Genomic DNA, 42,839 nt, shown 5'->3' with positions numbered 1-42,839 from the left:
CCACACCGCGTCTTCCTCCCCGCCGTGCATCCCTGACGGATTGCGGGCCGGCATATAGACATTCAACTGGTAGTAACGCTGATCGTCGTAAAACTCCACCACATCAATTTTCAGCCGGTCGTCCGCCGTCAGTTTGTACCAGATACCCACTTCCGCCAGCAGACGTTGCACAAAGCGCAGGTCATCTTCGTCGTATTGCATCACCTGATCCCGCTTCGGGCAGGGGTACGCCAGGGTGAATAAGAAATCCTGACCACGAAAACCGTGACGTTCACGCAGGATTTTTTCCACAATTTCCGGTACCGACATCTTTTGATAAATCGCGAATTGGTGGCTTCGTGACAACAGGGCCAGTCGCGGCTCCAGGGTCACTTCGTAATGGCTTTCATCCCGCGAGGTGGACAACAGTTTAAATCCACTGATCACGCCGTAGATTGTGCGCAACGGTGCCGGCGGTATCACCGGCATGCCTCGCATTCCCGGATTAATCGCGGCCGATGTCAGGGTAAACGCGGCGTCCCGCATCAGCATCTGCGCCGGTTTGATATCCTTCACCAAGCTGGTGAATTCAATGGTGTAACGAAAAGGCCGGCTTAAGAATTCCTGCCCGCTAAACGCCACCACATCTAGTGGCGCGGTATTTTTCCACACTTTCAGTTTGTAGCGGCTGTGATCAAAGATGATCGCCGGGGTTGTGTTGTTCATCATTTTCTCCTAGTCACTTCGTGCACACAGGTACCGGTCAGTTTGCTGGTAACAGAGTCAATAAAGAGCCCGGCACCCTTTGCGGTCGCTGGCAGGCGACGATATTCAGGGCCGAACAGAACTAAAACCGAATAAGAATTCAGGCGTCAGTCAGAATAAATCAGGAAAACGACAAATCTGGTCAGGTATTTTCCGACCAGAGGTTAACCAGGATATAAACAATTAATCGGGCTATTCCCGTTCCATCAATGAGTCGATTCATTAATAGGATGGACTGTTACTGAATAATTAGATTCTCCTAATGAGTGCATATTAAAATCAAGTCTTTTTTGATCAAATAGCACAATGTGTTAAATGCCAAATAAATATAAAAGCTGATACAAGAAGATAAATTACATAACATTTAAATAAAACATAAAAAATGACATTTATTTACATAAAATGAAAAAGCTCACTTATTTTTATATAATTAAGGATCATCAATTCTCAATCAAAGTGTTACATACATGTTGTTATTAAGTTAATTATATTGTATCCATCACAGCTAAGGTCATTTTCAAGTCCGCAATCAAATATATAAAACAATAGTAAGAAAGAATGATTCTCATTCATAATATGCAAATGAGAATATATTCAGTGCCCCTGGGGAATGCCACCACTACAGAGATCTATGAACGAATAAATCCCGGTTATTTATTCTATGCTTAATAGTCAAGATAGTTCATTCGGTGAAAACTGAATAAGGAAAAATTTTATTAGTTGGTGTGGTTATTTATCTTTTAAAACAAAACTAATATGTGGTCATCAACCTTAGATAGATTCCAGAAACAGCAAACCTCATTAACGAATATGAAATAACAAAACTCTCTATAAACCCAAGAAACTTCAAGATGCAGTTTTTAGCACCTGAAAATGGTCGTTAATTCTAGACGTCAGCGAGCCTGCTATATCAGGTAGCGTTGTGGTGAAAAATTTGAATACTTTGTCTCGAAATTCATGTTTATCAGCAAAATAACGGTTATTCCGAACATGTTCATTCATGACCTTCCATAATCGCTCTATCGGATTTAAATTTGGGCTGTATGGAGGAAGGTAATTCAATATTGCTAACATAAGCCCCATCCACAATAAGATGAATTTTTTGATGGTAGTTAGGATAAGACCTTCAACCGAGTTTAGTGCTTTGAGTCGGGTGAGCAGCGTCAACGGTGGTCTGATGGAGTCGCAATGCCTGGGCTATCATCACAGAACGCCAACCTTCAGAAGCAAGAAGGATGGCTTTTATTCTATCCCGGACTTTCCCATCACGAGGGATGTCATGAAGACGTTCAAGTTTGATTTTTTGTTCTGATGTAATAAATATTTTCATGGTGAGAATAATGATCTACTGCCCTATTCATTCAAACCTGTGTCGTAATGACGCCATTTTCTATTTACTGATCAGAAAATGGCTTACCCCTACGTTTCCCAGCATTACGTCATTTGCGGAAAGCCCACTTTACATATTTATCGGCATCGCTGTCTTAATCATGGCTCATCGAAAGCTTTACCTACTTCGTTTAAGTTCTGGAATTCACTTGTTGCTCCAGCTGCTTTTGTTTGAATCGAGCACAAGATATCCTGCCGGCTAAAAATCGAAGCTTGCAACAGTGCTGTTTGTTGCAATGATTCGTAAACACCATGATCACGACTGTAAAGCATGGCCCGTTTAACCCCGTTAATAGCAACTGGAGGCCGATCAGCTATACGTCGGGCAGTCGCTAAAGCCCCCTCGATCAATGCCTCCGTAGAAGGGAAGATCTTTACCACAAGTCCTAAATCATGAGCCTGAGCGGCATGTAACGTATCCCCTGTGAGTGCAAGATAGCGTGCCACACCGCCAGGGATCAGATGTTGCAGACGTTGAAGAATACCTAAGTCTGCCATCATACCGATATTGGTTTCCTCTATACGAAACTTCGCATTTTCAGAAGCAAAACAAAAATCACATGCAGCAATTAAGTCAAATCCTGCACCGAGACATACTCCTTGTACTGCGGCAATGATCGGGAAGCGGGCACGTTCCAATACACTTATCGCCTCCTGCATTTGTAATAAGCTAAATTGCATAGCTTCCCGTTCATTAGGATCCGTCGTATGGGTTTCTTTGCTGGAGGCGAAGATTTGCAAGTCAAGCCCACCACAGAATGCGCTACCTTGCGCAGAGATCACCATTGCCCGCACCTCTCCTGAACGACTGAGTTGCTCTATTGCCTCTGGAAATAATTTCCAGAACGTCAGTGCCAAGCTGTTTGCCTTTTCCGGGCGACTGAGCTGCAAATGAGCGACCCCGTTGTCAACGGTGATGTTAAAATACTCGTTGGATTGATCAATTAGCATAGAAGACTCCTCTTACCAGTTTGAATTTGAGCCTAGAATTCAACCTGAGTATTGTCAAGATGCTTATCTACAATAAGATTCAGTTAACAAATTTGTTTTAAGCGAAACCCTAGATTTATGTATGCGGAATGTTTCCATGTAAGACACGTCCCTATGATTCAATAGACTCAAGATGGCTTCGATATGGTGTTTTTTATTTATAAGAATTTTTAACTAAAATTATTTCGGAGAATATCATCCCCTTATGGAATAGGATTTCTTTGATTAAAATGTTACTCAATGGTTTTGTTTTTTTACATTCCGATGAAAATTACCACCTACTAAAGAGAAAATTTGAAATAATTGGTTTTCATGATAAAAATTTATTCTCTTTCTAAAAAACTTTGTGTAATACTTATATGGCTACTTGGAGATTAACTTAAATCTAGAGGGTATTATAATGAATCGTACTAAAATTGTACTGGGTGCAGTAGTTCTGGCTTCTACTCTGTTGGCTGGTTGTTCAAGCACTGCTAAGGTTGACCAACTGTCTTCTGATGTTCAGACTCTGAATTCAAAAGTTGATCAACTGAGCAACGACGTGAACGCAGTACGTACTGACATTCAAGCCGCTAAAGACGATGCAGCTCGTGCAAATCAGCGTCTGGATAACCAAGTTCGTTCCTACAAAAAATAATTTTTTGTAATAAAGTACAAAAATGGCGCACAATCTATCTGTGCGCCGTTTTTTATCATGAAGTTCTGTCAGAAAAATATCCGCTAACTTCCCTGTCTGCAATAAAATATTAATTTTCCCGATAGATTGGCCCTGGCTGATATAATGGCGGTAATTTAAACGATTCAGATACATCTTTATTGACTTCTTGTTCTGTATCTTTAACGTCGTCTTCCATCAGCGCTCTATTTTCTTCTCGCAGATCCTGTTGTGTTTCAGGCTGTGTATTTTCACTTACCAGCACCGGTATACCAGAACGGCGCACAATAGCTTGTTCAACAATATTTTTATCTGTCTTGCTATCATCAATGAACTTGTTCAAACCGGCTGATCGTACAATCTGTAATGTTTGTGGATCATCTCCCTCTTTTTTAGACAACGGCTGATGGACTTCAATATAACGTTTACCCTCTGGCTCGACAGAATACTTGACGGCTTCATTAATAATCTGAACTCTGGTTCCACGGGAAACCATGTTAAACACAGCTTCAATATCATCAGGACGCAGACGGATACAACCCGAACTCACCCGCATACCAATGCCAAAATCAGCATTAGTGCCATGAATCAAGTATTCTCCGCGCCCAGCGGCTAAACGCAGTGCAAATGCCCCCATTGGATTTTCCGGGCCAGCAGGAACAACCGCAGGTAAGATAATCCCCTGTTCAGCATAATGCTTACGGATATTCTTAGTCGGCGTCCAGGTTGGATCTTTAATTAGCTGGCTTACCGATGTTGTCATCACTGGTGTGTTACGACCAAGCTGTCCAATACCAATTGGGTAAACGATGACTTTGTTTTTTCCTTTAGGGAAATAGTAAAGTCTTAGTTCCGCAAGGTTAATCACAATCCCCTGCCTTGGTGTATCAGGCAACAACATTTGGGATGGAATAATCAGTTCAGAACCCGGAGCCGGCAAATAAGGATCGGTACCGGGGTTAGCCTCCAGCATTGCCAGTAATCCAATTTGATATTCGGCAGCAATGGCCTCCAGAGAACGTCCGTCATCTGGTACAACAAATGTCGTATTTTCGCCAATTAAACGACTATTGGCAGGTGGCAAGGTATATTCTGTCGCGCTGACGGTATTCGTCAGCGCACTTAACAATAACATGCCGATAAACGTTAAAACTCGTTTCATGCTTGCTTCCTGGAATGACTTCTGAATGTTATCGGATAAATTAAGCGCAAAAGGTTGAAGCCTCATTCACCTGTCGCGGCCGTGTATATTATCAGCCGCGAAAGAAACACGTAAGACTGCGATTTAAACCATTTTACTTGCCGTATTGCGAATGGCATATATCATCGCATGCAGCCCCTGTGTCCGTGATGGTGTTAAATGTTGCTCCAGAGAAAGTTTTGCAAAATATTCAGTCACATCCAAATCCAGGATCTCCTGCGGCGTCTTATCCTGAAAAAGAATAAAAACCATTGCAACCAGCCCTTTCACGATAGCGGCATCACTGTCTCCAACAAATTCCACTTTGCTTTGGTCATTCTTCCTCAGCAAAATCCACACCTGACTCTGACAACCGGCGATTAAATGCTCAGGTTGACGTTGTTCGTCAGTCAGTAGGGACAATCTCGCCCCCAGTTCAATCATATAGAGATATTTTTCTTCCCAATTTTGGCAGCGGGAAAAATTACGTAACAATCTATTTTGGTCGGGCAAACTTGCCATGACTTTTTCCTTTATCACTCTTTCGATTTATCACCGTCTCAACCAAGCAGTTTTTCTATCCGCTGCAATGCAGCAACAAGCGTATCAATATCTTCTCGCGTAGTATAAATCGCCAGTGACGCCCTGCACATGCTGGGAACGTGATAATGCTCCATCAGAGGCAGTGCACAATGATGCCCGGTACGAATCGCAATACCATATTGATCAAGGAAACTTCCCACATCATAAGCATGATGGTGTCCAAGGTTGAAAGCGATAACCCCCTGACGTTGTTTCGGGCCATACAATTTCAGTGACCTGACCTCTTTCAGCCGGGTCATTGCATAATCCATCAGCGCTTGTTCATGTCGCTGAATTTCATCCAGCCCCAGTGAAGTGACATAATCAACTGCGGCGCCAAGCCCAATAATTCCCGCGATATTCGGCGTCCCCGCTTCAAACCGCCATGGTGGTTCCACATAAGTTATCCCTTTTTGCAAGCTGACGTGTTTGATCATTGCTCCGCCACCTTCCCAAGGTGGCATAGCGTCCAGAAGGGATTTACGCCCATAAAGCACGCCAATTCCGGTTGGTCCGTATAATTTATGGCTGGAAAAAACATAGAAATCGCACCCCAGATCCTGCACATCAACTTTCTTGTGCATAATGGCCTGAGCACCATCAACCAGAATATGTAACTGACCACCCTGCTCATCAGCCACTCTTCTTGCCTGTTGTATAATTTCACGTACCGGGTTCACTGTGCCGAGCACATTAGACAGGTGAGTAAAAGAAAGTAATTTAGTACGTGAATCAATCAAGGATGCTAAAACCGATTGATCCAACTCACCGTTTTCATTCAGGGACCATACTCTGATTTCAAACCCAATTTGTTCCGCCAGCATATACCACGGAACAATATTGGCGTGATGTTCCATTTCAGTAATCACAATATTATCGCCACTATTGATAAATTTGCGGCCATAACTGTTAGCGACCAGATTAATCCCTTCCGTTGTACCTTTGACGAAAACAATCTCTTCATCACTTTGAGCATGAATGAATTGCGCCATCTGATGGCGCACATTTTCAACCATACGGGTAGCCGCAGAACTGAGAGTATGAATTCCCCGGTGAACCGCCGCGTACTGGTGTAAACAGAATTCACTTTCCCGTTCTATAACCGAAACCGGCTTCTGAGCACTGGCGGCACTATCAAGATAAACCAGTGGATGCCCATTAACTTGCTGTGTAAGTACCGGGAAATCCTCCCGCACCTTTTTTACAGAAAAAGTCATTTTGCCACTCCCGCTAAACGCCGTTTAATGTGTTTCATGACAACGGTTTTCAGGGCTTCGTCTTCAATACATTCAGTAAGTTCAGCAGCAAAAGCAAATATAATCATATGTTGAGCATCACACCGGCTGATACCACGTGATTGCAGATAGAACAGTTGTTCTTCATCTATCCGACCAACGGTCGCACCATGACTGCATTTCACATCATCCGCGTAAATTTCCAGTTGTGGTTTGGTATCCACTTCTGCCCGTTTACCTAATAACAAGTTGTTATTGGTCATTTTCCCATCGGTTTTCAGTGCATGAGGTGCCACTTTAATCATGCCGTTAAATACCGCTTTACTCTGATCCATCACAATTGTTTTATGTAACTGGCGGCTTTCACAATTGCCCTTATTATGTTCCAGATAAGTACGAGTATCAGCGACCTCTTTTCCTTGTGGCAACAACAAGCTGTTCAACGACAGATTCGCCCCTTCGCCATTAAGCTGAACGCTGGTATTGTGTCGACCAAGCCCGGCACCCAACAGAAAACTGGTGCTCTTCACCCGGGCATCACGACCAACCACAATGTCGTTATGTGCAAAGTGGTAGCTTTCACTATTCTCAACACCCAGTTTTATATGGGTTAAGCTGGCGTTATCCCCCACTTCTGCGGTCAACCGGCTTCCTGTCATATGAGGTTGCTGCTCATCAATACTGACGAAATGTTCAATCACTCTGGCACAGGCATTCGCTTCCACAGCAATGTGATAGCGGTAATGGCTGGTATTCAATGCTTCACCACGATAACCACTGGTTATATTCAGCAGATAAAGGGGGTTTTCCGCAACTTGCCCAACTTTTAATGTTATGACCAAAGGCTGTTTAGCAAGGCTTTCTGTCAAATGCAGAAAAATCTCGCTCTCGATCGGTGCCGGAAGCCCACTTTTGTTATCCAGTAAACTCAACTGATACGGCCCAAATTCACCGGAACTCAGCAAAGGAGAAAAACAACCATCCACCATAACGATACGCCAGCAATCCATCGGAATCGCTAGTTGTTCGCATTTCTCTAATGTTAATTCACAGATTTTTTCGCTGTATTGCTGACTTAACAGTTGTTCCAGCGGAGTATAGCGCCAATCTTCATGTCTGAATTGAGGAAACCGGGTTTCAGTCACTTTCTGCCAATGCAGACTGGCATGAGATGAATCACCACCATGGCGGCAATGATACAAATCAGCGAAACGCGCTAAGGCTTGCTGATTACGCTCCGCAATCTGACGCGTCTTTTCAGCTTTTTCACTGTTGGTCAATAAGCCAGCCATAGCCTTGCTCCTCCAGCTTTTTCGCCAGACTAAAATCACCGGATTTAATAATCCGCCCCTGATAAAGCACATGGACGAAATCAGGTTTCACGTAATCTAAGATACGTTGGTAGTGGGTTACAATAATGAATGATCGGTTTGGATCACGCAGGGAATTCACACCATTAGCCACAATTTTCAGGGCGTCAATATCCAACCCTGAATCTGTTTCATCCAAAATACAGAGTGTCGGCTCCAGCGCGGCCATTTGCAGAATATCGTTACGTTTTTTCTCACCACCGGAAAAACCAACGTTGACTGAACGTGTCAGCAAGTCTTGTGGCATATTCAGCAGTGCTATTTTTTCTTCGATAAAATCGGCAAAATCAAAACGATCCAACGGCTCTTGATGGCGATATTCACGGACAGCGTTCACTGCCGTTTGCAGGAAGAATTGATTACTGACACCCGGAATTTCCACCGGATATTGAAAAGCCAGGAAAATCCCCTCACCAGCCCGCTCTTCCGGCTCAAATTCAAATAAATCTTTTCCTTTAAAGATGACTTCACCATCATCAATTTCATACTCTTCACGGCCAGCTAACGTTGCCGATAATGTGCTTTTACCTGAGCCATTCGGTCCCATGATGGCATGAACTTCACCCGGCTTAACTTCAAGATTTAATCCTGTCAGGATTTCATTACCTTCAACACTGACTCGTAAATTTTTAACACTTAACATATTACATGCCTTCGAACGACTTAACATTCTGTATAAAAAAGGGAAACAGGGAGAACTCACCCAACACTGTGTTCAAGGCTAATTGCCAGCAATTTCTGCGCTTCAACAGCAAACTCAAGGGGAAGTTCAGAGAACACATCCTTACAGAAGCCATTAACAATCATTGAAATCGCATTATCTTCACTGATGCCGCGTTGCAGGCAATAGAACAATTGATCTTCACCAATGCGGGAAGTTGTCGCCTCATGCTCCAGTTGCGCAGTGTTGTTCTGTACTTCTACATAGGGAAATGTATGCGCGCCACACTCAGTACCAATCAGCATGGAATCACATTGGGTATAATTACGGGCGTTTTCCGCTCCCGGCAGTATTTTTACCAACCCACGATAAATGTTCTGGCTACAGCCGGCAGAAATGCCTTTTGAGATGATAGTCGATTTGGTGTTACGACCAATATGGATCATCTTGGTGCCGGTATCTGCCTGTTGAGTGCCATTAGTTAGGGCAACAGAGAAGAATTCACCAATCGAGTTATCCCCTTTCAGGATCACACTCGGATATTTCCAAGTAATTGCTGAACCCGTTTCTGATTGTGTCCAGGACATTTTGGCATTTTCGCCTTCACACAATGCTCTTTTAGTCACAAAGTTAAGGATCCCCCCCTCACTGTCACCGCCTGAAAACCAGTTCTGTACCGTGGAGTATTTTACCTCAGCATCTTTATGGATAATCACTTCCACAACAGCGGCGTGCAGTTGATAGCTATCACGTACAGGGGCAGAGCATCCCTCTATGTAGCTGACATAACTGCCCTCATCAGCAATCAAAATGGTGCGCTCAAATTGACCGGTTTTCGCTGCGTTGATACGAAAATAGGTGGAGAGTTCCATCGGGCACCGAACCCCTTTTGGCACATAAACAAAAGTACCATCAGAAGCGACGGCGGCATTCAACGCGGCAAAGAAGTTATCGTAACTTGCAACCACACTGCCGAGATATTGACGGACTAACTCAGGGTATTCCTGTATTGCCTCGCTGAATGAGCAAAAAATAATGCCTTCTTTCGCTAATTTATCCCGATAGGTTGTTGAAACAGAAACTGAATCAAAAATAGCATCTACCGCGACAGCTTCACCTTCCCGCACAGGAACACCCAACTTATCAAATGCTTCTTCAATCTCTGCCGTCAAATAATTATTCGTTTGCTCTGTACCCGTTGCCTGCATAGCACCGGATTGCGAGTTGCAACTATCATCACAGGCTCCGCATGAAGGTGCTGAATAATAGCTATAGTTCTGGTAATCAAGATGAGGATAATTCGCCTTCAACCAGTGCGGCTCTTCCATTCCCAACCAATGGCGATAAGCCTCCAGCCGAAACGCCAGCATCCATTCAGGTTCATTACGTTTTGCGGAAATTGCCCGCACAACATCTTCACTCAACCCCTTAGCCAACTCATCAGTCGCTACCTGAGTGAAAAAACCCTCTTTATAACGATGATCGCTGAGCCAAGTCTGCACATCATCGCTGATTTCTACATTGCTCTGAGACATATATTGGTACGCTTATATACCAAAGCTTTCACCACACCCGCAGGCATGTTGAGCTTTTGGATTATTGAATTTAAATATCTGATTTAAACCTTCACGAACAAAATCAACTTCAGTTCCATCGATAAATGGCATGGCTTTCAGGGGAACATACAGACATGCCCCTTCATTTTCATACAATAAATCATCAGGCGCAGGATCGTTAACCATTTCAAACACGTAGCCAAAGCCGGCACATCCTGACTGCTTAACCCCCAGATATAACCCTTTACTTTGTGGGTTCTGCTGCATCAATTTCAAGATCTGTGCTGCGGCTCTCCCTGTGATGGTGATCCCTTGCCAGGCGGTTTCATTCAGAGAGAAGGTTTCAACACTATTTGTCATAGTTGACCTCATATTTTTCTTTAGCAATTTTTTGCCGCTGTTATAGGAGTATTCTCCTTACCGTATAATGGTAATGATAACCCTTATCACTTCAACCATTTGTTTTAAGAGGATATACCTTAAATAGATTAAATTTCACCCAAACACAACGACTTATGTTCATCACGTATGAAAATATATTTTTAATTCTTTGTTTTATATATACATTATTAGTTTGATTAATTGTGCTGCTTTGTACTTTTTGATACAAAATAAAAGCACAAAAGGTTCATCATAAATACTATTGATGTGAGCTTTCAGATATACCGGAGATGCAGTATAGACGTTGCCATTATGATTGTAATATATACAAATAGAGTTCCCATTTAATCAATTCAATTAATTATAAAAAGCAAGGGGAAAAGGTTATGAAGCCGCAAAAAATCGTAATATTGAGTTTGATCGTTATTTGTGTGACGTTACTCTTATTCACATGGATAACAAGGGCCCACTTGGCTCTCAGACACCCTTTATATTTAAGTGTAATTAAATACACATTAAAACCACTGGAGTTTTAGCATTAATTGATATATGCCGGTGTTTATAGTTTTGAATAAAAGGAAGCTTTTATCTATTCCTATATTAATCCCTTTAATATAATTCACCATATCCATTCTATTCAACATTTAAATTCATCAGGTATATAAACAAATCACATCACAATGATATTATAAAAATATGAATCAAATGACGGGATAGCCATTAATAGTTGGTGATCGGGCGCTTGAGAGCCATGTTCAACAACAAGCGATGGCGGGGATTGCTCCCCGCCGTTGCTCTTACCTGGGTTCGTAATCCATGAAAACAGCAACCTCCGTTTGGCCGCTTCGGATGCGAACCTCACAGAGATCCTTCCTCGTGACCAGCACAGCCGCTAAAGCGGCAATACAGATAACGATAATAGCGATAAATATCGCTTTTTGCTGTTTCATGGTTAGCGTCTCCTTGCCTTTCGGCGTGTAAGAGGCTAATCTTATGTTGTCTAGCATAAGGATAGGCCTCAAATTGATTGAAAGATCATTTGGGGCTTTCTTCTATCTGCTCCGGCGCGCCAGAGACAGATAGTCTCAAGCGCCCGCCCAGAATATACCAAAGCAAAATACATATATCTATATATTACATTATATTTCTGAGTGTATTTACCGTAAGCCATTCCTGGCTTGTGATTTACGGCTGAAATTAATATACACCGGATTTTATAGATTTGAATAAAAGGAAGTTTTTATTTATTTAGATATTAATTCCTTTGATATAACTCGACATTTAAATTCATCAGATATATAAACAGATCACATAAGCAATGATATTATAAAAATATGAATAAAATGACGGGATAGCCATTAATAGTTGGTGATCGGGCGCTTGAGAGCCATGTTCAACAACAAGCGATGGCGGGGATTGCTCCCCGCCGTTGCTCTTACTTGGGTTCGTAATCCATGAAAACAGCAACCTCCGTTTGGCCGCTTCGGATGCGAACCTCACAGAGATCCTTCCTCGTGACCAGCACAGCCGCTAAAGCGGCAATACAAATAACGATGGCGATAAATATCGCTTTTTGCTGTTTCATGGTTAGCGTCTCCTTGCCTTTCGGCGTGTAAGAGGCTAATCTTATGTTGTGAAGCATAAAGAATAGGCCTCAAATTGATTGAAAGATCATTTGGGGTTTTCTTCTATCTGCTCCGGCGCGCCAGAGACAGATAGTCTCAAGCGCCCGCCCAGAATATACCAAAGCAAAATACATATATCTATATATTACATTATATTTCTGAGTTTATTTACCGTAAGCCATTCCTGGCTTGTGATTTACGGCTGAAATTAATATACACCGGATTTTATAGATTTGAATAAAAGGAAGTTTTTATTTATTTAGATATTAATTCCTTTGATATAACTCGACATTTAAATTCATCAGATATATAAACAGATCACATAAGCAATGATATTATAAAAATATGAATAAAATGACGGGATAGCCATTAATAGTTGGTGATCGGGCGCTTGAGAGCCATGTTCAACAACAAGCGATGGCGGGGATTGCTCCCCGCCGTTGCTCTTACTTGGGTTCGTAATCCATGAAAACAGCAACCTCCGTTTGGCCGCTTCGGATGCGAACCTCGCAGAGATCTTTCCTCGTGACCAGCACAGCCGCTAAAGCGGCAATACAGATTACGATAATAGCGATAAGTACCGCTTTTTGCTGTTTCATAGTTAGCGTCTCCTTGCCTTTCGGCGTGTAAGAGGCTAATCTTATGTTGTTGAGCATAAGGATAGGCCTCGGGTTGATTGAAAGATCACTCGGGGCTTTCTTCTATCTGCTCCAGCGCGCCAGAGACAGATAGTCTCAAGCGCCCGCCCAGAATATACCAAAGCAAAATACATATATCTATATATTACATTATATTTCTGAGTGTATTTACCGTAAGCCATTCCTGGCTTGTGACTTACTGCTGATCTTCGGTATAAGTCCCAGCGGAAATGATACAAATTAAAACCGCTGAAATTTTAGTATTAATTAATATATACCGGCGTTTATAGATTTGAATAAAAGGAAGTTTTTATTTAGATATTAATCCCTTTAATATAATTCACTATACCCATTCTATTCGACATTTAAACTCATCAGATATATAAGCAGATCACATAAAAATGATATTATAAAAATATCGATAAAATCTATAATCAGGAAGACTATCGCAACTAAATTTAATACATAAAAAAATAACTTTTTCACTTAATGAGTAGGTTATTTTCCATAAAATAACCTACTTTTATTTTATCCAGGCAAAATTGACGTAGTTAACCGTGAGGTGCAACACAAGTGTTGACGTTCATCAAAAATATCGATTCGCCATACTTGGTGATTGCGGCCAATATGCAGGGGCTTACACACCCCTTTAACTTCACCACTGCGAACAGACCGGATATGGTTGGCATTGATTTCCAGCCCAACAACTTTTTTCTCACCTTCGGAACAGAGATACCCAGCCAAAGAACCGAGTGATTCTGCCAGTACAACAGATGCCCCACCATGTAATAAACCAAACGGCTGACGGGTACGATGATCAACCGGCATTGTGCCTTCAATAAAATCATCACCGATATGCGTGATTTTTATGCCCAGATGGCCCATCATACACTGGCTATTTACTTGATTCAGGCTATCCAGTCCAATATCACGTTTCCAAATCATGGGATTATCTCCAATAAAGCTTGCAACGGATGCTTAAGTACTTGCCCTTCTACCCGCTTAACCTGACTGCGGCAGGAATAACCAGAACTCAGGCAACGCTCCAGAGGTAATTTCTGCAAGGCAGGTTGCCAGGATAATTGATAGATACCAATAGAGTGTTTTATGTTTTTGTTTTCATGACCATATGTTCCAGCCATTCCACAGCAGCCTACACTGATATTATCTAGCTTACTACCCACCCGCTGGAAAATTTTTTCCCACTGTTGACTACTGCCTGGTAGCATAGTCACTTCCGTACAATGTCCGAATAGATACCATTTGTCACCGGACACGACCTGATTATCCTTTTTCTCCGGCAAGATGTTGATCAGCCATTCATGAACAAGCTGAACCTCAAACTTACCGCGCTGCTCACCGAGAATTTCTTTATATTCATCTCGATAGCACAATACCAATGCAGGATCGACACCGACCATAGGAATGCCCAGCTCAAATACCCGGCTGAGAAAATCTGACGTTTTTTGGGCCGTTTTAGCAAAGCGAGATAAGAATCCTTTGATATGTTGGGCCTTACCGTTAGGGGAAAATGGAAGCAATACCGGCTTATATCCCACTTTTTCCACCAGACAGGCAAAATCAACCACCACTTTCGCATCGTAATAACTGGTGAACGGATCCTGAACAATCAACACATATCCGTTACGATGAGCCTGATCCATTTTTTCAAGCTGTTCCAGTGTAGTAGAAAGCGCGTAATGACCAGCAAGCTGTTGGTGCAGTGTCGGGCTGGATAACAAGGGCAGATCCACCATCCCGATAGTTCGGCGGCTCAATTCCTGTACCCACGACTGTTTCAGGAAAAAATTAAATGCCCGCGGCGCTTTAGCCATTAATGGCGTACTACTTTCTGCACCTGCCACAATATAATCACGCAAGGGACGGAGATAACGGCCGTGATATAACTCAAGAAAACGGGCACGGAATGACGGCACATCAATTTTGATCGGACACTGGGTTGAACAAGCTTTACATGCCAGACAACCCGACATTGCCTCTTTTACTTCATGGGAGAAGTCATACTCTCCACGCCATGCTTGCCAACTATTACGCGTCTTTTCAATCAAACCACGCAAGCTTGGCCGTTTTTGTTCCAATCCCTGCTTCAACAGTTGCGGATCCACACCCTGTTCGGTCAAAAGCCGAAGCCATTCACGCACTAATGTTGCCCTGCCTTTCGGTGAATGGATACGCTGCCGGCTAATTTTCATTGACGGGCACATCGGGCTTTTCACATCGAAATTAAAACACAACCCATTACCATTACATTCCATCGCACCACGGAATGTATTTCTTACATTGACCGGAATTGTCCGGTCATAAGTCCCCCGCTTGACGGCATCAACTTTCATCATTGGCGCATCAACACCAATCGGTGGGCAGATTTTACCCGGATTCAAGCGGTTATCCGGGTCAAAGGCCGCCTTAATCCGGCGCAGCTCTTCATACAAGATGCTACCGAAAAATTCCGGACTATATTCAGCACGAAAACCTTTACCATGTTCTCCCCACAACAAACCGCCATAACGGGCGGTGAGACTGACAATTTCATCAGAAATTTGTTTCATCAGTATCTCTTGCTGCGGATCGCACATATCCAGTGCTGGCCGAACGTGCAACACGCCGGCATCGACATGACCAAACATACCATAATTCAGCTGATGGCTATCCAGTAGCAGGCGGAATTCCACAATATAATCAGCAAGATGCTGTGGAGGCACACACGTATCTTCCACAAATGGGATCGGTTTCGCCACACCTTTACTGTTACCCAGTAATCCAACCGATTTCTTGCGCATTGCATAAATACGCTCAATATCAGCCAGCTCGCGGCAAATCTGGTAGCCAATAACGCCCTGATGGCCTTCGATCAGTTCATCAAGGCGCTGACAAAGCATGTCTACCTGCTGGTCTATCAATTGTTGATCATCACCACTGAATTCAACAATATTCAACCCCTGCATATCCTTGCCAGGAATATCGGTGATCAATTCTTTCACTGAATGCCAGACAATATCCTCACGCGCTAAATTCAGAACTTTTGAATCCACGGTTTCAACAGATAGAGCTTTTGCATTCACCATAAAAGGCGCGTTACGCAGTGCCGAATCAAATGAATCATATTTTACGTTCACCAACCGCCTGACTTTCGGCAATGGTGTAATATTCAGAACCGCTTCGGTAATAAAAGCCAGCGTTCCTTCTGAACCAGTCAATATACGACCCAAGTCAAACTTCTGCATATCGTCACTGAAAACATGACGCAAATCATAACCTGTCAGAAAGCGATTGAGTTTGGGGAATTTTTCAACGATAAGTTCACGCCGCTCACGGCAGCGATTAAGTACCGTATTATAGATACGGCCTGTTGCAGAATCTTCCTGAGCAATTGATTCCGCCTGTGCTATGTCCATTGAGCGGGTATCAAGTAATTCGCCACCTAATAAGACTGCCCGTAAACCAAGAACATGATCGGATGTTTTACCATAGACCAGTGAACCCTGACCGGAAGCATCGGTATTAATCATTCCGCCCAATGTTGCACGATTACTGGTTGAAAGCTCAGGTGAAAAGAAATAACCATATGGGCGCAAATATTGGTTCAGTTGATCTTTAATTACGCCCGCTTCAACTCTGACCCATCCCTGCTCCGGATTAATCTCAAGGATACGATTCATATAGCGGGACATATCCACCACGATACCCTCATTAAGGGCCTGGCCGTTTGTGCCAGTACCGCCTCCGCGCGGGGTGAATGTCAAATTCTGATATTTTTTTTCGCCGGCGACACGGGCCAGTAAAACCACATCTGCGCCGGATCGAGGGAAAACGACAGCCTGCGGTAAGAGTTGATAGATACTGTTATCTGTCGCCATCGTCAGGCGATCGGCATAGCTGCTTGCGGTATCTCCGGTAAATCCTTGTTCCTTGAGTGTATCCAAAAATTCCTGTGCCACCTCACTCACGTGAGGTGCTTGTAATATGCGTGGGATCATTATCGTTTTGACCCTTTTAAAATGAGTGTCCACATTGCTTCATTTATACTATCTTTGAATTGATGCCCGAGTCAGCCGTAATCATTAACCACCGTTAACTGACTTGTCTGAGAAGGCAAGCGGTTACCTTATCATAATATTCACCTATTTTGAGTAACCTGTAGATAACATCCTATTTATTCATTATCTTTAGCGCCACTAAATTCCTTAGAGAAATTAACTCATGGACAAATCTCAACCGTATTATGATCTACCAAAGCTATTGTTTACTTTAATTTTTCTTTCACTCTTAATTGTTACCAGTTTCTGGGTGATGAAACCGTTTATCCTTGGTTTTGTCTGGGCAGGAATGGTGGTTATCGCCACCTGGCCTTTACTGGAAAAAATACAAAACAGTTTATGGGGTAAACGGTGGATTGCAGTTTCCATCATGACGTTATTATTAATTCTGTTGTTTGTGATCCCCATCGCATTACTGGTTAGTAGCTTATTGGAAAACAGCGGGCCATTAATCGAGTGGGCTAAATCCCCGGCTAATTTTCAAATGCCGGCAATGACTTGGCTGGACAGCATTCCGCTGGTTGGCGATAAACTTTACAGCGGCTGGAACTCATTGATTACTGATGGTGGAAATGTGCTGATTGCTAAAGTCCAGCCCTATGTCGGAGAGGCGGCAACCTGGTTCTTTACTCAGGCGGCCAATGCCGGACGCTTCGTTTTCCATCTTGGCTTGATGGTGCTATTTAGCGTGCTCCTATATCTGAAAGGCGAACAGGTGACGATGAGTATTCGCCATTTTGCCGTTCGCCTGGCAGATAAACGCGGAGATGCCGCCATCCTGCTGGCAGCACAATCCATCCGCGCTGTCGCACTCGGCGTCGTCGTTACTGCGCTGGTTCAAGCCATTATCGGGGGTCTTGGCCTGGCTGTTTCAGGGATCCCTTATGCTACGTTACTGACAGTACTTATGTTTGTCTGTTGCGTTGCCCAGCTTGGTCCATTGTTGATTTTAGTGCCTGCTGTCACCTGGCTTTACTGGACAGGTGATACAACCTGGGGCACCGTGCTATTGGTCTGGAGCTGTATAGTAACAACAATGGATGGATTTCTTCGTCCATTTTTAATCCGTTTAGGCGCTGATTTACCGATGGCTCTGATATTAACCGGCGTTATTGGCGGAATACTCTCATTTGGCATGATTGGCTTATTTATCGGGCCGGTTGTATTAGCCGTTGCTTATCGTTTATTAATTGCCTGGATGAACGAAGTCCCAGCACCTGAAAATGATTTAGCCGAAACTGAAAAATATCTGGAAAAAGAATTTTCAGAATAATTTGTATGATAATTAATTCTGTCTCACATAGCGAAAGAGGATTAACTCTTTCGCTAAGCCATAATTTTAAAAACTAATCATTCATTTGAAATACTCATTTGTTTTTATTTGCTAGATATAATTATTGTGATCATAATGTTAAAAAATGGTTAAATTTGGTTTTTTATAGCCATAAATAATTCGTAAATTAGGACAATTCTTAATGAATAAACTATTTAACTAAATTAATATAAGCGGGCTGTAAACGAGACGTTTATTTCTCCTTTTGATGGTTCTATTTATTAGAAACGCGTATATTGCTGTGTGTAGTCCTTGCCTATCACGCCCATGGTAGGCTTTTTTTTCACTATTTTTATCCTTATTCTGTGGCATTGTCATCAGTTACTTTATCCATTAAAAAACCCGCCATTTATTCTGACGGGCCTTTAGTTTCAATTGCGGATTATTCTCAGTTAACTCTCTTTCGCTAATCCCAGCCAAGTTTTCACCACGGTATCTGGGTTCAATGACAAACTATCAATTCCCTCTTCCATCAACCAATGAGCGAAATCCTGATGGTCTGAAGGCCCCTGCCCGCAAATTCCCACATATTTGTTTTGACGCTTGGCCGCCTGGATAGCTAATGAGAGCATCGCTTTGACCGCATCATTGCGTTCATCAAATAACTCAGACACCACGCCGGAATCCCGGTCCAAACCAAGAGTAAGTTGAGTCATATCATTAGAACCAATAGAAAAGCCATCAAAGTATTCAAGGAACTGTTCCGCCAGAATTGCGTTGGACGGAATCTCACACATCATAATGACTTTCAACCCGTTCTCACCACGCTTCAACCCTTGTGACGCCAATTCAGCAATAACTGCCTCAGCCTGAGCGACAGTACGCACGAACGGGATCATAATTTCAACGTTGGTCAGCCCCATATCATTACGTACACGCTTAACCGCTTCACACTCCAATGCAAAACAACTGCGGAAACTGTCAGAGATATAACGCCCCGCACCACGGAAACCCAACATCGGGTTCTCTTCATCAGGTTCGTAAATGTCACCACCAACCAGATTGGCATACTCATTAGATTTAAAGTCAGACAGGCGAACAATAACCCGCTTCGGCCAGAACGCAGCCGCCAGCGTTGCGATCCCTTCTGTCAGGCGTCCAACATAGAACTCAACCGGATTATCATAACCCAACATCAGAGATTTTATCTCTTGCTGCAATTCCGGCGTTTGCTGATCAAATTCCAGCAATGCGCGAGGATGAACGCCAATCATTCGGTTAATAATAAATTCCAAACGGGCAAGACCAACACCTTCATTTGGTAAGCAGGCAAAATCAAATGCGCGGTCAGGATTACCCACATTCAGCATAATTTTCACATCAAGCTCTGGTAATTGATCGACCTGAGAACTTTGTACAACGAAATCCAGCTGATTTTGATAAACAAAACCTGTATCGCCTTCCGCACAAGAAACCGTCACTGGTTGATTTTCTTGCAAACGTTCCGTTGCATCACCACATCCAACAACTGCGGGAATGCCCAATTCACGGGCAATAATCGCGGCGTGACAAGTCCGTCCGCCACGATTAGTGACGATCGCAGCCGCCTTTTTCATAATCGGCTCCCAATCCGGATCGGTCATATCAGTGACCAGCACATCACCCGGCTGGATACGATCCATTTCATTTAAGTTATGAATAACTTTTACTACACCCGCACCAATACGATGACCTATGGCGCGCCCTTCCACCAATACCTGACCTTGTTCATTCAGTTGATAGCGTTCCATAACCTGTTGGTTTGAGCGGACAGTCTCAGGACGCGCCTGAACAATATATAACTTGCCATTATGACCATCTTTGGCCCATTCAATATCCATCGGCCGGCCATAATGTTTTTCAATCAACAACGCCTGACGAGCTAACTCTTCAACTTCTTCATCAACTAAAGAGAAACGATTGCGTTGTGCTTCTGGCACATCTTCGATGCGTACCTGCTTACCATGCTCTTTATTATCAGCGTAGATCATATGCAGTTTTTTAGAGCCCAGATTGCGGCGAACAATGGCGGGCTTCCCCCTATTCAGCGTTGGCTTATGAACATAGAATTCATCCGGGTTCACAGCCCCCTGAACAACCATTTCACCCAATCCGTAAGCAGAAGTAATAAAGACAACCTGATCAAATCCTGATTCAGTATCAATAGTGAACATCACACCGGAAGAGGCGAGATCAGAACGCACCATACGCTGTACACCGGCTGATAACGCAACCCCCCGATGGTCATATCCCTGATGGACACGATAAGAAATAGCCCGGTCATTAAACAGTGAAGCAAACACATGCTTAATGGCAATCATCACCGCATCAATGCCTTGTACATTCAGAAAAGTTTCCTGCTGCCCGGCAAAAGAAGCATCCGGCATATCTTCAGCCGTTGCCGAAGAACGTACGGCAAAAGAGGCTTCCGGCTCCCCTTCAGACAACTGGTGATAAGCGACCTGAATATCTTTTTCCAATTGCGGCGTCCATGGTGTATCAATCACCCATTGACGAATTTGTGCACCCGCTTTAGCCAGTTGGTTCACATCATCAACATCAGTTTCATCCAGCAAGCGATAAATACGCTGATTGACACCACTTTGCTCCAGGAAATCATTAAATGCCTGTGCGGTGGTCGCGAAACCATTCGGGACAGCAACCCCCAATTCTGACAGGTTAGTGATCATTTCTCCCAGGGAGGCGTTTTTACCACCAACCCGGTCAACATCATGCATACCTAATTGGTTATACCAAAGCACATTACACGGGGGGAGGTTATTGTTAGGCATTAAAACAATCCTTTTAACATTCGTGAGGTACAAGTCGGAAAATTGGCACTGCATTTTCAGCAGTCATAAACAGACTAACACAATGTTTTGACACACATAGAAAGGTGAATCGATCAACCCAACACATTATTTTTTTCTCAGGTATACTTTGCAGAAAATTGATGCCCGGTCTCATTTAACTAAACGACTGGAAAGATAGAAGACCACTATAAATATCATGACAAAATCCAGATTAGACATATCAGCAGAAAGTAATAGTGTTGAGAATAGTGTTGAACGCACCGTTTTCTTTATTTCTGATGGAACAGCAATTACCGCAGAAGTATTGGGCCATGCTGTATTATCACAATTCCCCATCAAAGTAACCTCATATACCCTGCCTTTTGTTGCCAGTGAAACCCGTGCAAAAGAAATAAAGCAACAAATAAATCAAATATATCAAGATACGAGTATAAGACCTTTGGTTTTCTATTCCATTATCTCTTCTGGGGTGAAAAATATTATCACCAGCAGTGAAGGTTTCTGTCAGGACATTGTCCAAACACTGGTAGCGCCATTACAAAAAGAGACCGGACTGGAACCCAAACCTGAGCTTAACCGTACTCACGGTCTGACCGCAAAGAATCTCAGTCAGTATGATGCGCGCATAGCAGCGATTGACTATGCCCTAGCACACGATGATGGTATCTCTTTACGTAATCTTGACCAGGCGCAGGTTATTCTACTGGGTGTGTCTCGCTGCGGAAAGACGCCTACCAGTCTCTATTTAGCCATGCAATTTGGTATTCAGGCTGCAAATTATCCTTTTACCGCAGATGATATGGATAATTTACAATTACCTGCAACATTAAAACAATTTCAGCATAAGTTATTCGGTTTAACTATAAGCCCTGACCGGCTGGCCGCTATTAGGGAAGAACGCCGAGAAAATAGCCGTTATGCATCATTGAGGCAATGCAGAATAGAAATTTCCGAAGTTGAAGCTTTATTCCGTAAGAATAAGATTAATTATCTTAATACCACCAATTATTCTGTTGAAGAAATCTCGACCAAAATAATCGATACGATGAAGATGAACCGCCGTATGTTTTAGAAATATATCAATATAAATAATTGAAAAAAATTTATGATGTAGCTAACTATATTGTTTGTTTAATTTAGTCATTTTCGTTTATTGTAATTTCAATTACCCACAGGTATATCCGCTAGTGTAAAACGAACTTTGAGAAAATATATGTACAAAACAGATGGTTTAAGGACTCACCGCGTCGATAGTTTGGTAACACCTCAGGCTCTGGCAATTCAATATCCTGTATCTGAAAAAATCGCCAACAATGTGACAACGTCACGAAAACGTATTGCAGATATTCTATCCGGGAATGACCAACGACTTATGGTTATCGTTGGTCCTTGCTCTATTCATGATATTGATGCTGCTTTAGATTATGCTCAACGACTGAACACATTACGTGAAAAATACCAGCACAGGCTGGAAATTGTTATGCGTACCTACTTTGAAAAACCGCGCACAGTCGTGGGCTGGAAAGGTTTAATTTCAGATCCGGATCTTGACGGCTCTTGCCAGGTTAATCGTGGTATTACTTTAGCGCGTAAGTTACTGATTGATGTCAATGAGTTGGGTTTACCTACAGCAACCGAGTTTCTGGATATGGTGACCGGCCAGTATATTGCTGATCTCATTAGTTGGGGAGCTATCGGAGCCAGAACAACAGAAAGTCAGATTCACCGGGAAATGGCATCAGCCCTCTCCTGCCCGATTGGCTTTAAAAACGGCACTGATGGCAATATCCGTATCGCTATAGACGCTATCCGCGCATCCAGTGTCTGTCACACATTTCTATCGCCGGATAATCATGGTCAAATGACCATCTATCAAACCGAAGGCAACCCATACGGCCACATTATTATGCGTGGGGGCAAACAACCTAATTACAGTGCCAGAGATATTGCCGCAGCTTGTGATCAACTACGTGAATTTGATTTACCAGAGCACTTAGTTATCGATTTCAGTCACGCTAATTGTCAGAAAATACATAAACGCCAACTGGACATCGCGAAAGAGGTAGGCCAACAGATTAAAGATGGTTCTGCGGCGATTGTCGGTGTAATGGCTGAAAGTTTTCTACTTGAAGGTGCCCAAACAATCATTCAGGGGCAACCACTGAATTACGGTCAATCTATTACCGATCCTTGTCTGAACTGGCAAGATACAGAGCGACTTCTAGAAACTCTTGCCGAAGCAGTCAATTATCGCTTCTGAACCCGCTTCTGAGTTAGCCTTTTATTCACAAAAGGCTAACTTACAGCAGATTAATAAACCATGCTAATATATTGGTTCTGAACAGCAAAAATATTGCTTGAAGTCATCTCTCCATATAACGATAATGATTCTCACTATGATAATAGTTAGTATTCGCTAAGTGGATTTATGACTAAAGTATGTCACCAACATTCCTGCATTGCACTTGAAGAACGGTGCAACACTTATCCTGATGAAATCATGCAAATTGGTTACATTGACAGTAAACAATTGTTAGGTGAGTTAGGAATTACCCGAATTCGCCACCAAGGGGAACTCTACCAATTACGCCAAACTAAAGCCGGAAAGCTGATACTAACTAAATAAAAAATAACTCAGCCAGCCACCCAGATCGCGTATCGGGGCAGCCAGCTATATCCATAAATCATAAAATATTCTTATGGAGATCCGTCGGATGTCTCAAACAGCAAGATCAACACTCAAGCTATCAGTATTAAGCCTGGCGGTTATTAGTAGCTTTTCAACCGCGTATGCAGCAACAAAATCGTCCGATTCTGATAGTAATAAATCATCCCGCGATGTGATAACTGTTTATGCAACAGGTAATGAAAGGGATAGTTTCGAAGCACCCATGATGGTGACGGTGATAAATAATAAATCAGCACAAAGTCAGACAGCCGGTAATGCCGGCGATCTTATCAGAAAAATACCCGGCATTAATATAGCCGGTACAAACCGTGCTAATGGGCAAGATGTCAGTCTGCGTGGTTATGGTCCACAAGGTGTTTTGACATTGATTGACGGTATCCGTCAGGGCACCGATACCGGTCATATTAATGGTACATTCTTGGATCCGGCATTAATTAAACAAGTCGAAGTTGTACGTGGTCCCTCTGCCCTGCTCTACGGCAGCGGTGCCTTAGGTGGTGTTATCGCTTATCAAACTGTCGATGCCGCAGACCTGCTGCAAGCGGGTCAAGATCACGGATTTCGCGTTTTCGCCCGCGGTGCAACCGGTGACCATAGCATGGGTTTTGGTGGTGCAACTTTCGGGAAAACAGATTCTCTGGATGGTTTATTCGCTTTCAGTACCCGTGATGCAGGCAGTATCCGCCATGGCGGTGGTTTAACGGCTGATAATGATGAATTTATCAGTAACCTGATAGCGAAAGGCAGCTGGAAAGTCGATGAAAACCAGTCCCTGAGTAGCCAGTTACGATATTACCGTAATGAAGCTAACCAACCTAAAAATCCACAAACGCTCATCGGGAAGAATGAAAAATCTGACTCATGGACTGATCGGACGACAACTCAACGTGATGCCCAACTCAGCTACCAGTTAAACCCGGCAGAATATGATTGGTTAAATGCCAAGGCTGACCTTTATTATTCGGATGTGACTATCGATGCCCGCACTCAAGAAAAGGGGTTCGAAGGCCGCAAGCAGAAAACCTATGGCGTAAAACTGGAAAACCGCTCCCGCCTGTGGACAGACAGCCCATTGGCACACCAACTTACCTACGGCGGTGAAACCTACCAACAGAAACAAACCCCAGGCGGTAACACTGATAGCTTCCCTGATGCCGATATCCGCTTTTCTTCCGGTTGGGTGCAGGATGAAATAACCCTGCGCGACCTGCCAGTATCTATTATCGCCGGTACCCGTTATGACAACTATAAAGGGACAAATTCCAAATATAAGGATGTCAGCGCTGATAAATGGTCTTCCAAAGGGGCTATCAGTATTACACCAACTGATTGGTCAATGCTGTTTACCTCTTATGCTCAAGCGTTCCGCGCACCGACAATGGGTGAGATGTATAACGATTCCAAACATTATTCGATGGGACCAATTACTAACTACTGGCTCCCTAACCCTAACCTTCGCCCAGAGAGCAATGAAACATGGGAATCGGGTTTTGGATTACGTTTCGATAACCTGCTGGCAGACAACGACGAACTGAAATTCAAAGCCAGCTATTTTGATACCAAATCCAAAGATTATATTAAGTTAGATGTCATTAATCCTCTTAGGACAAAATCAGGTAAAATAATCAGGTCAAAAACCGGCCAACCTATATATACGAATACAACATCCACTAATGTCCCCAAGGCCAAGATCTGGGGTTGGGATGTTTCTATGAACTATGAATCTAATCTGTTTTCTTGGGATTTGGCTTATAACCGCACTGAAGGAAAGGACGAAAAGAGTGGTAAATCTCTCGATAACCTCAGCCCAGATACCATCACCAGCACACTGGACATCCCTGTTGCACAAACCGGTTTCTCTGTTGGCTGGATAGGTCAATTTACCAAGCATACTGATTTTAAAGGGCAAGATAAACAACAGGCTGGCTATGGCATAAATGACTTTTACATTAGCTATCAAGGCGAAGGGATGTTAAAAGGTGTGACCACTACCGCAGTTTTGGGCAATGCCTTTGATAAAGAATACTACTCACCACAGGGAACACCGCAGGATGGTCGCAATGCCAAACTATTGGTGAGTTACCAGTGGTAATTAAATATAATGTATTTTCAAGGAGTTAAGTTGTGAATTCATCACTTTATGAACGTTACCTGCAAGCCAAAGCTGATAATAAAGCCAAATATGCCCGCGATCTGGCTGCTTATCTGAATGTCAGTGAAGGTGAGTTACTGCACAGCCGCGTTGGGATAGATGCCAAACGCCTTGACATTGACGCACCAACTTTACTGGAAGAACTGGCTGTTGTTGGTGAAACTAAAGCGATTACCCGCAATGATTTTGCAGTCCATGAACAAATTGGCCGGTATGAAAATACACGTTTCAGCGACCATGCAGGGTTGATCCTGAATCCTCGTGAACTCGATTTGCGGATATTCTTTAATCACTGGAGCAGTGTGTTTTATCTGGTCGAGCCCGCAAAAAAAGGGATGCGCCACAGTATTCAGTTTTTTGATCATCAGGGTGATGCGCTGCATAAAATTTACACCACGGATAATACCGATATGGCAGCCTGGGAAACACTGATCGAAAAATATCAGACAGAAGAAAACCCGGCATTGGTTATCAAACCTATCGAAGAAACCAGCTATTCAACCATAACCAATGAACTGAAAGTGCAACTCGATAAAGAATGGCGAGCAATGACTGACGTTCATCAATTCTTTATTATGCTTAAACGTCATAACCTGAGCCGTCAGCAAATTTTCGACGCGGTACCGGATGATCTAGCTTACAGAGTAGAAAATTCTGCACTGAATGAGCTCATTAATGCCGCTTATAGCGATCAGAATGAAATCATGATTTTTGTCAGCAACCGTGGTTGCGTACAAATTTTCACCGGCAAGCTGGAACGCCTGATGCCATATCAGGAAGAAAACTCAGATCAGAAATGGATTAATATCTTTAATCGTAATTTCACACTACATTTAATAGAGAGTGCTATCGCTGAAAGCTGGGTAACCCGTAAACCAACGGTTGATGGTTTCGTCACCAGTCTTGAGTTATTCGATGCTAACGGCAATCAGATTGCTCAACTGTTTGGTCAGCGTACAGAAGGCACTCCTGAACAAACTCAGTGGCGTGAGCAAGTGGCTGCTCTGCCAAAACTGCAACCAGCACAGGAAGAGCATATAGCATGAAAAAATGGCTTCTGACATTCGCCCTTGCGGTATCGTTCAGTACTTTTTCCACTGAACGGCTCGTCACCATTGGTGGCGATGTATCTGAAATTGTTTTTGCACTTGGTGAAGGTAACAAAGTTGTCGCCAGAGATAGCACCAGTCAGAAACCAGCAGAATTGCTTGCCTTACCCGACGTCGGCTATATGAGATTGCTCAATCCTGAAGGCATTCTTTCTATGCATCCGACACTGGTTCTGACTAGTGAGCTGGCAAAACCTTCACTGGCACTTAAGCAACTCCAAGATTCTGGTGTAGACGTTATTCAGATAACCGGAAAAGCATCGTTAGAAGCCGTTCCCGAAAAAATCAAGACCATCGCCAAGGCGGTCAATCAAGCTGAACGCGGTGAACAACTGATTAAGCAATATCAGAAAAAACTAGCAGACATCCCAACCACCAAATTACCAACCCGTATTCTGTTTGTGATGAGTCACGGGGGTATCATGCCAATGGCTGCCGGGCAAAAAACCGCAGCCGACAAAATGATTAGTGCTATTGGCGCGACTAATGCAATGCAAGGCTTTAACAGTTATCGTCCCCTTTCGCAAGAGGGTGTTATTGCCAGTGCACCAGATTTATTGCTAGTAACCGAAGATGGCATTAAATCAATGGGCGGCCTGGATAAAATCTGGCAATTACCGGGCTTGAAACATACCCCGGCCGGTCAGAAACAACAGATTTTAATTGCCGATGATATGGGCCTGCTTGGTTTTGGCCTCGAAACCCCTACAGTGATGAAACAACTACGACAGGCGGCGGAGAAGGCCCAATGAGCCGTATGAAGTCTCCAGGATTGGGTTTGGCATTTCTTTGTCTGCTACTGTCCGGGTTGGCTATTGGCTCCGCCAATCTGGGCGCATTAACATTATCTTTTAAGACATTGTGGGGATCCTCGATCAGTGATCCCCAATGGCAAATCTGGCTGAACATCAGATTACCAAGAGTATTATTGGCGATGCTGGTTGGCTGTGCTTTAGCCGCTTCCGGTGCGGTGATGCAAGGGTTGTTTCGTAACCCACTGGCAGATCCCGGCTTACTGGGTATGAGCAGTGGAGCGGCACTGATGGTTGCAATGGCGATTATTTTGCCCGTCAGCCTGCCATCTGCCATTACCGTATATGGTCATATTATTGCCGCATTTATAGGCAGCCTGTTAATTTCACTCCTGATTTTTTCACTGAATAAATATAACCAAGGAAATTTGGCTCGTTTATTACTGGCCGGGATCGCCATCAATGCGCTCTGCGCATCCGCTATTGGTGTCCTGAGTTATATCAGTGATGACCAGCAACTACGCCAATTCTCTTTATGGATGATGGGTTCACTCAGCCAAATAGAGTGGCCGACACTGGCAATTGCCGCTTCCTTGATTATTCCGGTTTCCATCCTGACATTCAGTCAGGCCCGTAAACTGAATCTGTTGCAATTGGGAGATGAAGAAGCCCACTATCTCGGCATTAACGTCCAGCGCACCAAATTCCAGTTATTACTCCTCAGCGCCCTGCTCATTGGTAGCGCCGTTGCATTAAGTGGGGTTATTGGATTTATCGGGTTGGTTGTCCCCCACCTGATCAGGATGCGGTTTGGTGGTGATCATCGCTGGCTGCTTCCCGGTGTCGCATTGGGTGGTGCCTCTCTTCTACTTACCGCAGATACACTGGCAAGAACATTGGTCTCCCCGGCAGAAATGCCCGTAGGTTTAATGACGGGTTTGATCGGTGGACCATACTTTTTATGGCTGATACTCAAACAGCCAGGGAGCCAGATATAATGGAAGCTGTAAAAAATAATATTTTTCTGCAAGCACAAAATCTGAGTTATTCAATTGGCAACCGGAAAATTATTGATAATGTTTCGATCTCGGTAAATAAAGGTGAAGTTGTCGCCATTATCGGCCCCAACGGCGCAGGAAAATCCACATTACTGCGACTGCTGACGGGATATATGAAACCTGAACAGGGGCAATGTTATTTACAGGGAACACCCATTGAGCAATGGCCGGCTCAACAGCTGGCCCGAACCCGGGCCGTCATGCGTCAGTACAGTTCACTCTCTTTCCCTTTCAGTGTGGAAGAGGTCATTGCTATGGGGCGTTCTCCTCATGGCATTCATCATCAACAAATAGCCATTGATACCGTCATTGAACAAACGGATTGCCAGGAGTTACGCCACCGTGACTACCGGCAATTATCTGGTGGTGAACAACAAAGGGTACAATTAGCCCGTGTCCTTGCGCAGCTCTGGTCTCCGGCACCGACAGAGTGTTGTTTGTTTCTTGATGAACCGACATCAGCCTTAGATCTTTATCATCAACAACATACGCTGCGTCTGCTTTACCGGCTGACACGGGAACAACCGATGGCTATGTGCTGTGTTTTACATGATCTCAATCTTGCCGCTCTCTACGCAGATAAAATCTTTCTGTTACATAAAGGGAAGCTGGTCGCAGCAGGTACGCCAGAAGAGGTACTGAATGATCAAATTCTAAAAAAATGGTACCAGGCAGATCTTGGTATTACCCGCCATCCTGAGACTCAACAACCTCAGATTTATCTAAGGCAATAACGACAAAAAAAAGCCTGACAGGCAAATTATTTTAGCTATTTGCCTGTCTTACTTTTTACTTACGAAATTTTATTACATCAGGCAGATACCAGAAAGTTGCAATCAAACACAAACAATAACCCAAAAGTTCGCACCCTTCTTCAGCCATATTTTTTACAATTCGATCAAAATTTTCCAGCATTAAACCTTGCCATAACACTCCCATACCAAACAGACGGGAAAAAACCAACACACACAAGATACCTGAAACCATCATGCCGTAACTTTGATGACGGGCAAAATGAGTAATCCCAACTAATGTAACCCGACCTTGGTAAATAGCGTAAAAAATACAAATTAACGCCAACGGAATAGCAACCCATGCCCAGGCACCATGAAATATTTCATCAAATATGGAATCCAACTCTCTTATCAATAAACAAGCAAAAAAACCTGATATCAAGACTAATGCAGGACGCAATTGACTATTCTTTTTTGCTTCCAGAAAAAATGCAGCAGAAATAACAAACAGTATACTCTCCTGAGAAATTTCAGTTAATGAACTCTCCTTCACTGCATTCTGCAAATAGACAACATCAATAAAAAGTAAGCCGATAACTATGGACAAAATCAGAGCATAAAAAACAAAAAATGCCAGTTTTTTAGTTAAAAAAGTCACGTCCGATTGCATTACAACCTCCATTAAATTAAATGACGCACGATAATACTGCTTTAAATAAATTGGTGAAGATCATTTGATGCTACTTGTTGTTAAAGCAAAGGAAATTTACACAAATAAGGGTAATAATCAATTATAAATAGCACTTTTCGCCTATAGATATTTCCGATTTATCTTAAAATACTCACAATAATAACTATCGTTATTATCATTACAGGAATAGCTAATTAACACTAATATTTTAGCAACTAGCCCACCATTAGTGGGAGGTGAAAATGTCAGAAACTGTAGTAAACGATATTGTCAGATGGCTTGAAACCCAGCTTCAATGTAACGAAGGTATAAAAATAGATACCATTGCTAATAGGAGTGGTTATTCAAAATGGCATCTGCAAAGGGTATTTAAAGAGGTGAAAGGCTGTACTCTGGGTGAATATGTCCGCAAACGGCGTTTGCATGAAGCAGCAAAATCTCTGCGTGAAGAAGATCTGCCGATTCTTGACATTGCTCTACAGTATGGCTTCAGTTCTCAAGCAACATTTACCCGGATCTTTAAAAAACACTTTAACACCACACCTGCCAAATTCAGAGAGAACGGTAATCTACCTGAATTAAAGTTCTTCTTAAGTTGTGAGTGATAGCCGATTTGCTCACGGTCTTATTGATATTGTCTTCCTTAATGGTCAATAATTTTATTGACCATCTCTCTTTTATGCTATTTGAGTTCACTAACGCTCCCAATGGAACAAAAACCAGATAAGAATTTCCCAGATAGCTAACTGATTAGTTTAACATTTATTTCCCTTGCCTAAATAAGCGTACCTAATATCATTTTACCTTGGCTAATCCCTGTTTATTTCTTCGAAATGGAGAACAGATTTTCATAAATATTTTAGCTTTCCTTAACTGTTACCACATATATCAGCATACGTAATTTCAGATAGCAACTTCATGAGATGACAACAAAACCCGCGCTATTTTATTAGCCCATGTGAATAAACCAGTTAATATAATTTCAAAATAAATAGTATAAGGTAGATTCACATAATACTTAACAACTAAAAAACAAAGCTAAGAAAAATTAGTGTATATGTAACTATGAATAAATATAAACCCTGAAGATTGAACATCAGGGTTTTATTTAAAATTAATTTCAACTTACTGCTTATCCAAATAGGCCTTATTCTTACAAATAGTTTGAACACTGCCCAGGTTTAAAATGGCAAATAAAATAACCTAATGGGATGTGCTCTTAGTATTTTAATGCAAATAATAACGAATAATATTTTCCATAGGAATTCTCATTACATCATAGTCTTACCTATCATTCTTTTAAGACTTTGGATCTGTTTTAGGGTCTGTTTTGGGATCTGTCTTTGGGTCTGTTTTTGGCTTATCAGCCTTAAGTAATACGCCGTTGATGTACCCATAATCTTTGTATATATATCCGGTAGTTCTAATATTGACTTTTTTCCCACTAAGGTGTGCAAGAATCAAAGTTATTAGACTACCATTTCCTTGATAACCGCCAGCAGAGTTATCTAGAAGAAAATTTCGTGGAGTACCACCTTTGCCATCTTTGTCAACTTCGCCTTCAATAATGACTACATGAACGTTGTCTCTGGCTATATCTGGAGCAATTTCAATGGAAGATACAGTGACATCAGAAATAGATACACCAGAAGAAACTATTTCAGCAGAATGATTTTGATCGGTCATAATATATTAACCCTTATAATATTAGATTTAGCATCAAGTTATAAATATAGAAATTCATATTACACCAAAAAACTCAATTAATTTACTAACATCCATATTCAATTATCATAATCCATAAACTTATAAAAACACTTTACAACTTTAAAAATAGTGTAGAACTAATAGTCCGTCAATAAAATACCAAAGGAAACCAAACTAAATAAAAACAAACATTCAACATTAATTGACAATGACAAAACTAAATTACTGTATATTTTCCTATTATAACTTAGTACTAATGTATCTCACATATAATGTCACTTGATAATTATATAATCTACCGAAAATAAAAAAACCAAGATGAGCCAGATATCTCTAATAACGTAATCTGGCTCAATTTCTACTATTTCATAGTAAACTCAACTGACCATGCGTAGGTAAAAAGATTAGTAGAGGTGATAGTTGCATTACAAACAGCACCCCCACTCGGTGTTGCTCCCTTATTCCACTTCGGAATTTTAACGCCATTGACGTATGTATTCACGAAAGTGGTCATAAATTCACAGCTCTTAAACCCTATTTTATATCGTACCATTGCGTAATTTACATCAGGAGATAGCGGACTTTGAACCTGATAGTTATTGACCCCCCCTTGTCCTACACTTGAATCAGGTTTAGGTGTTGCATTTGCATATGTTCCGGCTTCATTATTAGTGATAATAGTGTAAACAGCATCAGCACTTCCCGGCGCACCAAGGTGCTTAAATGTAACTGTTACGGGCGGACCTGCATGAGCGACACCTACAGCAGTTAAAGAAGCAGTTGCAAACAGGGCCAACAACGATTTACGTAGTAACATGTTAGATATTCCTTATGTTGTTTAGAATGGCTGACTGCATTTTGATACAACTTTTTTTTCTATGAATTTATCTGACGCACGATATATATGCCAAATTCATAAAGCAAATTTCTGCTTTATATATTTATAATATAGACCATTTTCATCAGAATTTATTCAAATAGATAAAAGATTCTTAGTTATAAAATCCGCAAATATTTTGATCTTAGGGGAATAAGAAAATAAATATCGGTACAATTATATAGAAATAGTTTCATGGTCAAATTAAATCGTCCCAATGGAGATTAATATTAATTCGTCACAATATTCCGCAGAAACTTTAAATTCGATATCATCTTAACAAGAATTTAAGCAGTATAAATATATAACAGTGAATGAGTTGCAATAGATGATATTAAGAATGAATCTCAACATACAAATTGCCAATGCAAACAATTGTACCAAAGCCAAGTTGTCCAATACACGTGGTCAAATCTCGATCATTGCTGCACAAAAATTTCAACATAGCCTGCTTCTAACCCGACCACTTCTACCCCCTGAGGAACAGCATACCCTGGTGTTACCGTAATCTGCTGTGCAGGATCGCGTAACTCACGTCTATAGGTAACAAAAACCTGCCCGTCAGGCCCCTGGCGTAATGCCCCGGCAGGCACCGCCAATCCATGTTCATTGCGATACGTGACAATAGCCAGTTTAGCACTCATATTCAGACGGATACGCTGCCGCTGTTCAGGTGTAAGGGGATCAATCGCTACCAACACATCATAATTTACACCCGCTCCCTGCGATTCGCTTGAACGGCCTTGTACGCCAATCGTCTTAATCTGCCCCTGCAAGGATAACCCCGCAAAACCATCACCCGTGATCTGAACTGGCATTCCTTCATACAATTGGTGAAGATCTGCCTCTTCAATGCGTGCTACCGCCTGAATTTGTTCTAAATTGATTATCTCAAAAAGCGGTGCACCCTGAGTGACTCGGGTCCCTTTTTGAATAGATAACGCTTTGTCTGATTCCTGAACAAGAGGACGAACAACAATTCCGTCAAAAGGAGAAACCAGCTCGCGTTGAGCTTGCTGAACTTGGAGTGCCTGATAACGCGATTGAGCGTTGGCGAGTTCCATATCGGCGATTTGGCGATTCTCGCCTGTGCCTTTATCAAGTGTCGCGTTTAGCTCTTCCCTGGCTGCGGCAAGATCGAGCTGTTGAACTTTGACCTGCTGCTCCAGTGTATCAACTTCCATACGGGCAACAATGCCACGCTCAAATAAGGTTCGAGTATCAGTAAGTTTACGTTCAGTATCATTCAGGCTTAACTGAGCATTGGTTAAGGTTCTGCGTACCCTGGCAACGTCTTGGCTGTTTTCCCAGTTCGCCATATCTTGTACCACTCGCTGGGCTTTCAGTCGTTCCGTAAGCGCCTGTCGTAACTGGATATCCAATTGTGCAGTATCAAGGCTCAACAGGGGTTGCCCTCGTTTAACGCGCTGGCCTTCCGTCACCACGACTTCAGCGATAACACCATCGAATGGTGCCGCAATCGTCAAACTGGTAGCGGCCTGAATGCGACCAACTAACCCAAGACGGTTTTCCAGCCGTTGAGGTTCAACACGCACCCACGGTTTCTGTGATGATGTATCAGTTGAAGACGGCAGATAGACATAGGCAATGGCAACCCCGGCGACTAATGCAACAACAAGTGCCACCAGCCAACGAGTCTTACGCCTGAAACAGGCAAGTACCCTGCTCTTAGTCATTAAGTGCAATATCCCAGCTCCCCAGGGTGGTGCCCAATGTTTCATCCAATTCCGCTTGCGCATTCAGGTAGGCGATTAACGCATTGAGACGAACATTCTCGGCATTACGCAGATCGGTTTCAAAACTCAATACCTGAAAGTTACTGGAACGGCCAACCGTCAGTTTTTCGCGTTCAATCTCCAGCTTGCGTCGGGATAGATCCCTGGCACGTTGTGCGATCTCATATTGACGCCAACGTGTACTAATATCACGCACCGCATTACCGACATCACGTTCCAGTAACTGTTTTGCCTCAGTAAGACGGATATCCTGATTCTGAACATCAACCCGCGCCCGCACTTCCGCCTGACGCTGACTCAAATCCCCAATGGGTATTTCCACCTGGACACCTGCGTAATTTTCCCAATTTCGCGAACTGTTTGCACCGGTTCGATCGCGTACCTGGCTGGCCCCACCGACCAAAGAGACATCCCATAAGCGATCATTACGGGCGACTGTCAGGTTAATACCCGCCTGCTCTGCGGTAATCAATTGGGTAAGATAGGATGGTTGCTGCTCTTGTGCCAAATGTTGCGCCTGGAGCAGATTAATGTCTATGCGTTTGGCGTCCAATTTGTCAGTCGCTTTTACCTGAGTTTGCAAGTCCAGGGCGAGCAAACGCAACAACTCTAAGCGACTGGTATCCAGTTGATTAGCGGCTTCCTCATTAGCCAGTTCCTGCATGGCAACATCGGCCTCAGTCTGAACAATCTCGAAAGCTGCCATTCTACCTGCGGAAATCATGACTTTATTAACCTCCAGCAGTTGGCGCGAACGTTCAAGGGCATCACGTGCGATTTGTAACTGTTCTTGAGCGCGCAGCAATTCACGGTAAGCCATAATAACCTGCGTGATAGTCTGAGATACCGTTGCTTTCAGATTCAGGCGATTTATTTGCTCCATCAGTTGAGCAAGACGTACAGGCGCCGTCGCCACCTCTTTGCCGGCCCCGCGCAGCAGTGGCTGGATCACAGAGAATGAAGCGCCATCATTACGGCTACGGCCAGCATTTTCCGCCCATGTCGCCCGGCTCGTCCATGACAAGCTGAACCGGGTACCATATTCCCCAAGCATTGTAGACGTGGGCGTAATCTCGCTCTGACGGTAACGATCATCTTGATTACGGGCAGCAATATAACGACTATTGATCAGCAATTTCGGCGTAAAACGATCTTCCGCAACCCGCAAATCGAATTTCTGGGCAATACGATCCAGATAAGCACTGCGAATCGAGCGATTGTTTCGTAATCCCAAATAGATTGCATCACTGAGTGTCAGATCGATAGTCTGCTGATTAAGAGAAATTGTACTCATTGTGGGCATGGTTGCCTGCGACGGGGTCAGCGGCTCCGCTAAAGCTTGTTTGACGGATACCGCTATCATCAGCGCAATAATGATGCCAATAACACGCTGAAAAGTTTGGCTAATCATCACGAAGTGCCTCTACAGGTTGTAACCTGGCAGCAGCCAATGCTGGGTTGATGCCGAAAAATAAACCGATCACTAACGAACTGGCAATCCCCAGTGGCAAAGAGAGTGGAGATAACGTGAATACCCAACCAGAAAATTTTACAAACAGGTACCCAGCGGTCACCCCCAACAGCGATCCAGCAACTGCGCCGACAATAGACAAAGTGGCCGCCTCCAGCATAAAAAGCACACCGATATCAACAGGTCGGGCTCCCAGAGCCATACGAACACCAATTTCACGCCTGCGTTCTGAAACATTCATCAGCATGACATTCATGACACCCACCCCGCCCACCAGCAATGAAATGCCTCCCAATCCGGCAAGCAAATAGGAGAATGTCTTTGCTTGTCGCGTCAATCCATCAAGCAATTGCTGCGGAATTTGAACTTCAACATGACGACCTTTTGATAATGAGACAAGATAATCACGTAATAATACAGCATCACTGCTTAACGTTGTTACGTCTCGCGCTCTGGCAATGACACTGCCTATCTCTGGAGCTGGCCGCAGCCGTCGCATTCCTTCAATGGGCAATATCACGGAACCATCAACAGAAACCGGGAGTAAAGGATTTATTCCCTGAGCAGAGAGAATACCTATCACTTCAAACAGATATCCCTCAATTTGCAGTTGACTACCTACCCGGATAGGTTGGTTTGGTACTTTTGACTGTTTCGCAATATCTGCGCCGATCACGGCATAAGTTGTCTGTCGATCATAGTCCGATAGAAAACGCCCCTGCTCGATCTGTAAATCAAGCACTGCGGCCAGATCAGAGGATGTACCTGTAATATTCGTATCAATCCCTTGCCCCAGGAAACGCATTCGAGTTGAGTATAACGTGATGGGGGCAGCATACATGATCGTGGGCAGCGTTCGGGTAAGCATCTGAGTATCCAGTGTGGATGGCGCAGGTTTGACATCAGTGCCCGGCATAAAATCAAAATGGGCGACCAGCATATTGCTCCCCATGCTCTTGAAAGTGCTGATAGCTTCATTGGCAGCGTTGTAACCAATGTTCAAAAGTGCAATGACCGAAGCACACCCAACGGCAATACCAAGCAACGCAAACAGGGAACGCCGCCCCAGTAAACGCAGGCTATCCAGCGATTCACGCAAGGCTTGCGAGAAGGAAAATCCGTGGCGACCAGAATTCACGTTAAGCATCGGATATATCCGGCCATAGATCGGTTTCGGAAAGCTGGCCATCATTGACATACAGACAGCGCTGCATATTTCTGGCGATTGCTTCATCGTGTGTCACCATGACCAGTGTCACGCCCTGCTCGCGATTCAGTGACAGAAGAAGTGCCATGATATCGCGTGCTGTAGTACTGTCGAGATTGCCTGTCGGTTCATCAGCCAAAATGAGAGAGGGCTTGCCGACCAAGGCTCTGGCGATGGCAACACGTTGACGTTGTCCCCCGGAGAGATCTGCCGGCCGATGGTGAATACGATCAGCCAGACCAACCAATTCAAGCTGATATTTCGCCTCCTGCCGGGCCAGCGAACGTGAATATCCACGATACAGCAATGGCAGCGCCACATTATCCAATGCCTGCATTCTGGGAAGTAAATTGAAACTCTGAAATACGAAACCAATTTCCTGATTTCTTATTCTCGCCCGCTCATCAGGAGTAACATTTGTTATATTAACGCCACTAAACTGAAAACAACCAGAAGTAGGTTGATCCAATAAACCAATAATATTAAGCAAAGTACTTTTACCCGAACCGGAAGCGCCAACAATAGCACAACTTTGCCCACGCATTATGGTAAGTGATATTTTATCCAGCACCGGATGATATTTTTCCCCCATACGATAGGTTCGACAAATATTTCTCATATAAATCAAAACCTCTCCACCCTGGGAAGTTGTGATTGTCATGTCTGATTTATTCATCGCTTTTGACATCCATTAAATGTATCACTGGCTCCATTTGATTGTTTACCCGGTTTTATATCATGGGAAGATTCTCTTGTAAAAGGCTGCAACTTGAGTGAGATGCAAAAACGTCGAGCAGCAAAAATAGATTAGATTAACTTAACATAAATTCAAGTTACCCATTGCATTTTGGGGTTAATCCCCCCAAATTAATCCTGCCAGCTTTGGCATTTCGTACAGGTTTTTATGAAAGTTCAAGAGATAAAGGGCGCGAGATCAAAATGTATATCTAAGCTCTCGCAATAGAAAATTATCAGGTATTGGGGTAATAGCGATGAAATTAAAAAAAATCTTGGGAATGGGTAGTGCATTATTGTTAACCCTGTTTTCACAAGCAGCATTATCGGCGAGCTACCAATCTTCGGTTGTTCTGCCAACCGTGTATTCCAGAAATTACATAGAAACAGCTTATCTTCCTGTCGTCGGATCTCCACCAGCCTCAGGCAGTATTAGCAATGTATCCTGGACTTGGAATGTCGTCGGGTGGCCTCAAGGACTGTCGGTTTATCTTTGTCAGGGAGATATCAACAACAACAGTTGCCTTGATATCTCTCGCACCCGGAGAATGTCTACAGCCGCATTCAATACTAGAAGCCCGGCACAGCAGTTCTTTTATGCTTTGAAAGTTGCAAATGGCGGAACAGTACCAGTGGCAGGCCAAATGGGAGAAATTACTGTCACTTGGTAATAATTTCTCGATTGTCCTCCAAAGATTGCCGTCAGCACCACAGGCGGCAATTCTGACTTATAACTGAGCTCAAGAAACATCTGCTAAAGCTATCAAAGCCTATTAACAAAGAATGTCTCCAACCTTAATCGCGATTTTTTAGCATTTAATATACCTCATTCCCCATTGTCAGGATTAAACAACCCGATCTTGATCACATTTCATACTATCCATTCGGACTAATAAATAATTTCACATTAGAATAGTTTAATTAAGTCACTATTAAATTATCCATATTCTCTATGGGAAGATGACTGCTTTATCACCGCAGCCTGACAGCGGATAACAGGGTCACTTATTGGTCAGTCTCACTGACATTGTCACATTTAACGTAAAAAAAGGAACAGAACGATGGCGAAATGCCACAACTTGATGGCCAGGGTTACGAGTTATCTTTTAATTTACCTGACGGCAATCCAGCCGCTGCACCCGGCTATCGCTGCCGGCATAACACCGGATAACAACCGTACGCAGGTACAAAACCACGCCAACGTGCCGGTGGTGAATATCGCCACACCGAATGACGCCGGGATATCCCACAACACTTATCAGGAATTCAACGTTGCCACTCAAGGTGCCGTACTCAATAACGCCACTCAGGCAGCCCAATCACAACTGGCCGGGCAACTTAACGCCAACCCGAACCTGAAAGGCCAAGCGGCTGAACTGATTATTAATGAAGTCACCGGCAACAGGCGCTCTGAGCTGCAAGGTCAGTTGGAAATTGTCGGCAATAAAGCCAACGTGATGATTGCCAACCCCAACGGCATCACCTGTGATGGCTGTGGCTTTATCAATACTGCCAGCGCCACCCTGACCACCGGTAAACCCCAGTTTGATAAACAAGGTGCGCTGGAAGCACTCGAAGTGAAACAGGGCCAGATTACCATTGGTAGCAAAGGGCTGGATGGCAAAGCGACGGATTATGTCGATATCATCAGCCGGGCAACGGAACTAAATGGAAAGATTCAGGCTAACACCCTGTCACTGACGCAGGGAGCCAACCGCATCAGCTTAAAAGACGGCACGGTTAACTCACTCGCCGGAGAAGGCGCTAAACCGCAATTAGCCATTGATACCAAAGCATTAGGCGGCATGTATGCCAATAAAATCCGGCTGGTGGCCACTGAAGATGGCGTTGGGGTTAATTTGAAAGATTTAACCAGTGACCAGCGTGATATCACCTTAAACGCTAACGGCAAAATCGAATTAGGCAATACCAACGCTAAAACCGACTTAAATATTATGGGTAAAGAAACGCATATTGCCCCGAATATGAATGTGCAAGCGGGACGGGATATGACCCTGGCAAACACCACGCTGGAAAATAAAGGCCGCGTAACCGCCGGTCGGGATATGCGGGTATTTGGCGACACCGTGCGTAATACCGGTGATAAAGCCTTACTGCAAGCCAATGATAATCTGTGGATACAGAAAGATGCGCAGGGAAATAAAGGTCAGTTAGTCGAGAATAGATCGGCGACAATAAAAACCGTCAAGGGGGATTTGGTTGTCAGGACAAAAGATCTGAATAATACCCGCGATGTCTTTGTTATTCAAAATAAGCCGGTAACACCGGATTTTACAGACAGAGATATGACCGTACTTAATGATGTCAATATTTTTGGCAAGCCCTATGCTATAACAGCAGAGTTGACACCACTTCCTGACAAATGGTTCGGTCATGCCTATTTCAGTCGTCTTAGTTTTGAGGATAACAGAACAGAAAAAGCTTATTTAAATAATGCCAGAATGAAAAGCAGGGTATTAGAAAGTTCTCTGCCCGTTCTTATCCTCTCGGGAAGAAATGCTTATATTAACAGTGATAATTTATCCAATCAGATAAGTAAAATTGCAGCTGAAAAAGATATTTTCCTGACTGGAAATAAGTTTATTAATGAAAGCAAAAGAAAAAGCTCACTCAATGATTTTATTATTTATGATCTTAAGCTTGAACCTGTCCCGACTGTCTATCCTTACCAAAAATCAGGCGAAACTCAAACCTTGAATGACGAGGACGATGTCATTGAGCCGGCAAGCCTCATCGCGAAAGGTAGCATTGTTGCTGATTTCAAAGACAGTATCACCATTAATACCGCCCTTCCTTATGACATTAAAACTGTCTCGGAAATTAATGTCAAAGAACGACCGGAAACCTTATCGGCGATGAATATTATTCTCCATGCCGGGCAAATTAATATCACTGATAAAATAAAGGCCATAAATGAATTAAACATTATCGCTGAAAAAGAGATTAATCTTAATGATGCTGCACTACTGTCATCAAATAACTTATCCATGACAGCCATCAATAATATTAATGCTCTGCAAAGTGAGGTAAAAGGGCAAGAGATTACCCTTATCAGCCGTCATGGAGACGTCCGGTTTCAGAGCAGTGAAAAACCCGGTTATTTTAATGCCGATAATACCCGGAGAGTAAGTACATTAAGTGCTAAGGGTAATTTAACAATCAATGCAGGTAAAAATCTCCTTTTACAAAATACCTATTTAACTCCGAGTACATATATCTCTTTGACAGCAAATAATGATATTGGGATAGAAAACACAGTACGACTCACCCCTCGACAAACGGGTCCTGTGCATTCAGATAAATGGGATCCTGATCTGCTTAATGCTATTTTGCCTGAACAGGAAAAAGGACATCTTGAATTTCTGTTACCAATGACCGGCGTTTTACATGCCTCAACATCATTGATGATTAATGCGGGCGGTCATTTCTTTACTCAAGGGGCTTTCATCTCAGCCGGAAAAGATGTTTATTTAAGTGCGGCAAAGCATATTGAACTCGGCTCCCGTGAATTGATTTTTCATAAACTAGAGGGCATCTTTTTATCGGGTCATTATATTCCACCTTCACGTTCACTGGTATTAGGTAGCAGGATCACAGCAAAGAATAATATCAGCCTGATAAGTGGCGGTGATATTAACGGGAAAGCCGTTCAGATACAGGCTAGCGGCAATACATTATTATCCGCTGGAAGAAATATTACATTACCTGCCCTGGATTATTCTGCAATTAACCAGGCTAATGATAACAACAAGGATGACCGACATATTATTGCTCAAGTCCGGGGTGATAAAAAACTGACCATGGCAGCAAATGGCGCTATCACCACTGCGGGGACTCAATTGACTTCTGACGGTGATGTCACGCTCTCCTCCGGCGGTAATCTGCGTTTTGAATCGGTGCAGAATCACATCTACCGGGAAAACGGCAGGGAATTCACCAAATCAGTGAGCCAGCAAGGCACCGAATTGACCAGTGGCGGCATCCTCACGGTTATCTCAAACGGCAGTATCCTTTTCCAGACCACTAAACTGGCGGCCAAAGGGGCAATGGATGTCGCGGCACAAGGCGGCTACCTGTACGCTCAGGCGATGGAAGAGTCCAGCCACTATGAGAAAACAGAGACCAAACGCCGGTGGTATGGCAGAAAGAAAACCACCACACGCACCCGTCATGATGTCACGAACAAAGTCACTGAATTTACCGCCAGCGGTGATATTAACCTGTTAAGCCGGGATGACAGCACCTATGAAGCCAGCAAAATCACCACCAATCAACATGCTAAACTGACCAGTACGCACGGTCAGGTTAATTTCAAAGCGGTAAAAAACAGCACTTTTGCGCAAACGATTACCCATTCCAAAGGCTTTTATATCACGCAGACAGATAAAGGTTACACCGAAAATACCTGGGTGCTTCCTGCTATTCATCTCGGTGGAAAACTCACCGTCGAGGCCGCTAACGGGGTCAGCGCGGATATTAAAGCTAAAAATGGTCAGTCATTACACAATGCCCTCTCCGTCTTTGGTAATACCCCGGAAACCGCCTGGTTGAAAGGACTGAGTGAACGTCAGGATGTGCAATGGAGCTTAGTCAACGATGCATATGACAGCTGGGATTATAAAAGCCAGCACCTGAACCCGGTGGTTTCGGCGGTCATCGCGATTGCCGTGGCTACCGTGACGGCAGGTGC

At 43.3% G+C, this 42,839-nt stretch carries 36 protein-coding genes and 1 pseudogene; 14 read left to right on the top strand and 23 right to left on the bottom strand.

Going from position 1 to position 42,839, the window contains the following annotated elements:
- The 3 genes and pseudogenes from vgrG to ACGF7G_RS16815 form a co-directional block, all read right to left on the bottom strand.
- Nucleotides 1–705: type VI secretion system tip protein VgrG (vgrG, locus tag ACGF7G_RS16825; RefSeq protein ID WP_387466971.1), on the bottom strand; the 705-nt coding region annotated here is incomplete at its 3' end.
- An 885-nt stretch (nucleotides 706–1,590) separates the two neighbouring features.
- Nucleotides 1,591–2,074: pseudogene (locus ACGF7G_RS16820) on the bottom strand (transposase).
- Nucleotides 2,075–2,232: 158 nt separating this feature from the next.
- Nucleotides 2,233–3,084, bottom strand: coding sequence for an enoyl-CoA hydratase-related protein (locus ACGF7G_RS16815; protein ID WP_133812826.1), 852 nt, complete (start codon nucleotides 3,082–3,084; stop codon nucleotides 2,233–2,235).
- A 439-nt stretch (nucleotides 3,085–3,523) separates the two neighbouring features.
- Between ACGF7G_RS16815 and ACGF7G_RS16810 the strand changes: the two genes are divergently transcribed.
- Nucleotides 3,524–3,760, top strand: coding sequence for a major outer membrane lipoprotein (locus tag ACGF7G_RS16810; protein WP_133812825.1), 237 nt, complete (start codon nucleotides 3,524–3,526; stop codon nucleotides 3,758–3,760).
- A gap of 109 nt (nucleotides 3,761–3,869) precedes the next feature.
- On the opposite strand, the gene ACGF7G_RS16805 is transcribed toward ACGF7G_RS16810, so the two are convergent.
- The 7 genes from ACGF7G_RS16805 to sufA all read right to left on the bottom strand — a co-directional run bounded on the left by ACGF7G_RS16805 (nucleotide 3,870) and on the right by sufA (nucleotide 10,722).
- Nucleotides 3,870–4,940, bottom strand: coding sequence for a L,D-transpeptidase family protein (locus ACGF7G_RS16805; RefSeq protein ID WP_387466968.1), 1,071 nt, complete (start codon nucleotides 4,938–4,940; stop codon nucleotides 3,870–3,872).
- 123 nt (nucleotides 4,941–5,063) lie between these two features.
- A complete protein-coding gene (sufE, locus tag ACGF7G_RS16800) occupies nucleotides 5,064–5,480 on the bottom strand; it encodes a cysteine desulfuration protein SufE (RefSeq protein WP_387466966.1) in 417 nt (138 codons plus the stop codon).
- 38 nt (nucleotides 5,481–5,518) lie between these two features.
- Nucleotides 5,519–6,757: a cysteine desulfurase SufS gene (gene sufS, locus ACGF7G_RS16795; protein ID WP_387466964.1), complete on the bottom strand. Its 1,239-nt coding sequence runs from the start codon at nucleotides 6,755–6,757 to the stop codon at nucleotides 5,519–5,521.
- On the bottom strand, nucleotides 6,754–8,067 hold the full coding sequence (sufD, locus tag ACGF7G_RS16790) for a Fe-S cluster assembly protein SufD (protein WP_387466962.1): 1,314 nt from the start codon (nucleotides 8,065–8,067) through the stop codon (nucleotides 6,754–6,756). The genes sufS and sufD overlap by 4 nt, the downstream gene beginning before the upstream one ends.
- Entirely contained in the window at nucleotides 8,042–8,788 is a 747-nt protein-coding gene (gene sufC, locus ACGF7G_RS16785; protein WP_133812820.1) for a Fe-S cluster assembly ATPase SufC, read from the bottom strand. The genes sufD and sufC overlap by 26 nt, the downstream gene beginning before the upstream one ends.
- A gap of 56 nt (nucleotides 8,789–8,844) precedes the next feature.
- Nucleotides 8,845–10,341 carry a Fe-S cluster assembly protein SufB gene (gene sufB / locus ACGF7G_RS16780; protein WP_387466960.1) on the bottom strand — a complete coding sequence of 499 codons (1,497 nt, stop codon included), beginning with the start codon at nucleotides 10,339–10,341 and terminating at the stop codon, nucleotides 8,845–8,847.
- A gap of 12 nt (nucleotides 10,342–10,353) precedes the next feature.
- Nucleotides 10,354–10,722, bottom strand: a complete 369-nt coding sequence (gene sufA / locus ACGF7G_RS16775) for a Fe-S cluster assembly scaffold SufA (RefSeq protein ID WP_387466958.1) — start codon at nucleotides 10,720–10,722, stop codon at nucleotides 10,354–10,356.
- A gap of 407 nt (nucleotides 10,723–11,129) precedes the next feature.
- Here sufA and ACGF7G_RS16770 point away from each other — a divergent pair, with 407 nt between their 5' ends.
- Complete coding sequence (locus tag ACGF7G_RS16770) at nucleotides 11,130–11,279, top strand: Hok/Gef family protein (protein ID WP_387466957.1); 150 nt, start codon at nucleotides 11,130–11,132, stop codon at nucleotides 11,277–11,279.
- Nucleotides 11,280–11,540: 261 nt separating this feature from the next.
- Here ACGF7G_RS16770 and ACGF7G_RS16765 read toward each other — a convergent pair whose 3' ends face one another.
- The 5 genes from ACGF7G_RS16765 to ACGF7G_RS16745 form a co-directional block, all read right to left on the bottom strand.
- The gene (locus ACGF7G_RS16765; protein ID WP_387466955.1) at nucleotides 11,541–11,693 is read right to left on the bottom strand and encodes a Hok/Gef family protein; all 153 of its coding nucleotides are present in this window, start codon (nucleotides 11,691–11,693) and stop codon (nucleotides 11,541–11,543) included.
- 485 nt (nucleotides 11,694–12,178) lie between these two features.
- On the bottom strand, nucleotides 12,179–12,328 hold the full coding sequence (locus ACGF7G_RS16760) for a type I toxin-antitoxin system Hok family toxin (RefSeq protein ID WP_051225736.1): 150 nt from the start codon (nucleotides 12,326–12,328) through the stop codon (nucleotides 12,179–12,181).
- 486 nt (nucleotides 12,329–12,814) lie between these two features.
- Nucleotides 12,815–12,967: a Hok/Gef family protein gene (locus ACGF7G_RS16755; RefSeq protein WP_036849486.1), complete on the bottom strand. Its 153-nt coding sequence runs from the start codon at nucleotides 12,965–12,967 to the stop codon at nucleotides 12,815–12,817.
- A 567-nt stretch (nucleotides 12,968–13,534) separates the two neighbouring features.
- Nucleotides 13,535–13,951 (bottom strand): 1,4-dihydroxy-2-naphthoyl-CoA hydrolase, encoded by a 417-nt coding sequence (gene menI / locus ACGF7G_RS16750; protein ID WP_133812814.1) that lies wholly within the window; start codon nucleotides 13,949–13,951, stop codon nucleotides 13,535–13,537.
- A complete protein-coding gene (locus tag ACGF7G_RS16745; protein WP_387466954.1) occupies nucleotides 13,948–17,004 on the bottom strand; it encodes an FAD-binding and (Fe-S)-binding domain-containing protein in 3,057 nt (1,018 codons plus the stop codon). Before ACGF7G_RS16745 ends, menI begins: the two co-directional genes overlap by 4 nt.
- A 223-nt stretch (nucleotides 17,005–17,227) precedes the next feature.
- On the opposite strand from ACGF7G_RS16745, the gene ydiK reads away from it, so the two are divergent.
- On the top strand, nucleotides 17,228–18,337 hold the full coding sequence (gene ydiK, locus ACGF7G_RS16740; RefSeq protein ID WP_133812812.1) for an AI-2E family transporter YdiK: 1,110 nt from the start codon (nucleotides 17,228–17,230) through the stop codon (nucleotides 18,335–18,337).
- A gap of 452 nt (nucleotides 18,338–18,789) precedes the next feature.
- Here ydiK and ppsA read toward each other — a convergent pair whose 3' ends face one another.
- A complete protein-coding gene (gene ppsA / locus ACGF7G_RS16735) occupies nucleotides 18,790–21,168 on the bottom strand; it encodes a phosphoenolpyruvate synthase (RefSeq protein WP_387466952.1) in 2,379 nt (792 codons plus the stop codon).
- Between the two features lie 217 nt (nucleotides 21,169–21,385).
- Here ppsA and ACGF7G_RS16730 point away from each other — a divergent pair, with 217 nt between their 5' ends.
- The 8 genes from ACGF7G_RS16730 (at nucleotide 21,386) to ACGF7G_RS16695 (ending at nucleotide 29,683) form a co-directional block, all read left to right on the top strand.
- The gene (locus ACGF7G_RS16730; RefSeq protein ID WP_387466950.1) at nucleotides 21,386–22,261 is read left to right on the top strand and encodes a pyruvate, water dikinase regulatory protein; all 876 of its coding nucleotides are present in this window, start codon (nucleotides 21,386–21,388) and stop codon (nucleotides 22,259–22,261) included.
- 141 nt (nucleotides 22,262–22,402) lie between these two features.
- Nucleotides 22,403–23,449 carry a 3-deoxy-7-phosphoheptulonate synthase gene (locus ACGF7G_RS16725; RefSeq protein WP_387466948.1) on the top strand — a complete coding sequence of 349 codons (1,047 nt, stop codon included), beginning with the start codon at nucleotides 22,403–22,405 and terminating at the stop codon, nucleotides 23,447–23,449.
- A 168-nt stretch (nucleotides 23,450–23,617) separates the two neighbouring features.
- Entirely contained in the window at nucleotides 23,618–23,815 is a 198-nt protein-coding gene (hemP, locus tag ACGF7G_RS16720) for a hemin uptake protein HemP (protein WP_387466946.1), read from the top strand.
- 88 nt (nucleotides 23,816–23,903) lie between these two features.
- A complete protein-coding gene (locus ACGF7G_RS16715) occupies nucleotides 23,904–25,970 on the top strand; it encodes a TonB-dependent hemoglobin/transferrin/lactoferrin family receptor (RefSeq protein ID WP_387466944.1) in 2,067 nt (688 codons plus the stop codon).
- A 32-nt stretch (nucleotides 25,971–26,002) separates the two neighbouring features.
- A complete protein-coding gene (locus tag ACGF7G_RS16710) occupies nucleotides 26,003–27,076 on the top strand; it encodes a hemin-degrading factor (RefSeq protein WP_387466943.1) in 1,074 nt (357 codons plus the stop codon).
- Nucleotides 27,073–27,891 (top strand): hemin ABC transporter substrate-binding protein, encoded by an 819-nt coding sequence (locus ACGF7G_RS16705; RefSeq protein WP_387466942.1) that lies wholly within the window; start codon nucleotides 27,073–27,075, stop codon nucleotides 27,889–27,891. The genes ACGF7G_RS16710 and ACGF7G_RS16705 overlap by 4 nt, the downstream gene beginning before the upstream one ends.
- Nucleotides 27,888–28,889 (top strand): iron ABC transporter permease, encoded by a 1,002-nt coding sequence (locus ACGF7G_RS16700; RefSeq protein WP_133812805.1) that lies wholly within the window; start codon nucleotides 27,888–27,890, stop codon nucleotides 28,887–28,889. Before ACGF7G_RS16705 ends, ACGF7G_RS16700 begins: the two co-directional genes overlap by 4 nt.
- Entirely contained in the window at nucleotides 28,889–29,683 is a 795-nt protein-coding gene (locus ACGF7G_RS16695; RefSeq protein ID WP_387466941.1) for a heme ABC transporter ATP-binding protein, read from the top strand. The genes ACGF7G_RS16700 and ACGF7G_RS16695 overlap by 1 nt, the downstream gene beginning before the upstream one ends.
- Nucleotides 29,684–29,738: 55 nt before the next feature.
- Here ACGF7G_RS16695 and ACGF7G_RS16690 read toward each other — a convergent pair whose 3' ends face one another.
- A complete protein-coding gene (locus tag ACGF7G_RS16690; protein ID WP_387466939.1) occupies nucleotides 29,739–30,353 on the bottom strand; it encodes a hypothetical protein in 615 nt (204 codons plus the stop codon).
- A gap of 263 nt (nucleotides 30,354–30,616) precedes the next feature.
- Between ACGF7G_RS16690 and ACGF7G_RS16685 the strand changes: the two genes are divergently transcribed.
- On the top strand, nucleotides 30,617–30,979 hold the full coding sequence (locus ACGF7G_RS16685; protein WP_387466937.1) for a helix-turn-helix domain-containing protein: 363 nt from the start codon (nucleotides 30,617–30,619) through the stop codon (nucleotides 30,977–30,979).
- Nucleotides 30,980–31,673: 694 nt separating this feature from the next.
- Here ACGF7G_RS16685 and ACGF7G_RS16680 read toward each other — a convergent pair.
- The 6 genes from ACGF7G_RS16680 to ACGF7G_RS16655 form a co-directional block, all read right to left on the bottom strand.
- The gene (locus tag ACGF7G_RS16680; protein ID WP_387466936.1) at nucleotides 31,674–32,060 is read right to left on the bottom strand and encodes a hypothetical protein; all 387 of its coding nucleotides are present in this window, start codon (nucleotides 32,058–32,060) and stop codon (nucleotides 31,674–31,676) included.
- A 382-nt stretch (nucleotides 32,061–32,442) separates the two neighbouring features.
- A complete protein-coding gene (locus ACGF7G_RS16675) occupies nucleotides 32,443–32,898 on the bottom strand; it encodes a hypothetical protein (RefSeq protein ID WP_387466935.1) in 456 nt (151 codons plus the stop codon).
- Nucleotides 32,899–33,377: 479 nt separating this feature from the next.
- Complete coding sequence (locus tag ACGF7G_RS16670; RefSeq protein ID WP_387466933.1) at nucleotides 33,378–34,655, bottom strand: efflux RND transporter periplasmic adaptor subunit; 1,278 nt, start codon at nucleotides 34,653–34,655, stop codon at nucleotides 33,378–33,380.
- Nucleotides 34,648–36,126, bottom strand: coding sequence for a TolC family protein (locus tag ACGF7G_RS16665; protein WP_387466931.1), 1,479 nt, complete (start codon nucleotides 36,124–36,126; stop codon nucleotides 34,648–34,650). The genes ACGF7G_RS16670 and ACGF7G_RS16665 overlap by 8 nt, the downstream gene beginning before the upstream one ends.
- Nucleotides 36,119–37,333 (bottom strand): ABC transporter permease, encoded by a 1,215-nt coding sequence (locus ACGF7G_RS16660; RefSeq protein WP_387466930.1) that lies wholly within the window; start codon nucleotides 37,331–37,333, stop codon nucleotides 36,119–36,121. The genes ACGF7G_RS16665 and ACGF7G_RS16660 overlap by 8 nt, the downstream gene beginning before the upstream one ends.
- On the bottom strand, nucleotides 37,326–38,069 hold the full coding sequence (locus ACGF7G_RS16655; RefSeq protein ID WP_387466928.1) for an ABC transporter ATP-binding protein: 744 nt from the start codon (nucleotides 38,067–38,069) through the stop codon (nucleotides 37,326–37,328). The genes ACGF7G_RS16660 and ACGF7G_RS16655 overlap by 8 nt, the downstream gene beginning before the upstream one ends.
- A 316-nt stretch (nucleotides 38,070–38,385) precedes the next feature.
- Here ACGF7G_RS16655 and ACGF7G_RS16650 point away from each other — a divergent pair, with 316 nt between their 5' ends.
- A complete protein-coding gene (locus ACGF7G_RS16650; protein WP_387466927.1) occupies nucleotides 38,386–38,799 on the top strand; it encodes a flagellar protein FlhE in 414 nt (137 codons plus the stop codon).
- A 390-nt stretch (nucleotides 38,800–39,189) separates the two neighbouring features.
- A partial coding sequence (locus tag ACGF7G_RS16645) for a filamentous hemagglutinin N-terminal domain-containing protein (protein ID WP_387466925.1) occupies nucleotides 39,190–42,839 on the top strand: 3,650 nt, incomplete at its 3' end.

The organism is Photorhabdus sp. RM323S (assembly GCF_042879375.1).
Classification (GTDB): Bacteria; Pseudomonadota; Gammaproteobacteria; order Enterobacterales; family Enterobacteriaceae; genus Photorhabdus; species Photorhabdus tasmaniensis.
Note: the sequence above shows the minus strand (reverse complement) of the source record. Positions and strands in the feature narration are given on the sequence as shown.

Excerpts from the sequence above, each read along its gene's own strand:
- ACGF7G_RS16815 (WP_133812826.1), bottom strand. The coding sequence starts at position 3,084 with ATGCTAATTGATCAATCCAACGAGTATTTTAACATCACCGTTGACAAC.
- ACGF7G_RS16810 (WP_133812825.1), top strand. The coding sequence starts at position 3,524 with ATGAATCGTACTAAAATTGTACTGGGTGCAGTAGTTCTGGCTTCTACT.
- ACGF7G_RS16805 (WP_387466968.1), bottom strand. The coding sequence starts at position 4,940 with ATGAAACGAGTTTTAACGTTTATCGGCATGTTATTGTTAAGTGCGCTG.
- sufE (WP_387466966.1), bottom strand. The coding sequence starts at position 5,480 with ATGGCAAGTTTGCCCGACCAAAATAGATTGTTACGTAATTTTTCCCGC.
- sufS (WP_387466964.1), bottom strand. The coding sequence starts at position 6,757 with ATGACTTTTTCTGTAAAAAAGGTGCGGGAGGATTTCCCGGTACTTACA.
- sufD (WP_387466962.1), bottom strand. The coding sequence starts at position 8,067 with ATGGCTGGCTTATTGACCAACAGTGAAAAAGCTGAAAAGACGCGTCAG.
- sufC (WP_133812820.1), bottom strand. The coding sequence starts at position 8,788 with ATGTTAAGTGTTAAAAATTTACGAGTCAGTGTTGAAGGTAATGAAATC.
- sufB (WP_387466960.1), bottom strand. The coding sequence starts at position 10,341 with ATGTCTCAGAGCAATGTAGAAATCAGCGATGATGTGCAGACTTGGCTC.
- sufA (WP_387466958.1), bottom strand. The coding sequence starts at position 10,722 with ATGACAAATAGTGTTGAAACCTTCTCTCTGAATGAAACCGCCTGGCAA.
- ACGF7G_RS16770 (WP_387466957.1), top strand. The coding sequence starts at position 11,130 with ATGAAGCCGCAAAAAATCGTAATATTGAGTTTGATCGTTATTTGTGTG.
- ACGF7G_RS16765 (WP_387466955.1), bottom strand. The coding sequence starts at position 11,693 with ATGAAACAGCAAAAAGCGATATTTATCGCTATTATCGTTATCTGTATT.
- ACGF7G_RS16760 (WP_051225736.1), bottom strand. The coding sequence starts at position 12,328 with ATGAAACAGCAAAAAGCGATATTTATCGCCATCGTTATTTGTATTGCC.
- ACGF7G_RS16755 (WP_036849486.1), bottom strand. The coding sequence starts at position 12,967 with ATGAAACAGCAAAAAGCGGTACTTATCGCTATTATCGTAATCTGTATT.
- menI (WP_133812814.1), bottom strand. The coding sequence starts at position 13,951 with ATGATTTGGAAACGTGATATTGGACTGGATAGCCTGAATCAAGTAAAT.
- ACGF7G_RS16745 (WP_387466954.1), bottom strand. The coding sequence starts at position 17,004 with ATGATCCCACGCATATTACAAGCACCTCACGTGAGTGAGGTGGCACAG.
- ydiK (WP_133812812.1), top strand. The coding sequence starts at position 17,228 with ATGGACAAATCTCAACCGTATTATGATCTACCAAAGCTATTGTTTACT.
- ppsA (WP_387466952.1), bottom strand. The coding sequence starts at position 21,168 with ATGCCTAACAATAACCTCCCCCCGTGTAATGTGCTTTGGTATAACCAA.
- ACGF7G_RS16730 (WP_387466950.1), top strand. The coding sequence starts at position 21,386 with ATGACAAAATCCAGATTAGACATATCAGCAGAAAGTAATAGTGTTGAG.
- ACGF7G_RS16725 (WP_387466948.1), top strand. The coding sequence starts at position 22,403 with ATGTACAAAACAGATGGTTTAAGGACTCACCGCGTCGATAGTTTGGTA.
- hemP (WP_387466946.1), top strand. The coding sequence starts at position 23,618 with ATGACTAAAGTATGTCACCAACATTCCTGCATTGCACTTGAAGAACGG.
- ACGF7G_RS16715 (WP_387466944.1), top strand. The coding sequence starts at position 23,904 with ATGTCTCAAACAGCAAGATCAACACTCAAGCTATCAGTATTAAGCCTG.
- ACGF7G_RS16705 (WP_387466942.1), top strand. The coding sequence starts at position 27,073 with ATGAAAAAATGGCTTCTGACATTCGCCCTTGCGGTATCGTTCAGTACT.
- ACGF7G_RS16700 (WP_133812805.1), top strand. The coding sequence starts at position 27,888 with ATGAGCCGTATGAAGTCTCCAGGATTGGGTTTGGCATTTCTTTGTCTG.
- ACGF7G_RS16695 (WP_387466941.1), top strand. The coding sequence starts at position 28,889 with ATGGAAGCTGTAAAAAATAATATTTTTCTGCAAGCACAAAATCTGAGT.
- ACGF7G_RS16690 (WP_387466939.1), bottom strand. The coding sequence starts at position 30,353 with ATGCAATCGGACGTGACTTTTTTAACTAAAAAACTGGCATTTTTTGTT.
- ACGF7G_RS16685 (WP_387466937.1), top strand. The coding sequence starts at position 30,617 with ATGTCAGAAACTGTAGTAAACGATATTGTCAGATGGCTTGAAACCCAG.
- ACGF7G_RS16680 (WP_387466936.1), bottom strand. The coding sequence starts at position 32,060 with ATGACCGATCAAAATCATTCTGCTGAAATAGTTTCTTCTGGTGTATCT.
- ACGF7G_RS16675 (WP_387466935.1), bottom strand. The coding sequence starts at position 32,898 with ATGTTACTACGTAAATCGTTGTTGGCCCTGTTTGCAACTGCTTCTTTA.
- ACGF7G_RS16670 (WP_387466933.1), bottom strand. The coding sequence starts at position 34,655 with ATGACTAAGAGCAGGGTACTTGCCTGTTTCAGGCGTAAGACTCGTTGG.
- ACGF7G_RS16665 (WP_387466931.1), bottom strand. The coding sequence starts at position 36,126 with ATGATTAGCCAAACTTTTCAGCGTGTTATTGGCATCATTATTGCGCTG.
- ACGF7G_RS16660 (WP_387466930.1), bottom strand. The coding sequence starts at position 37,333 with ATGCTTAACGTGAATTCTGGTCGCCACGGATTTTCCTTCTCGCAAGCC.
- ACGF7G_RS16655 (WP_387466928.1), bottom strand. The coding sequence starts at position 38,069 with ATGAATAAATCAGACATGACAATCACAACTTCCCAGGGTGGAGAGGTT.
- ACGF7G_RS16650 (WP_387466927.1), top strand. The coding sequence starts at position 38,386 with ATGAAATTAAAAAAAATCTTGGGAATGGGTAGTGCATTATTGTTAACC.